The sequence below is a fragment of the Photorhabdus caribbeanensis genome, assembly GCF_018448885.1.
In the GTDB taxonomy this organism is placed as follows: domain Bacteria; phylum Pseudomonadota; class Gammaproteobacteria; order Enterobacterales; family Enterobacteriaceae; genus Photorhabdus; species Photorhabdus caribbeanensis.
On the sequence record NZ_RCWB01000036.1, the window covers coordinates 1 to 56,537 of the forward strand.

Consider the following 56,537-nt stretch of genomic DNA (forward strand, 5'->3'; position numbering starts at 1 on the left):
ACCGCAGTCAGCTCGGTTTTTTATTGGAAATCGTCGCTGGCCTAATTGCTTATACATTCCAACCTAAAAAACCGAGCTTGAATTTACGGGATTGTGATATCGCTATTTTTAAACGAAGCTGAGGTTACTTAAAAATCCACCACCCATTATTCTATTGATCGCCATTTCGGCCCCCAAACCAGCAGCATAACCCACCGCGTAATTGGCTAAATGTCCAGCAGGGTTACTGGCGACATCTAAACCAAAACCAACCCAGGAGCCATAATAGGTGCCGATACCGGCATGGATACCTGCCCGAGTACTCCCTTGTGTACCGGTGATCATCCCACCAGCCGCGCCACCCGCCGCAGCCCCGATTTCATGGGTAAGAGTGGCGGAAGTCCCCAACATGGTATCAATGGTGCCTACCGCACTCCCGGCCCCAATAGCGCCGCCTATCCCCCGGTCAGCATTATTTATCCATGATCCCACCGCTCCCGTTACCGCCCCGGCGACTGATGCAACACCAACACCTTGGGCCCGCGCACCATAAGCCGCGGCTGAACTCGCCCCGGCAGCAGCGCCCGCCGCCGACTGTACTAACGTCGATTTTCCCTGTACGAGTCGAGCAAGCAATGCTCCACCTTTTTCCAGCAGACTACCCACGTTATACCCCAACAACGCACCAATCCCTGCGCCTACGGCCGCAACCCCCAGAATAACGGGGATAGCCGCGCCAGCCGTACCGGCAATGATAGCCGCAAGACCACCAATCGCAATCCCGCCAGCAATGGCTCTGCCAATTTTTTGTCCCCGTCTCATTGACGCAGACATTCCCTCATCAGGTTTACGAAACAGAAATGAAGCAAACCAAAATGTATTCCGATTGCGGTTCGGAGACGGAGCTAATCCATCATGGTCAGTCAATGTGATGGGGTTATTCCTCACCATCCGGTACAAATTCAGCCCATCCACGGTTCCCGCCGGATCAACACTCAACCAGCGGCCCACCCAAGGTTGATAATAACGGTAGCCGTAATAATACAACCCGGTGGCATCCCGCTCTTTACCAGAGTAACGAACAAATTTATAGCTGGCTTCTGTCTGATTTTTCGCTGCCCATATCGCTGTGCCGCCATACGGATAATACTCTTCCTGACTGAGAATCTGCCCTTCGCCATCCAGCTCAAGCTGGCTGGAACCAAGCAGATTATCGTAACTGTAGCGTACCTGATTGTTGTCGATATCTGCTGGTTTGCCGCTCTCCCAGTGCAATACCCTTACCTGTGCGCGGCCCGCTTCACCTACCGTCATCACCTGCAAACTTTCGGTTGTTTTATCTGCAATTCCAGTTGTGCGTAGCTCTAATCCCGGTAAATAAGTCACCCGTTGTACTTGAGTACTGTTGCCGGTCTGCTGTTCACTCACTTTTAACAGCCGCATGCCATCACTGCTATAACGATACCATTCACTGTCACTGCTATTTTCGCGGCTCACCGGTGTCACTCGTTGCAATTCACCACGAATATTCCAATCCAGATTTTGCCCCGGTATTAACGTCTTCTGATGACCGCTGGCATCAAATAGCGCATCCACTTGAGTTGGATCTGTCGTTAATGTACTCAATACCGCCCGGTTACTGCGGCTTGAAACGGTTATATCTGTGGTGTAACTATTTTGAGTCGCGGGTGAACTGTGTCGGATTTGAACCAAATTACCGCCACGGTCATAAGTATAGGTACGAAGGTAATTGGTATAAGTGTTGTTGTCAGTAGGAACAGGTATAACAGGTGAGGGAAGTTGGTTGCTTTGCTGGCCGATATTAGCCATTTCACGCCCTGTTGCGCTAATAAGCTGATACAGAGAATCATAAACGTAGCGGTTCTCAGGCTCCACTTTCTGATTGCGCCAAAAGCGGGTGGCTTCGGCATCATTATGGATACTGACGACATTCCCCACCGGATCATACTCATAACGGAGATCCTGCAATACTTTCGCTCCTGATTGACTCTCTTCGGCGCGTCGGGTGGTAATACCCATCAGACGTTGAGTTTCCGGTTCATAACTGTACTCGGTAATCACGCCGTTACCGTGCTCTTCACGCAATTTATGGCCTGCGGCTGACCAGCTCAGGGACTTAACAATCACCTGTTCACGCTGGCCTTTCACCGTTAACCAACTGCCTTTTAACTGACCGGCAATGTCATAAGCCAGACGCTGGATATTGCCTTTCGCATCGGTTTGGGTCAGTAAAGCCCCGATGGCATTGGTTGTACTTTGTGTTGTATACACTTCACTCGCCAGCATTCGCTGCCAGACAGTTTCGTCGTCACCGCTCCAGTTAGCCTCCTGCCCTTCTGCCAGCAATTGGTGAGATTGAGATAACATGGCGCCCGCCAGTGACTGACTCATCAACCGGGTAACGCCCGCCGTGTCATAGTGGCGTATACACAAACCGGAAAGGTTATACTCTTTCTCCGCGGTGGTATTCTCCGCCCAGATAAAGCGCTCAGTCACTTGAGAAGTCTCTTGGTCGGAAACTTGCTCGCTCACAGATAACAGGCGACCGGGCAAGGTATTACCTTCATAGCGACGGGTCTGACGAACACCGGTCGCATTCATCGTCATTACCGGACGACCTTCAATATCATTCAATGCCACAGTACGACCAGCATCGACACTCTCTGTCCGCAAGGCATGACCGGCCAGATCATGCTGCCAGATAAAATTAGGCTTTACTGAGTTATCAGCCTGCTTTGCATCATACAAGCGTGGATCAATACTGTAGTTCAGGTGTCCACGGGCATCATACTGGTGACGGGTGACGCGGGTGTCAGTATCCCCCCCGATTACAACACGGTGAAAACCAATATCGCGAATGGACAGGCCGCGATTATCTAACACGCTGACTGTTGGGGTTTGAGTATAAAGAGTGGTCTCAGACGTACTCATATCATATTCCTTCTATTTTGTTTTACAGCTTCCCTTCCAATGAAATGGAGAAAGATCGCAAGATTGATTTTAGATATGACAAACCTTCTCCCACTCTGGCGAACAGAGTGGGAGGTATTAGTTAAATGTTAATTTAAGAGAGTGTTTTCTTGACCTGATTTGCGAAACTAGCGCCGCCATCGCAGGCGGTATAATGTACCTGCACCAGTACATCATCCATATTCGCCAACAGTGACGCCTGCATCTCATCCGCTTTCAATGTGTTGCCATCAATATGTTCATCCACTGAACGCGGGAAGGTAAGCGTCCATTTGGAGACCGCCCCCGTGCCCTCAAACGATAAATAGCGCTCATCTTCCAAACGCAGCTCAAAGCTACCGGCATCATTAATGCCAGAAGAGAGCGCCACTTGCTGGCTGGCCCGCAGGTTAGTGACAATATGCGTCGCATCCCCCTCTTTACCTGTCGGATCATTGAGACGTTTAACACCATTGATATCTGCTGCTAACAATGTACTACTGCTGGTCTGGGTGAGCGTTGCCTTCACATTTTGATACGGCCCGATCAACGTCGGCAATGTCACCGACACGGTTTTAATCTGACGCAAATAGTGTCCCGGATAGTCGTTGTCAAACAGCTTTTCGCTTAATGTAAAGTCAACTTTGCCCTCAGTTTTTAACTTACCAAAACCATCATCACCCAATAGACTTTTGAGCGACACTGTACGAATCACATTAAGACGGCGTTCGTGACGAGCCAAATACGCCGCTTCCATCTGATGCAAATTGAGTTGCAGTGTTTCTCCCACTTGCAGACCACGATAATGGTCATTCCAGGTACCGGTCTGGATAAAAGTGGTGGCGTAATCACCCAATTCATACTGCCAGCAAGCTTGGGCAGAGAGGCAGAGAGCAACCACGGCATCATACGCCTGATAGTACAACGCGGATAATTGACCGCTCAGCCACTGGTACAGAGTCGCTTGGGTGAAACGAGTAGTTAAGTAAGTCAGCATGGTCCGAATTTGTACCTGCTGCGCCTTTGCCTGTTGCAGGGAAGTCTGAGCCGCTTTCTCGCGCACCGCCAGCGCATCCAACTGTTTCTGTAATGCGTCGACCTCAGACTGTGCCTGTTGGTATTGAATTTGCCACTCTTCACGACGACGGCGGTAGTTCTCCGTGGTTGCCAGACGCTCGGCCACCACGCTGGTAGCTTGACCGGCAGCCATCAATCCGATGGCAATCGCTTCCGTTACCCCTTCATAGCGCGAGCCGCCATCAGCCAAACCAAAGATATTCGGGATCACTTTCAACGCGCCACTGGCAGTTTGTACGCCGGTGGAAGAAGAAATCAGGGATTGTGCTGACGTTTGAGTGTCCATCACCAATTGTTCCGCACTGGAGATGTTGTTCTGATACAAGATGTAATAGTGATCATGACGCTGTTGCGCCGTCGCCTGACTAGCCAACAGCGCAAGACGATCCACCGCCAATCCATCCAACGTCTGCTGTTGCAACGTGATGGCGTAGCTGGACATATCCAACAGTTGCTGTTGCGCCAGCTCTTCTTGACCGGCCCGTTCGCTACGTTCCAACAAGCTAAGCAAGTTCTGACCAAAACCGGTCAACGTACCCACGGCGCTGTAAGCCCGCGGCAACATTGCGCTGAAACGGTATGGCGGCACCGTCAACATGGCGCCGCTGACGCCATTCGTCAACGTGCCGGACTGAGCACGCTGAGCCAACAGTGCGACTGGATCAACAGGCGCAGCATACAGCGGCAACGAAAGCGGCTTGCCATCAACGGTCAGGTTATGACGCAAATTGTATAACCGTGCATCCAACGTATCCCAGTGGGACAACATCAGAACATTGAGCGGCTCGTTAAAGTAGCCATTATCTGCCAGTTTCAAGTGGCTAATGTTATTGCCCGGTAATGCGGGTAAGACAGTATTACTGTTAGCCAATTGGTGCTCAAAGTCACGTAACGCTGTTTTTTGCCCGGCAGCCAAGGTATCCAGGGTTTGCGGTATCCAGGTGCTGCTCAACGACACATCCGGCCGAGGCCCTAGCAACTCAGCGGCCAGATTGTAATAGACACGGGCCTGAGTCAAACCATCACGGGTCAATTGGCGGTACCACATATCACCCTGAGCAATCAGGTTGCTGACATAAGCGATAAACACTGCTTTCTGGTATATCACCGGATGAGCATAAGCTTGAGTATCCGGATCGATAGGATCTCCCAAGTGACGTGAAAGATCACTGTGTCCCTCAACCAACGGACGTACATTCCAGTAAGCCGGAGCATTGTGCGGTTTGTTTTTCATTGCCGGATCGAAGATGTAATGCAAACTCTTTTGCGCCGACGAAAATTGCTGTTCGCTGGCAAAGCGCGTAGCAACCAGAAACGGCAGGTGAAAGAACAATTCCCAGAAATAGAGACCGTTTGAACCGTTAAAGTCCATTGGCTCACTTTTGCCATCAGTGACCAGATCAGCCTCCAGAGAAGGATCTGCCTGCAAGGTGTAATCCAGCAAACTATCTAGCCCCAGATTAGCTTTCTCAATCAAGGTACGTACAAAGGTGGTGTTAAGACGAGTTTTCGCGGGTAATGATGAGGTCAAGAAGTCTAAATATTGCACCAGACCACGCTTGCTATCGTAACGGGAAATCAATCGAGGAATGGCATCTGGCGCCTTACTATCCTGCAACGCGACATAGACATTGAACCACTTACTAACCCAGGAATAAGCCCCTTTTCTCCCTGATGGGCGGTCATAATGATCCCACACGACATTCAAACAAACCTGTAGGTAGTTTTTATTTGGATCAGTGGAGAAATCCGCCTCAGACAAGGTATAAGTTGTAGAATAGGTCGCACCGCTGGTAAGCCTGAAAGTTTGATCACTGTAACGTTTAAACAAGTTGCGTCCATCCGCCGTCTCAGCATTGATTTCCTGATAGAACTTGCGGTTATCGGCGATCTTACTAAAGTTTTTGATAGTGGTTAGTGTTGGCCAATCTGGAGACGTAAATACAGCCTCAAGCTTATTAAGACCAATAGCAAAATTTATTTTATCAAACCAATCTAGCAACACGGTACCGTCTGGAATATACAGATTATAACCGGTAGGCGTATCCCCTTCCCAAGCGATATAACTGTTTTTCACAGTAACAGTATGGAGAGTATCAAGCAGGGGGGCAATAGCCCATCCCTCATTAACCCTTTGCTCTAACGCCCACGTTCCATTAGGAACAGCTCCACCACCATATCCAGCAGGATAATAGGTGATTATTGCATTATGAAAGGTGTAATAATTTCCATCATGGTAATCCAGATAAAAACCTTCATCCCCTGACCAAGAAAAACCATAACCAGATTTAGAATCGTTTTCTCTGTCATCACTCCCAAACGTATGGCGGTTAATAAAATCCCCATTAGTTGTGGTTTGGATATGGAGTGTCAGGCCATCTTGATCGATATACACATAGGCCCCGGAAGTACCCTGTTTCAAGTCATCAACTTTACCTACCCAACCGGTATTTTCAGGATCTTCTGTTGAACCTGCAATAACCTTAGTAATCACATACTTTTTATCATATACCGCAAATTGTAGACAGTTCTGATCATTTGTTTCATCACGGTAAGTACTGAACAAAAAGTTCTTACTTAACGGCTTGAGAGTATGGCGATTAAAGGCTGAATCACAGTACAAGTAGCCGTACACAGTAGGGCGATTCTGATATGGGTTTCCCGTAAAATTGCGTACAAACACCCCCAACATCAAGCGACCATACGGGTTACTGTCCGTTTCTTCCGTCGGGTCGATACTAAAATCGGTGGTAGCCAGCAGATTGACTTGACGCAATGTGGTGCTCGATTCATCAATCAACAGGCCGGTTCGCTGCGTTTCTGAACTTTCCCCTGCTTGCTGCGTCATCAGCGTGGTCGTATTCGGCGCTGTCCAAGTATCATCATAGCGTTTATAGCCAAACTTTATGCTGTAGGCGTGGGTCTTACCGATATCTTTGCCGTCGGCCCCCTTTTGCACTGCCGGGTCACGCTCAACCCAAGCCACATACAGCCGGTCGTTATAAAATACCGGGCGAACTGTATGTTCCAGCACCGTATCACTAGACAACGGCAAGGTAATTTCCTGCCAATCATTCCAGCAATTTGGCGTCACCGGATTCCCAGCCGGATCTTGACGGTTTTTACTCAAATCCATCTGGCGCCAATAGTAGCGATACGGTTTGGTGGTAGTACGGCCAATAAAATAGTAAATGGCCTGATCAAATTTATCCTGATTAATATAGCCACTGAGCACATACAGATTACTCACCGCCTCAAACTCATTGAGGTATCCCAGAACAGCATCCTGCACCCGGTCCGGATCGAGTCGGTTCTGATTTAACGTGGTCTCCAGCTCCGAGAAATAATGGCTTTTTTCCTGTCGGGTGATGGGGGAAATGTAATTTTCGGCGTAATTTCGGACCTCAGCCCCCGCAGCCCAAACCGCATATTGGTTATCACTGTTACGCCATTCGTTAGCGGTCGATGGCTCCATTGCCTGACGCCCCGGTTCAGAGCCGTTAACCAAACGAGTCATATATTGCTGTATGCTGGCAATGGCTTGAGCGACTCGACTGGTCTCAACTTCATCGGCCACTTCGGGGTCAATCAGCAAATATTCGTACAAGTCTTCCACCGTCACTGGTTGTTTGTTGACGCCTTTCAGCGTCGGCGCCACAAAATTCATATAGCCAGTCACCAACGCATCACGCTGGGATTCATTCAGTTGCTTTTCCATTGTCGATAACATAATTACACCTGCCTTACTTAAATGGCGGTTTAGAAACAGCCTCATTGGGCCATACGGAAAAATCAAATCCACTCAGGTAGTGAGCTTCTGCTATGCTCAGTTACTACCCTTGACATGGGATACGCCAGCCACCAGCGCCTGACCGGTGCTTTGCCAAAGGGGATAATCATTATCACGGCTCAGAGCGTAGCCTTGCTGTTGCTGTGTAACGCCAAGACCAGTCTGGCTTTGTGCCTGTTGCAGACGCAGCAGCGTATCCAGTTGCGGAGTGGTTTTGGCAATTCCACCTAATACCGCCCAAGCGGCTTGCAGTTCGTTAGCCTCCCAACCCAATAGCGTTGCCAACGTCTGTGCAGCATCAGCCTGACTCAACGATGCAGCAGCATTAGCTGTGCGTAAGTAGGTCAACACATCATCTTCCGTACCACCACCGGCTTTACCCACCTGGAGCAGTAGATCGCTGTAACGGCTTAAGGTATAGAGCATCCACAAATTGATATCGGTCACTGTTTCTGCGGAAGCGCCAAAATAGGCGGGATAGTCCAATAAGGTTTGCACCATCACTGGACTCAATGTGAATTGTTGGGTTAACAAGGAACGGCGTACCACTTCACGCAATAGGCGCAAATAGTCGGCAGGAATATCAGCCGCAGACTTAACAGTATCCTTCAATACCCAAGTCATACTCAGCCACTGATAGGTTGTTTTCCCACTCCAGCGTAACAACAACGCAGGCAGTGACTGACTCACATTCAAAGTTTGCGCCAACAGACTGACGGCCACACCTTGCTGAGTTTGCTGCGCTTGATTCAGCGTATTCGTCAGAGTAGTGATTGCCAGTTTCTTATCTTCATCAGATAAGCTTTGTGTATTGACCACCGTTGCTATAACACTTTGTATGCCAGCATCAGTCACCAGACCAACCTTATCGATAAGCGGACTATTACCTGCTGAGAGCAGAGCAAACCAGTCAATAGCGTGGCCGTTGGTATCGACTAATGGCGCCCCACTGCGGGACAACAATGTTGCATCCACCGATGTACTGCCCAGGTTCTGCCACACTTGACGGATAAAGTTCAATTGATCGTCAGTGCCCTGCCCGACAAAGGTAGAACCGCTACTCAACAGTAAAAGTAAGGTTTCAATGGGTAAATCGTGCTGTTGTTGCCATTGAGCGATCGCACTTAGCGCTTGCAGCAAACTCAAGATATCCGCCACCAGCGGGGAATCTTTTTGCGGTGCAGTGATTATCGGTTTTCCTGCCAATTGCTGCCAGACGATGCCTGTACCTGCATCTAATCGATCCGCCAAGGCACAGAAAGACTCTGGGTTCATCCCCAATGTGCGCGCCAGATTAGCCAGACGGTAGAAAGCTGATACCACAAACAGATTACAGTTGAGTGTACTTTGCGTGATATTCCCCTGTTGACGGGCAATATTATCCGCTAATAACAGGAATTGACGATAATTGAGACCCAGTGCCGTACTGATATGCTTAACACGCGCCCCATCTCCCCCGGTGGTCGATATATAGACAAAATCCCGATTATCTATCACAAACGGTGTATCAAAGGTGCCGACTGAGTTAAACACCTGATCTAAGAATGGTATTGCGGGTGTAATGGCAAACGGAGTCACCACGCGCAGCCAGCCAGCAAATTGTTTGGCGCTAACACCGTACTTCGCCTGATAATGTTTGAACACCCCCAACATACGTAACGTATTATCATTCATCAACAGCGCAGTATTTCCTGCTTCCGCATCCATAGCAGAAGTCACCAGCAGGTCAATATCCTCATAGGGCAGATTCAGCCATTTTTGCAGGCGCACGATGCGGTTAATACGGTCCAACTTGTCATCAGTCAGATTGTTAACCGTCAGAGCAAAATGCGCCTCCGCGCCACTGCGACTCAGGGTAATCGCCTCCGGCTTACCGGCATGAATAAAGCGAGCGCCGTAAGCAAATGGCGTCACTGTCATGTCACCAGAACTCACATTATCAGACTTAACCACTGTAGCCCCCCCAACCGTTGAGCACAACATCAGTTCTACCTGGGGTACAGTCAAACTTGTTCGATCAGTCAGTATGGTCATATCGCTGAAACTGTTCGCCGTAAGCGAACTGTCACCATAATTTAGCTGATAGAAATCCTGACCGACGGTTTCCACCATGATTTTCTGCTGCTCCGGCGAAAGCTGACTCGCCATGATTTGCAGGCGAGTCAAAGCACCGGCAGTCGCATCGCTCAGTTTTCCTTTTGCTGTTGCCCAGAAGTTTTGCGGTAGATCCAGCGTCTGTGGCAGAGTGATATCTTGCAACGTGGTACCCAATACTGACTGAGCTGTCTGAATTTGTTGATGACCATAATGATATGGCAAATTATTCGGGTAACGGGTGGTGGAGAGTTTGGCATTTACCGCTTCCAGATCAGCCAAACTTAGTTTCTTCTGAATGGCCTTGGACAGAATTTCATTGACCAATTGTAATTGCGGTATCACCTCATTGATCGTTTTATCATTAATTAACAAAGCGCCAATATCAGGTCGACGTTCCGCCAGCGTATTCATAATGGCACTAGCACCACTCTTTTCCTGTTCAAGGGCCAGTTGATAAATATGAGTCAGATAAGCTACCGGCGCATCGTTGGCTTCTGGTGATCCACTAGGTGCTTTATCTTTCCAGCCAGTGTTTGCATCAAGGAACTGATTGGCGTAATCGGGACCTGACACAGAAAACGGACTTTTAAAGCTAAACTGAACCGCTTCACTAAGAGAATTACGGCGAAAATGGTGTAACACCTGATGAGCATAGCCCACTGCCAGGTCATACATTTTTTCAGCACTGCGCCCGAGATCAGCACGATGCTCACGAATAAAACGCTCACGCGGCATACGTACCACATCAAACACTGAGGTATAACCAAGATCGGTCAATTTACCGGGCAGGTTGTGGATCTCTTCGGTGCGGGAAATCAGGGGACTGGCGAGTTGATTCATACGGACTCCTGAATTGAGGTTTATTATGAGAAACAGATTTTTTCGCGCAAAAAAATAACTACCATCGTTATGTGTAAGAAAGGCACCAGAACAAATACACGCCTTGAGAACATCAGGTCGTCACACCTTCTAAAGACGCCATACACAGTGATGATGTGTGATGAAAAATATAATAAATCACAAAACTTGCTTACATTAAAAAACAAAATACAGACAATAAAATAACTTTACCTTTATATAATTATTTAGAATAAACATTTACTTATATTTATGATTTATTTACAAAATAATCAATGCAATGGATATTCTTGGTCTATTTTTATTATTTTATTAACAATACAGTTTATTGAAAAGTAATGAGAAGTGAATTAAATCAAATTCCGCATATCCGAATAGCTAAAGCTCTAAATATAAAGTCTCTTTATTAATTACCAACGTACTTCTGAGGTAGGTAAAAAAGTCACTGAGTTAACCTGCTCACGTAAATCATAAGAGATCTGCATACTGATTTCGTCTGTAAAACGATATAAATCTTTCCAACCAAACTGCCTTTTCAAAATTTGCCTTGGCGGTATTGATTTAATCGGACTACCTAAGTTTTTTTTAATCCATTCCCTATCCATAGAGTGCTTCAATGGTGATGGCAATTCATTTGGGAATATAAATGAAGCTTTATCGTCCCTAAGCAACCTTAAAGTAATTTCGTTTAATGTTTTACTACTCCGTTCAAACGATAAAAAAACTCCCTCTTTTACCATATCAATACCAATATTAAGTACCCCAAGGGGACCGCTTGGCTTACTTCTATAAGGAATTAGCCCTTCATCGAAGATTTCCTGATAGGTTTTCCCCAAACTATTAATTAGGGCTTCAACGTTGATAGTCATTATTTATATCACCTCTACTCTTGATTTAGCCAATTCACCTACGACTTTATTTTTCAAACTACCCGAAAATGAATTGGCTTTCAGAAAGAGCCTCTCATCTACATATTGATTACCAACGAACTTCTGAAGTGGGTAAGAAAGTCAAAGATTCAACCTGTTCAGTAAGATCATAAGAAATCTGCATACTTGTAGGAATACGAAAATCAAGTAATGTATATAATTCTGTCCAACCAAACTGGCGCTTCATAACCATCTCGGGAGGATGAGATTTTTCAGGCTCACCAAAATGCTCATGAATCCATTTACGTGACATTTTAGGAATTAATGGTGATGGCAACTCACTAGGGAATAAATAAGCAGGTTTATTGTTAATTAAAGTTAATGTAATCTCCTTTAATTTTCTATCTTTTCTATAAAAAGACAAAAAAGCACCTTCTCTTACCATATCCAAGGATACCACTTCACAACCAGAGAAACCTGATGGCTTAGTTTTATAAGGAATTAGTCCCTCATTAAAAATTTCCTGATAAGTTTTACCTAAACGATTAATTAGAGCTTCAACGTTGATAGTCATTACTTATATAACCTCTGTTATTGGTTCAGCTAATTCATTGGAGATTTAACTTTTCAAACCATTCAAAAATGAATTAGTTTTTAAAAATAACCGCCCACCCTATTGTTGATTACCAACGTAATTCTGATGTGGATAAGAACGCAATTGACTCCACTTGTTCCAATAGATCGTAATCAATCTGCATACTGGTTGGTATCCGAAAATCCAGTAGCGTATACAGTTCCGTCCAACCAACATCTTTCTTGAGAAATTTTCTCGGCGGAAGAGCCTTTTCTGGCTTACCAAACTGCTCATGAACCCATCCCCTAGTCATTAAAGGCTTCAAGGGAGAAGGTAATTCATTAGGGAATTGGTATAAAGGTCTCTTCTGATCAAGCAGAAAAAGCTCTACAGCAAATAAAATCTTACCATCTCTTTTAAACGCTAAATGCATACCCTCTTTAGCCATACTTAAAGTAATATCTGGAGTTCCAGGGTATCCTGTTGGTTTCGTTTTATAAGGAATCAATCCTTCATCAAAAATCTCCTGATAAGTTTTCCCTAAGCTATTAATTAACGCTTCAACGTTGATAGTCATTATTCATACTCATGATCTATTATCTGGGATAAATTGTTTTTCAACCAACATATCGGTTGTCTGTCCTAAACTATTTATGATTGCAAGAACATCAATCATTATTTACCGACTGTTCAAATAACAGTGCATCTACACGAAGATCAGTTTGATAAAGGAAGCGAATTTCTGTATTTGGGTACTGATCATTTAGTTTACGAGTATAGGCATCAAATCCGCCTATTAAGCCAATTACCGGAATTCTCTCAGGTCCACCACTGTAATCGGGTTCTCCCATAAATGCTCTGACAATAGCTTTATTCATTTGGTGAAGAAATGGAGCAGGCATATCACCACTATATGTACCAGTATCATCAACAGTGTTGATTAATGTGAATTGAACAGAAATCAATACTTTTGATATAACATCGAAAACTAAAGTAAGACCCGTCTCTAGTTCAACACTAAATCTGGAATAACCTTCGAAAGCAAACTCAAACTTTTCCTCTGGAAGAAGTTTATTTTCAACTAACATATCTGCGGTCTTCCCCAAACTATTAATAATTTCAATAACATCTATCATTATTTACATGACCTTTATTCTTGGTTAAGCTAATTCATCTTCAATTTAACTTTTCAAGCTGTTGATTAATGAATTAGCTCTCAAAAGAACCTTCCCTCTCTGCTAACTACCAACGCACTTCACTTGTAGGTAGAAATGTAACTCGACTGACTCGATCTAGAACATCGTGCGATATTTGCATACTAATTTCCGACTTATCCTGATAGGAATAAAGATATGTCCAACCAAATTTATATGTCAATGCTTCAAATGGAGCTGCTGATTTAATTGGTTTACCTAAATTCTTATCTACCCATTGGCGGTTCATTTCCTTAATTAAGGGATATGGCATGTTGTTCGGAAAAACAAAACTGGGACGCTCAGGTATAAGTAAAGTTAAAGTCATCTCTATGAATGTCTTAGTTTCTCGATCAAATGATAAGAAAATCCCTTCTTTTACCATATCTAACGATATTGTTTTATCACCAGAAAAACCTTTTGGTTTAGTTTTATAAGGAATTAGCCCCTCATCGAAGATTTCCTGATAAGTTTTACCTAAACTATTAATTAGGGCTTCAACGTTGATAGTCATTTATACACAAAATCTGGCGTATGTGGAACAGAACCTATGTTAAACACGGATAATGGTTTGTTGCCCGCTATCCCACTATCCGCTGAATCTCTATTCACCACAAATCTCTATAATCAAAAGAGATTTGATAATCATAAGCTGATAAATCAATTTGATGACAGAAGTGAGGCTGTAAAACGCTCACCCATTTAGATTCCACATCAAAACCACCGTTATTTATATTATCTTCTGTTGATATTCCCAACCCACTAGCCATAACATCAGCATTATCTCCAAAATCCTTGGAATACTCACACCCTTCCCCTAATTCTGTTTGTTTATCAAACCACTCCAATCTTAATTTCAATCCCATTATATACCTCACAAATACTGTTTAATGTTTCGTCCTTTGACAGCGGGTTTTAACTCTTTCCCAGTCTTATAATCTACAGAGCAAAGGTGCTCACCGTCACTTACCCGGTAAACCTCCAATTCACCATGTTGAGAGTCCCATTCATAAATTCGGCGGCCTTTGCTATCGATCCATCTATCTCGTTTACCACCTCCGCTTTGTTTTGGAGTTTTTTTCTTAGCTGACCGTAACCCAGAAACCCCAGTAATTTCCTCTGTTTTTGGGGCAGGATGATAGTCGTGTCCATCTTGAGGCAATCCATTTCTAGGTTTACTCAGATACACATACACCGGCGGCATATTCGGAATGGGGAATACCAGAATATAATCGCGGAAATCCTTCTCTTCCGGCATCGGCAACGATTCAATATCGCTGCCCACTTTATCCGGGATCGGCAACACGGTTATTTGCGACGGAATAAACGGCTGTTCTTCATTCCCGGTATGAGCTGGAGCCTTGAATTCCTGTTCATTCGGCGTCCATAAAATCGTTGGCCGGGTCTCTCCCGGTTCCCAGAACTCGTAATTACCGGTGGTCCGATTCAGCGTCATCATGCGAACCGGCACTTTATCCAGACCACCTTCCGGGCTGACGTGATATCCCTGAACCGTCATCCTGCCGCTTTTTTCATCTCTGATCCAGCGAAAACGTACACGAGTTGGTGCTTTTCCATACTGTTCCGCTATCTGTCTCAGGCGAGACGGATCTAAGTAATCCTCCTCCCCCTGATTCAACGACGGTGAATAAAACAGCCCCATTAACCCAACTGTCACCGGATTCGGCGCTGCCAGCCAACGTCCTGCACTGATAGCGCCGCCGCCAATGTAACGCATTACCAGCGTTTCCCCTTCCGCTACCGCGCTGCGGGCAGTGGCGGCCACGGCGGTAGCAGCCGCTTCGGCTTTATCTTCACCACTACGAAACCACCGCTTATACCACGGTAATTTTTTATCCCGCGGCTTATCCGGTTCTGGCGGCTGTTTCTCACCTTGCGGAGGCGGTTCAGGCTTTTGTGCCGTGGCTGGCGCAGGAGATGACGGCACCTGATATATCGCCATTCTGCCAAAGTTATTTGCCGATTCAGGCTCAGTTCCAGCGTCAGTACACCCTTTACCCCGCTGGCAGGACTTCGTAAACACCGGTATCGGCGGTGGAGGCGCCTGTGTTGCAGGCGGGCTTCCCACATCCTTTACCGGAGAAGAGAAATGCTGTTGCGCCATATTTGTGGGAGCGACAACCCGGTCAGCAGCCTTATCTTGCTTCTCATAGCTGTCCATCTCCGAATTGATAAACCGAGCGCGACAGGGGCAAGTACTGACACTATCCAGCGTGCCAGCCAGCTTACGCCCCATGTCAAACACATCAGATACACCACCGACAATCGTGTAAGTACCGGGATGTTTGCCACAAGTAACTTTATCCCCTTCACGAGCAGTTGCTCGCCCATTAAATGTCATGGTGTGATCACCGGTAATAATCTGTCCACCACAGGTTGTTTTATCACCAACGAGCAGGAAATACCCTATTGCCATTTATTCACTTCTCCTATGATTTACGACATGAAGAGTGAATCTAACTGAAATCATCATCATGCTTTTGCCACTTATGGATTAATAAATGAACAATAATGCAATGAATTTCACTTAGAAATATATAGGAATATTCTGAAAATTAGAGAAATAATGTCGATCAACGCTTGTAATTCATCATATTTTTTAACAATTTTGATACAAAATTTAAACAAAATTGCGTTTCATGAATAAATTCAAGTCGCGGCGACGAGTTGGCAGAAGTACACAACAGGTTTTTTCAAATCATGAGCAGATTATTAACCACTATCCGTTCAAAGTGCTGACCAAAAGACCAACACTTTGTCAATAATCTGCAAAACTATTCAAACTTTGACGGGCTTTACCAGATTACCTCTGACACTTGCAGAAAGGCTATGCGCTTACACAAGCAAACATGCTTTGCTGGTGCAAACGACGAGCAAACTGACAATTTAAGGCTAGCTCTTTCCTACTATGCCCCCGAACCAGCAAAGCTTCCCAATGGTGATGATGACCGGGCACAAACCCTGTACAGGCAAATCCTGCTTGCTGCAAAATTTCCATTGCCTGGAGAGTCCCTTCCCCTACCGGCAATTTCACATATATCAGCTTGTGTGCCGGTAACTCCGCCACCTCTTTTACCCGCTCGGTTGTCTGCTTTTCTATCCACACTTCCAACCGACATCCATGATTGGTTATACGGATATCCGAATCAGCCAACGCCTCCGGTTGCAGAGGCTCTTGACCAAACACTTGAGTCACCGATGTCAGCCACCTTTGCCAACCGGAGGGCCAGTGTACCTCTGGAAATGGCCAGCTTTGTAAAGGTAAACAACCCAGTACTATGCTTTCCGGGCGAGCCTGATCAAACGGTGATGTTACATAGTCCGGCAGCAACCCCGTGGTGTGAAACCCCAGATTTTGGGCCAGACGCTGACTATGGTTATGCGACGACACCTGTTTAATCGTGAGGATACTTAACCCTATTTTCTTGGCCTGATCACACAAATATCGTCCCAATGCGGTAGCAATACCCTGCCCACGCGCTTGTGGATGTACTGCGATCAATGCCAGTTCAGCGCTTAATGAACAGCGTTCATCCCGCCACAGTGCCGCATGCCCCAACACTTGTCCATCCTGTACCGCAACAGCGGAATACCACTGTTTTGCCGCGTTATAGCGGCCAAGCATGGTAGGTAAATAGACTTCCGGGTAGACATAATCTTCGCCGTACACAACCCGAAATAACGCACTAATACCGGCAGAATCCTCTTCCCGGAATAATCGAACTAATGGTATTCCTGAATTCATGCTCATGCTGCCTTCTCTTCAGCACCATAACCACGATGATCAACCACCCGCATCAATTTACCGGAGCGTGGATGAGTGACCATATTTTCCAAAGCGCAGTAAGTGACTTCCACATGCAAAAATCCCTGATCACATAACTTTGCCATCGCGGGTTGTGCCGCCAACAATGCCTGATGCACTGATGTTGTCGATGACGCCAGTGATGAATCGCCCGCTAACAAGAGTTCTATCTTATCCATGCCACCCTGACGGCTCAGCAATAACTGCCAAGCCAGTATACCCTCTTGCTGTTGCAGTAAATGCGCAAGATGGTCAGGAAAAATGGACAGTGAGAAAACTCGCACTCGGTGAGCGCTGCCCGCTCGCCCCTGCAAAGCGAATTTGCGACGCGGCTGCCCTGGCGCTTCACACCAACAAGCCATGTCACCGGTAGGATAGCGGATAACCGGCATCAGACGCCGTTGTAAGTTGGTAACAACCAATAAGCCATTTTGGCCGGGCATCGTAATCGGCTGACCATTGGATTCGTCAATAATTTCAACAATGGTATCCGTATCAAAAACCCGATGTTCACCGTAACAACAATCGGGAGACGCAGCGCCAATGAGACCCGCATCAACGCTGGCACACCCAACTGAACCAATACGCGCATTAGGAAATACGTGGCTCAATAGCGTCAATTGCTCTGGAAACAGGCTTTCACCGCCGTACAACAGACGATCAATGCCGGGCATAAACTGGCCGCACTGCTGCAAAGTACTGGCAAAACGTAATAGCTGCGCCGTCACCCCAGCCAGAACATTAATCCCCAAGCTGACAATCGCATCGGCCAGCGCCCGATCATCAACTGACCAGGTAAACGGATACTCCACCACCGGCACCGGTGAATAGGACAAGGCACCGTGAATAAACAATAAACTGGTATACAAATCACCAGCCACAAACAGATTAGCAACGCGGTCACTGGGCTGTAATTGCTGTGCAAGCCCTTGACCAAATGCGCGCACGAAAGCACGCCATTCGCTACAACTGAATACCGACAATCGACCATCGCTGGTAGAACCACCGGTTTTAAAAACATGACCGCCGTTAACAGGGCCGGTTAATACCGGCCAGTTTTCCAGCGATTGCGATTGCCGCCAATAGTCATCAGGATTGATCAATGGCAGATCAGTCAACGCCCAACCGGATCGGGGCAGATCACGATAAAGATCCTTAAAAAAAGGCGCATGATTGCGGGCGTATTCAACCAGATCGTGTAATGATAGTGTCATGATTTACCCAAAAAGTCGTATTATTGGTCTCAAAATCGGCTATCCAGCACCAGCGGCGTTTTGCCGCTTTGCGGGTGACGATGGAACTGTCCAACAGGTGTCGGGATAACTTCCAATTGCAGCAATCCACCACTGACAACCTGGTTCAGCATCTTATGTTGCAACAGATGCATACGTACCTGATCAGCATCCCCGTCGGCTAATATATGGATATAATCACAACCATTGGAGTTGTTCCCTATCAACCACTGCACCGGAAACGGCAGCCCGGCTGATAATTCGGTTGGATTCAGAAAAATAGAACCCACCCTTGTCAACACGCCATGACGGCCTCCCAGTTTAAACCGCGGCGTTGGTAATCCGCAGTCGCAGAGATCAGGGAGCCAATAACCTAAGTCACCTATATCATAACGCTGGACCACCTGCCCTTCCCTTGCCAAAGAGGTAAACACCAGTCGACCGCTTTCCCCTGTCGGAACAGGCTGATCACTATCAAGAGCCAAGATTTCCAGCCATTGAATATCAGATAACAGATGGAACTCTCCCTCCTGGCAACAAGCACAAGCATGACCTAACGGACCAGCATCCACGGAACCGTAAATCGCCGAGCGAATTATCTGTACACCAAAACTGGACAGAAACCGACGCCGCTCTTCGCCAATATGCTCACCGCCAGTAAAAATTTTGCGTATCCCGCCATAAGCGCGTAACGCAGCCTCTTCACATTCAAACAATCGGTGTATAGTGCTTGACATTCCCGCCAGCGTATTGATTCCCTGAGTGACAATAAAGTGCCTGATTTGGCTAAAATCATCATCTATCGGGCCGCCCATCGGGTAATGCGGCACGGATAATTTATCCAGCACAGTGAAGAAACTCATCAACCCGCCATACAAGTTACTGCCATAAAACAAATTCATTACCCGGTCTTGGGATGGGTCCAGACCAGCAGCGAATAAACCATCTGCCGCAGCCTGCATTTGACTGTGATAATCTCGGTGGCTGAAACCCGCCAGCTTTGGCTCGCCGCTACTGCCGCCGCTACGGAAAAACACCTGTGCTTTCGCCGTCACGCCGTCGCTCTGAAACTTTGCTTTATCCATCACGGGAATCCCAGCCAGTTCCGGCGGATTGGCCGACCCTTTATCTAATGCGACATGGCCTGGCAGTTGTTCAGGTTTTAAGCTGACGGAGACGCGTCGCGCCAGCCGAGTCAATGCATAAACACCATCATGAGGCTCACCCTCATAGCCATCATGCATCGTACCTGCCTGACATATCCGACTAACCCCAGCAGCTAACAACTGACGACTCAACATCGGCAGCTCTTTTTCTTTAGCTATCAAAGCACAACTTTGCAAATAGGTGCGCCAAGGCAACAAAATCTCGACCAATTGTGCACGCGGCGCCGGACGGACTTGCAAAGTACGGAACAGAGGTGATGGAGCAAGTTCTTGACGCTGTATCCAGGCTACCCGCCAACCATTGCCCTTTTCTACTGAGCCGCGGAGATCAGCAAAAGTGTGATCCAACTGTAAGAATGCCATCTGACTGCTGATTTCCGCCGCTTCCTGTATATCTGGCTGTAAAGCCGGCCATACTGGAGCACGCCGTTCCAGCGCGGCGGCCACAGCACTAACCACCTGCCGTAAGACGTTCTCGTCAGTGCTATCCACCAATAAACACTGTGGACTGGAACACGCTTGTTGGTCAAAACGGCAAACATCATCAGCCAATGCATCGTAATCAGCATCACTGGCGACCATCGGGTCCAAATAAGCAAAACTGATACGATGTCCCCAATCTATCCAACGGCAACCGGGCCGTAATTGGCTACGAATAGCGGTCAGGGCGCTATTGCTACCCCAAGCGGATACGGCATCAGCACATGACAATAATTCAGATAATTGATCTGATGGCAAAGGCAACACAGATATATAAGGCGCCAACGTGCCGCTCTGGTCATAACGCAGGAATTCAGCCAGTATCCGTGCATTAAGGCCGTGATCACTGCTACTAGGGCGTAACCAGTTGACATTACCCACTAACAAGCTCTCTAACACGGCCATAAATGGCAGCAAAGGCGCGTTGGCTGGCGTAATATGCACCACTAATCCCAACGGCTGCCAAGTTTCAAAACGGGGTTGTGTATAGTCAAAGCGACGCAGAGAAAAGGGTTGTTCTCCCAATTCATGCCGCAATTTTGCCTCTAAAGAGTCGCGATGACAGAAGCGACGTAACGCGGCGACTGCGGCTGTATCCAGCTCAAGCCTGGCAGCAACCGTATCGAGATCATCAACAAAGCGCTCAGCACACGCCAATACCTGTTGCACACTTAAAGGAGAAGCCAGCGTCTCAGCCAAATTACCTTTCAGTTGCGCTAATACGGTAGCGGGCTCCAAGTCAGAGATCACCTGACCATTCACTAAATACATTTCAGGACTCCTTTATCAACTCAGAAGCGGCAATCGCACAACTGCGGCTTTTACTGGTACCAGCACGCCCCAGTAACTCAAACCAATCGGTAGCTAATTCACAACCACATTCAGCGGCCGGATGCATGACCGCCAAGTCGCTCGCCACAATACTGTGTGCCGGGCTGGAAGTGATGTAGGGTGATACCAAATGCAGAAAACCTGGCTTACCATAGGGTTGAACCGCCATGTTGGCCGTATCGCGGATATAGGTGCGGGCATAGACCGGCACATGAAAATGGTGATTTCGGCACTCAACATAAGGCACCGGATGTTCAACTGAACCGTAACCATCCCGGCACCGCTCATCAGGAATACCCAGTTGTTCCCCCAAACGCCGATACAGCAAGGATCGTGGAATGGCTTTATCAGCGTGGGTTTTCCAGCCTCCGCCTAAAAATACCAGTGATTCAGGATGCAACTGTACCGGGGGCAACCCCATTTCCTGCATCCGTTCCAGTGTGAACCACAAGAACGCCGGAAAGCCCAAGATACGCACCGGCAACCCTTGTGCTGCAAACTCTTGTAAAGATCGGATCACACCAAAAGGATCAAACTCATTGCTTTTTCCGTTGTAGCGCAGTGCATAATAGGCTTGGTTTACCGGTGCATACTTATACAAATACTGATCGGTATACGCAGTTCCCAACGTAACCGTACCGGCAGGCTCATAATTTAGCAGCAAGTAATTGCAAGGCTGCTGCGGCGTATTCCAACCGTAATACTCGAAAATCCGTTCAACCATATATTGAGCGGCACGCATACTACGTGCATCGTAACGCATACGGCTCTTTTGGCCGGTGGTTCCAGAAGAGGTCAACTCCAATGCATTCCTGCCAGTGGTACTGAGCAATAACTGGCGTTTGAAATAATTAGCGAAAATAGGCGGCAAACGCGACCAATCATCCAGTTTCTCTAGTCGTTCTATTTCCAGACCGTTAGCCTTCAACCACGGAGAATAACCGGGAGTATTTTCACAGTGGTACAGCGTTAACTCACGCATGGCAGCATCAAACAATTGGTCGCAAACACTATCGGCCCGATAGGGATGCTCAAGCGCACAAAGGGCGTCAACATAAGCAAGAGAAGTCAAAAGTCATCTCCAGAAATTAAAGAAAAGGGTATTTACTCCCTTAAAATAATAGGTACGTTGTTTCAACCTCCGGCAAATAAATTTCGCCGAAGAAAAAATAACAACATGTTGAATACAACTCCTTAACCAAATAAAAATAAGTCACTATTTTTTGAAAACTGACATTTAATTTTGTTAATTCCTTGTAAATAAAACAATAAAATATAAAAACTATGATTTAACAAAGGCTAATATAATAACCAACTTATATTCAACAACCTTATCAACGAGTTTAGTTATCATTATTTATGCATCAATAACCCCAATAATAAGGAATTATTCACCAGATATGAATTTATAATCAACATTCAACCTTTTAAAAACAAATAGAATACTGATATTTCCATGATATTTATATAATTAGCATGGTAATCAATAATGCCGCCTATTTATTCCCGTCAATTTTTTTAATTGATAAAGTTTACAATCCCAAAATAAAATCATTAAATTCAAAGAAATATCCTTATTATTTTCAGCAAGTAAACTATTTCAGGCAAAACATTATATGGTCTATTTATATTCAATGATGAGAAATTTTCAGAATTATTCACAATATAATAAGAGACACAGATTGATGATCTAAATTTATATTATCGATATTTGCAATACCTAAAAACAAGCAATTTCTGATATTACTAATACTCATCAAATTTTTTATCAACATAAAGACCCACTAAAAAATTAAAATAAAAAAACATATTTCTATACACACGATAGAAATTTGCTTTCATATAATTACTTTACTCATCTTACTAATGATTCATGTTAATATTTCTTTATCAACCATTATACCCGTTATCTTTCAAGTTTGTTGGCTACACTCGCTCACCCCAGTCACATAGTCCTCTCTGCACCCGGGAATTCACTCCCTTGCCGTCGCGGTGCATCTTGAAATCCATAGGGTATATACCCGTCATCTTTCAAGCTGCCTCTTTGTTGGCTGCACTCACTCACCCCGGTCACATAGTTATCTATGCTCCCGGGGATTCGCTCCCTTGCCGTCGCGATGCAACTTGAAATCCATAGGGTATATAACTCCCGGTAAGAATAAAATATTTCAATAACAACTAAAATAAGAATTGCCAATAATCAATATTATATATAATGATATTCCAATAAAAAACTAAAAGTTTTTACTTTTACAAAATCAAAAATAAATAAAATATAAAACTATAATTTATATACTTTTCCTATTAATAATCCCTAAAATATAACATTTATATTTATAATTACCATATTGGTTGCTTTATTTTACAATTTAACCAAGAATTACAATAAAATATTATTTACATTGTAAAAATAACGATTGCAAATTAATTCCTTGTTTTAATTAATAATGCATTTCATGACTTTACATTAACTCATGCAATAATTTACATTATTTACTAAATTTAGTATTTTATATCATTGCAATAGGTGAAATATAAATTCCATACAAACTAAAGTCTGGCCGACTCATTTTTAATAACTTCCTATTTAATAAATTCAAAATAAAACAGATAATAATCACAGTAATTTATATTGTATATAATAATATCTCAATGGCAAATCACACTGTAAAAAACATCAAAAATAATACAAAACACACAATCCAGATATTATCAAATTTAATTCATATAATTTAATTAAAATTAAAACCATATACTTATTTAAAGAACACAACAAAATCATTTTCCATGAAAAATATTATCAGTGAATTTAAGCATTTAATTAAGAATGTATCTTACAATACCACAACAGGCACAATAGCTTTATTCCACCATAATACAGAAGATGAAATTTAAGCCAATAATTGTTGCTGGAATATGTGCCTGACACAATAATCTGATACATCCGATTAATCTGGCGCCATTATTGACGCCAGACTAACCACACCAAATTTCGGATATGGACGAACATCAAAAATTATTTAACCAATAAAATAACTCACACTTATAACGATAATTGCACTTCCAGTTAATACTCACCATACGTAACTGTATGTTAAATAAGGATAGGTCATTTCTCCTTTTTGGCAGAACAGAAAAAACAGCCATAAGCGATAGCAAAAGATCCTGGTACTGTTTTTACGATACTTGTGCTGGTCTCCCTATGCTTGCTACTGTTATTCAGTTGCAGCGGCACCTTTGAGCAGCATGCTTTTGAATAAGGTCATTCCTGCTTATCTCCTGAAATCTTGCATGCCAATAGCATTTCAATGGAAAGGTTATCCTCCATGATGTGGAGGAGCTGAACTTAGCGTTCATTCGCTGCCATGCAGACAAAAAATTATTCAACACCACAATTACTCAACACCACAAAGAGGTAAATTATGAACAACTTTGACCCCAAAACTTATCAACATACCCCCACTATCACAGTTCACGATAACCGTGGGTTGGATGTCCGCGAAATCCGTTATCACCGTACTACCGCAGAAGAGAATAGTGATATCCGTATCACCCGTCATCAATATGATTCTTTCGGGCACCGGCGCCAAAGCATTGATCCGCGCCTGTATGACGCTTGGCAGAAAGATAATACGGTGAAACCCAATTTTCTCTGGCAGTACGATTTAACGGGCAACGTCCTGCGTACAGAGAGTGTCGATGAGGGCAATACTGTCACTTTTCATGATATTGAAAACCGTCTTGTCCTGACCGTAACTGCAACAGGCGTCAAGCAGACCCGACAATATGAAAACAGCTCTCTGCCCGGTCGCCTGTTATCCGTAACCGAACAAGAGCTAAAGGAAAAGGTACCCCATATCACCGAACGTCTCATCTGGGCTGGCAACACACCGGCAGAAAAAGATCAAAATCTGGCTGGTCAGTGTGTGCATCACTACGATACAGCAGGAATGATCCAACTGAATCGCCTTTCCCTGACTGGTTCAGCTTTATCACAATCCCGTCAACTACTGGCTGATAGTCAAGAAGCGGACTGGTTCGGAGATGATAAAAAAATTTGGGATAAGAGATTAAGTAGTGACGTATACACCACCGAAAACAAGACGGATGCCACTGGCGCTATGCTGACGCAAACCGATGCCAAAGGAAACATCCAGCGTCTGGCTTATGATGTGGCTGGTCAGTTAAAAGGGAGTTGGCTGACGGTAAAAGGCCAAAATGAGCAAGTGATCATCAAATCCCTAACCTACTCAGCGGCAGGACAAAAACTACGCGAAGAGTACGGTAATAATGTCATCACCGAATACACTTACGAACCAGAAACCCAGCGACTGATTGGTATCACTATCCGTCGTTCAAACGACACCAAAGCCTTGCAAGACTTACGTTATGAATATGACCCAGTTGGCAACGTGATCAGTCTCCGAAACGATGCAGAAGCGACCCGCTTCTGGCGCAATCAGAAAATAGTGCCGAAGAATACCTACACCTACGATTCCCTATATCAGCTTATCAGCGCAACAGGACGCGAAATGGCGAATATCGGCCAGCAGAATCACCAGCTCCCCTCTCCAGCACTGCCTTCCGATAACAACACTTACACCAACTATACCCGTACTTATACCTATGACCGTGGCAGCAACCTGACCCAAATCCGACACAGCTCGCCTGCGAGCCAAAACAATTACACCACAGATATAACCGTCTCGAACCGCAGCAACCGTGCGGTACTGAGTACCTTGACCACTGATCCAACCAAAGTGGATGCGTTGTTTCAGGCTGGTGGTCATCAGAAGACATTACTACCGGGACTAAACCTAAACTGGAATGCACGAGGTGAACTACAACAAGTGACGCCGGTAAAACGGGATAACCACGCCGACAGTGACAACGATGTAGAGTGGTATCGCTATGGCAACGACGGGATGAGGCTGTTAAAAGTCAGTGCACAGCAAACGCAGAATATCCTCCAGCAACAACGAGTCCTTTACCTGTCAGGATTGGAACTGCGTACGACACAAAATAGCACCACCACAACAGAAGAGTTACAGATAATTACCGTGGGTGAAGCCGGTCACGCGCAAGTGCGGGTTCTGCACTGGGAGAGCGGCAAACCAGAAAACATCAACAATAATCAGATACGTTACAGTTACGATAATCTGATTGGTTCCAGCCAACTTGAGCTAGATAGCGACGGGCAAACCATCAGTCAAGAGGAGTACTACCCATTTGGCGGTACAGCGCTATGGGCCGCAAGAAACCAGATAGAAGCCAGTTACAAAACGATCCGGTATTCCGGTAAAGAACGGGATGCCACCGGACTCTATTATTACGGCTATCGGTATTATCAGCCGTGGGCGGGCAGATGGCTAAGCGCGGACCCGGCAGGCACTATCGATGGATTAAATCTCTATTGTATGGTGATGAATAACCCAATTACGCTTACTGATAATATGGGGCTCTCAAGTTTAGACTGGCTTGATCTAGCCATTCCGCAAAACAGACCTGATATTTCGCCACTTTTATATAAACAAAATCCAAGAGTTGAGCAGAGATATACATATTTCACCAGAAGCACCGGTGAAATATTACAAGAAACAAAGAAAAATGAGGAAACGCTCAAACCTATGAAACCAAAAGATAGAGAAAAAAAATCCAGAGATATGAAGTATACAAATGCAAAATTAAAAGGATACGCCGCCCATGCCGGTATTATGGGTCATGGTACCAACAGAGAGCACGATACCTATAAAGATAAATTTTTAAACCTGAGTGGTAGCTTAAGTGCAAAAAACACCTTCCCTGGGGTGCAGCTCATCAGCGAAAAAGCGAAACCCGGTTTCGAACAGTACCACCCTGATAAACTTCAAACATCCAAACGTTGGAGGCCAAATATCGATCTTGGCAGCTATCGTGTTACTGATATAGAAAAATTTATATCTGGTGTAAAAGCCGCATACAAATCATCGGACATTGAATTACATCCTCTGATTGAACAGCGGATCAGAGAACATATTAAGGAAAACAAGAACATTTTACCTAAAATGGCCGGTATTGCGGGCCTGCATGCTGAGGTACAAGCCTTAAATTATATGGTCACGGAACTTACTAAAAGGGGAGAAAATATATCGAGTCATTTGAGTCAGAGCTACATATTCACACAACGACTGGTTGGGGCAACAAATCAAGACTTCCCTGCTTGTCATAATTGTTCTGGAATATTGTCCGGCATAGAAAATGTCATGACAGGAAGGGTAGAAAATTACAGAAGAATGACACGCAGAAACTCCGTGGCGTAATAACTTGTACTAGAACTCAAACCTGATCTGACAACTGTCGAGAATGGATGTCAGATCAAGTTTCGACTCATACATATTAGTTCTTTAGTTATTAATTCGTTATATACCCGTCATCTTTCAAGTTGCTTCTTTGTTGGCTGCACTCACTCACCCCGGTAACAGAGTTCTCTATGCTCCCGGGGATTCGCTCCCTTGCCGCCGCGATCCATCTTGAAATCCATAGGGTATATATCAGATTCTGATGATTTTTTTCAGATACTTATCTCCATTTTAATCAAACTTACCGAGAATAACGATTTGCATTAATTTAATATTCATGCAAAACATTCATGATGATATACTTTACATTCTGTATTTTTACACTACTATAAAAATATATGATATATAATTACCGATTAATTCTGACAAATACAATTAATTTACAGACAATAAATTATCAAGAATAGTAATCAAATGCTGTGACAATCAGTTCAAAAAAGTCATGCAAACCAAAACAATATCAAATAAAAATATATTTATATTGGTTCTATTGCTACCGTAATTATTAATTAAACCATTGCATCTATAGCAATAAAAATAGAAATATCAGAGAAACTATTGTTATTTCTATAATAATCACCCATTTTATCCACTAATCAGGAGTCAGAGATGAAAGAGACTGAGGAAAAAGAAAAGGGTGAAATGCTTGAAATTAATAACCATTATTTTTTCGTTGTTAATCTTACCAATGAAAATTTAATCGGTGATGTGATTTGGAGCAGCTCAGGGAATACAAGTACTCTCAATGTTGATGGGTTACACCCAGCAACCGCTTCACTCATCCAGGAATTCTATCCAGAAAGTTGGAAAAATGACTATTGGCAATGGACGGCAAAAGGAAGGCAATATCAATTAAATTGTTATGATAATGATATCTATGTCGCTGTTGTCATTAGCGATTTTGGCATTAGTGTATTACCCACTGGCACCAGCCCGGATGCATGGAAATGGTAGCTTTTCTTCTACTTCACTATTTATGTAAGAAAAATGCATCCTGTGGAAAATATCGCTAGCACCCTTACATAAAAACAAGCTCGCAAGTCGACAAAACAAAGATCGTGATCCTATCACGATCTTTGTTCAATCGATTTAAAATCTTACCTTTAAAGAACTCTTGAACTTTATTATCCACAATCTCAAGCTCGCCCTATGTTATTCGTTGCCCCAGATTACCAAATTAAGTGATTTATCCTACCATTCACCATTGGCACTCTAGGGCGGCGTTTTCCTAATAAACGCTCTTGTCCACTCGATCCCTTAAGAGTTTTCATCCCTAATTTTGAGCAAACAAAACCGAATCTTAGCAAACTTAATAAAATCACTAAACTTTTTAAGCCCTCAGCATAAATGATAGCAGAAAGTTCAGATAATCATCAGAATCTACTCTACATTTGCAACTATATACTTAGTAGAAAGAACAATTAAACATGTATAAGATAAACACCCATATAAATTACTCATCCGTAATCATTTATTTAGGATAAATGATTATCAGACAATCCCTCTTTCTCACTCCATTTTTTTAGTAATAATATTCTATCTTGTATATATCTTTCAGACAATACTTCCAGTTTCTCTATTTTTCCTACTTGTAATTTAAGAAAGTTATGACTGAATTCACACCAGGAAACTAAGAAGAATTCATTATTGAAAAAGATCGACAGTGGACAAGTTGTCTTCACAGTATGTGTATTATTTAAATCAATAAAAGTTATCACTATTTTTGATTTATGGTATATCGCTTTTCTGATATCAGACAACATCAAATTATTATCTGTAATTTTGCTGTAACCTTCTGTTTTTACAAACATTGGTGAAGAGTATAGTTGATCACGTTGTTCTGCCGGCAATACTGCGGCAATCTTAGATATAAAGCTATGGGCAGACTTGGCCAAAACAACATCATTCTGTTCAATAACCCATTTATTGCCCAAAACTAAGGCATCAATTTCATCCATCGTAAACATTAAAGGGGGCAACATGAAACCCGGCCGTAATATATAACCCAAGCCTGGCTCGCCTTCTATATTTGCCCCCTGACTATTTAGTAAAGCAATATCGCGATAAAGCGTACGCAAGCTTACATTTAAATCACTAGCGAGCAATTTACCACTGACAGGGTACCTTCTTTGTCTCAAGTATTGCAATAATACTATAAGTCTTTCGGTTCTTGACATTTCCGAACTCCTCATTTCAATAAAAATCAAATAGGATAAGGCTTTACTGAATAAATAGTATTGAGTTACTAGCCAGCCACCCAATATAACTATTTATTCTTAATTTTCCATCATGGAACAATGTCGAGATTTCTCTATAAAACCATCAACTCGAAATCCTATATTTAATATAGACCTCAATTGTCTGGATTGACGAAAATACTATTGCCGTCTTACATAATTACCAAACTCTGTCAAGAGTAAACGTTCTATGCATTACGCCGAAACCAAGCTGAAGCAAGTATCGGGCATCAAACATAGAGCAAATATTTAGAAAATTAATATCCCGTTAATTAATACAAAAAATAAAATTTACACTCAATAAGATAACTTATCATAAGTAAACTTACTATGTATTAATAATATAAGAAAACACAAATATTAAAGTCAATTTTCACACTGCCGGTTAATTCCTCAGCAGAGAAAGTATGGTCTTATTTTATTCGGACATATCTCTTTGTAATGCCTGGGAAGATGTTTTGGTTTTATTACTCATAGTAAAAGAACGATGGAACTAAAAGGTATACCCCAAATAGATTTAACCTTAATTTCTGTTGAAAAAATAAAATTTTTTAAAGAAGATAATAATAACTAATTTATCTTCAATTTATTTTTGGCATCAGATTATTAATATCGAAAGATAATATTACATAAGTACACTATCATGCTCACTAAAGATAAAGGTGAAACCAATATTTATCCATAACAATATCTCCGTTGATTAATAATCTTAAGATTTAGCTCTTGATAATTATTTTTTCCGCTAATGATAATAATCCTGGTAATCTGATGAATCTGTGTAAATTTTATAATCCCATAAAAACAACTACTCTCAGCCTAATATTTATGACTTAACCCTATTTAACGCCCATCCCATTAAACTATTTCATTTACCATTCTTTATAAAAAGAGCGAACCAAGACAATATCCAAACAAAAGCGCTAACCTCTAAGCGTATGTTAATAGAGGAGAAATACAACTCATTCTCACCTATACCCGTTATCTTTCAAGTTACCTCTTTGTTGGCTGCACTCACTCACCCCGGTAACATAGTTCTCTATGCGCCCGGGGATTCGCTCTCTTGCCATCGCGATGCATCTTGAAATCCATTGGGTACACTATATATGCAGCGACTCCGGCACGTTATCTGTATTCACTATTAACTTACAAAATAATAGTTCACAATAATGAGATCTAATGGAATAGGCGGTTAATATAAAATAAATTAGCCTTTTTTATAGCCATTAAGCCAAAATTGTTCACTAACCCAATCTGAAACTTGTATCATATACTCGTTTATTTTATTTAAACAAACATGAGCCTCTGATTCATAACACAATAACTTATGATTATCGCCCCATAACTGATCTAACTTTTTCACTTTATCGATCGGAAATATATCATCTAATTCACCATGAACAGTAAAAACCTTGGTTTTACAAGGTAAAGAGACATCCAATTTAATTTCATCAAAAATAGACTGCATACAACTATTATCTTGCATAAATGCAAACTGGAAATCTTCTTTAAGCCTTCTAGGCAACTTATCAAACTCGGCTATTTCAGGTCCACCGGATAAATTGACGATACAGCAAAATTTATCGCCAATTTTTTGCGCAACTCGTAACGCAAAATAACCACCAAAACTAATTCCTAAGAAACAGAGGAGATCACTATTAATTCTGGCATCATCCTCTAACAATTTAACTATAGATTCAACATATAACTCCATATCGATGGCTATTGGCGAGTTTCCAAGATTTATTCCCTGTCCTGGTCCATCAAATATAGCTACCGCCATATTCTTCATTAAGAAAAACTCGGCCAAAGATAATATTTCAACTTCAGTCATTGAATCCAATCCATTGGATAAAATAACACAAGGTAAAGAATGATTCTCTTCTTCTTTATACCCTTTAGGGAATATAAGGAAAAACGGCATATGAAATCTATCAACAACAATATATTGATGTTCAACTAATAAGTCACTATATTTTATACTAGATAAAAAACATGAACGAATATACTCTCTGAGCTGTATCTTTCTGCTCCTATCACTAAAATACATAAATTCTGCCCAATGATAACAGGCAGCGGCACTCCTCAAAGCACGAACATGGCTGACCTCACTTTTAGCCGAGTTAGCGATACTAATATAGCTATCACCCACTTTTGACCAATTAATCATCCATTCATACCAAAATTCTTCAGAGGATAAGTCTAAGTTCTCCAGCTGAAAATCACTCAATGCCGCAACAACATCTCCCCAATGAACTTGGGGAGCATATTGAGAATTTAAGAAAAATAGTCTTGGCATAAAATAACCACAAGTAGCAAGAAGTTCTGGCGAAATTCTATTGGGTTTATTTTTATTATTCATCTTATTTTCCTTTAAGTTACTAAATACGAGCGTCTAACCACTCTTTGCAAGCAAAAACCATTTTCTTGCTATTTTCTGAAATAGCATTTTTTACTATCTCTCGTTGTTTTACTTTATCTTCCGTACCAAATTTAACCGCACATAAATCATGATTTAATTCAACATCATGACTAGAAACAATGTACGAACCACATCCTTTACTCAATATTTGCCATGAGCCACTATGAGACTTTAATACTAAAGGAGGCTCTGGTTGGAAATATTCAATCAATAAATTATCCGCATCACAGAATCGTATACTACGGAAAGTCTCATTTCCATTTGGTGTTGATACTTCCATATTAAATTCTTGATGTTTATTATCATTGTAAATGACTTTCACTGAATCACAATGCGGTAATATCTTACTCCAGTCATCGATATTTAAAAATATCTTATAAACATCATCAATCTGGTGAGGAATATAATATCCCGCAGTGAATATTAATAAATTTGATTTTTTATGACTTTCTACCTGGCTCTTTATACTATCTATCTCCATTCGAGTATTATCATTGATAAATGAGAGAATAAAAGAATTAGCCTGGTCATGATTATCAACACCATCAACGATACCACTGACATCATCTAATAAAACCCAGTTCCTTTGTACCGTTAGAATACAGCGTTGATCATTAATAGGAATGACTTGCCACCTGCCATTCATCGCTTTTAATAATGGCATCGGTGTAGGCATAACATAATCAACCCGGTAAATAGCATCAAAATAATAGCGCTTCGTTTGCCAACTTACTGCTTTATTATTTTGTTTTGCTTTTATTTCAACCAATTCTTCATTACCTGCTCTCTCTAAAACTTCTGCACCATCACAGAATGAAAAAATATCTGTCCAACAAGAGACATCTTTAACCAATGTATAGACCTGCTGTGCTGGCGCCTCACATATAACCGAATGAGTACGATGTCCTGCTAATGCTTTTTCCGATCCCTCCGCTGATTCGACGATATTTTTTATATTATTTAGCTCTTTAACTGAATTAGTATCAATAGCTTTACTGATAAATTGGTGTGCCTGCTCTATTGTTTCAACACCATCAATTAATCCAGTTATTTCAGACTCAAGATCATACAAATGTTCTAATAGCAGCACACATTGTTGAGAATTAATTTTAATCACTCGCCATGACGTTTCCATCTCTTTAACTAATGTCATTGGGGGATTCAGTTTTGATTTTATACTGTATGTTTCTGGATAAAATTTACGATTTGATTCCCATTGCATTAATATACCGTTAACTAAGGCTTTAACTTCTATTTTTTCTCCCTCTTTATCCCTAAAGAGAGTTTTTACTTCCTGACAAGGTTCAAATATTCCTGGCCATTTATCAGAATTAATAATAATTTCATATACATCTTCTATCTGAGCATTACAAATAATTGAATGTGATTCTACATAATTCATTATTGATTCCTCAATGTAAATAGTTTTTTAGGATCGATTGACTTAATTAACTCTGCTTTCAATATCTTATCATTATGGCTTTTTGGAAAGTATTCGTCAGTAACATAGAACCAGTCCGGCCATTTTTCCCGACTTAATTTACTACTTAAAAATGATGAAATAATATCTTCAATTTCAGGTAATGATTTCTTCGATATCTCGCCACTCATGCAGGCAACCGGCTGATCAATAGCAACGCCATTTTCATGAAAAGAAAAACCAACAACCGTAGCCACATTCACATTGGGTATTCGGGATAAAATAGATTCAACTTCTTCAGGATAAATTCTATGTCCGTTAGCACTCATAAACGTATTTTGCTTACGTCCTTTTAAAATTAAATACCCTTCTTCATCTATATAACCGAGATCACCGGTGGCAAACCACTCATCAGGGGGCGTTATTTCTCCAGAAAGGACATCATAATATCCCTCCATGATACTGTCGCCTCTTAATATAATTTCTCCGATATTATCAGATGAGCCCATAATGGGTTTAACCGCCACTTCCAATGTATTGTCTATTTTGCCAACACAATAAATTGAATTGAGATATCTTTTATCACGATGATCTTGCTCATCTACCCAACAGAAAGGACCATAAGTTTCACTTAACCCATATCCCTGCATCCATTCACAGCCAATTAATTGGCGCCCTTTCTCAAGTACGCTAGGGGGCATAGCCGCAGCCCCATAAGCAATAACCTGTAAACAGGAGAGATCGATATTACGTTCCGCTGTTGATTTAACGAATAATTTCATTGACTCTGGGCGTAACATAATATGAGTGATTTCATTGCGAGAAAGGTAATCAGGCCATCTCTCTACATTTCTATCTTCGGGTATAAAAAGTGTTGATCGATGTAATAATGAACCGAAAGAAAAAATCACTCCAGTTGTATTATTTAACAAACCTGACATGAATATTTTAGCATTTTGAGTGAACTTTAATTTCTCTGTCACCGAACAAATTCTACGACATACTAACGATTCTGAAATACTAATAGCTTTCGGTTTACCTGTACTTCCACTGGTAAACAAAACAATAAAGTTAGCAATAGATTGCGGCGAATAAGTTATCATTGGAATTTCCGCAGTATCATTACCAACCCCAATATTATGTTCTGAAATATCAATCACATTAATGTTGTTTTCTTTTAATTTTCCAACAAAATGTTTATCCTTTTTGAGATAAACAACAAAATCGTATTGCACTTCATTGGTAAAATTAATCCATTCATCGATTGTTGCCGATGATAAATTATAGGGCATTAATAAATGCAACCCCATAGCACTGGCGGCAGCTAAAAAGAAAACACCTAATTCATCATGTTCAAATATAACAATAACTTTATGATCTTTTTGGACCCCTCGACTAAGTAAATCATCAATTAAATGGGAAACAGAAGATATGACCTCTTTTCTTGTATAATGATAATCCTTAGTGACAATACAATCATGATGTAAGTTATCATGCTCTGAATGTAACAACATAGAGATTAGTTTCATTTCTGTTTCCCTTTAATTAGTAATTAATTTTTATCGTTTAAACTTGATGAGACGAAATCAAGAACGGCTCTTCCTGTTTCCCAATTGCTAAATTGACTTTTCGTCGCGGAAATACCGAACTCTTTTTGAATCTCTTTTGCCAAGTCAGCCAATTCCGTAGAATCCATATCATAGGCATCAGCAAGGTTTGCATCCATATTGAAATCATCAATATTAACGTTAAGAAAAAGAGACAAAATTGTTTTTATTTTTACTTCTGGATTATTATTCATATATTTTTCCTCGCGTACTTAAATATTTCAGAGATTAAATAGTTGAAAAACTCAACGCACATACATGACCTTGATTACTAAGGCGCTGAATTATTATTTGGTTAGTATTTGAAAATTCATTTATTTTATTAGATTGTTGTTCTCCATCCCCGTTATTTTCTGACAAAAATGATGATGCCAGGACTGAATCAATCACGCCACTGACTGAAAATTGATTATTCAAATAGGGTCTCAGATTTATAAATGATGTTTTTATCTCTTTATTTGAGAAAGCCTTACTCGTTATCTCTTTTTCATCATCATATATTCCATCCATAATAAATACAGCATTCCCATTATGGTTAAATAGCTCAGCAGTATATTCTAAGGTGTTATTTCTGGTATTTTTATCCGGTGCAAAATAATCAACAAAACCGGTCAATTCACACAATATCGAAGCACCACGTTCTAAAGCATGTTGCCTCTCTTCCAGCACCAGAAATGCAGCGCCTTCGGAAAAATCGCCTGGCCGTTTTTCGCCAAAAACCTCAGAGTGTTTCTGGTTTGACGCTTTCTCCAGTAAATTTTTAACTAACGGGCTGGAAAGATGTTCTGACGCGCCACATAGCATCACTTCCGCAACACCATTAGAAATCGCTTCCGCTGCATAGCCTATTGCTTGCATCCCTGCCACATCAGAGGTAGAAAACGTTTTAGATTGTGCACTAAAACCATAAAGCAGTGACAATTGCCCTTGAAGCGCCGCAGGGAACCATGCCGTGGCAACATAAGGTCCCATTCCCGTTATGCCTTCAATATGGAGCGCTTTAACTTCATCCTCAATATGTTGCCATCCACCAAAACAGTTTCCGACATATATTCCAACGCGATTAGGATCAAGCTTATTTACATCCAATCTACTCGCTTTTAATGCCATTTCAACGGCGACGATACCATAAACCGAAAATTCATCAATTTTGCGTCTTAAGCGGTTATTGATATATTTTGCCCCATCGAAATCACTCAATGTTCTTATTACAGAACTTGCGGTGGTATTATTTTTCGATTCTTGGCTCAATAACTTCTGAATAACGTTTGATTTTATGGCAGTGACATCATTGCCATCTGGATGTATTGCACCAACACCGGTAACAACAACTCTTCTACGCATTGTCTACTGCCCTCATAACAATAACACTGTGAATACCAGAAAAACCACTTGATAATTTTAATGCGGTCTTAATTGGATATGCGCAACCTTGATTAGGAATATAATCTAAATCGCAATCAGGATCTGGCGTTTGATAATTAATTGTTGGGTGAACATACTGTTTTTCTATTTCCAGACACAATGCTACAGACTCGATCGCATTAGCGGCAGCTAAAGCATGACCTGTCATTGATTTTAATGAGTTAATTGGAATACCGAATGCATTTTCTCCCAAAACAAACTTAATCGCATTTGATTCGTTAATATCATTTTGAGCCGTAGAGCTACCATGAGCACTAATATAATTTACCGTTGATGGCGACACCTGGGCATCCTTCAATGCCATATCAATGCATCGCGCCATTGCCATTCCATCCGCAGGCAAGTCAGTCATATGATAAGCATTATTGACGGATGCATACCCTGCTAATTCAGCATAGATATGTGCTCCACGCTGCTTAGCGTGTTCATAAGACTCTAAAATTAATATTCCACACCCTTCAGCAATCACAAACCCATCCCGCTCAAGGGAAAAAGGACAAGTCGCCGCTTGCTGATTTTCCAACTCCCTTGACGAGAGCGCCCCTAAAGCTTCAAAAGAGCCGATAGAGAGTGGACAAAGCGGCGCTTCACTTGCACCAGCCAACATAATATCCGCTCTGCCATAACGGATATGCTCCATCGCAATGCCTAATGCATCAAGCCCTGCCGCACAGCCGGTTGATATATTACTGACGGACATCGATGCGCCATATTTTTTCGCAACAGAGGTTGCCGCAGAGCTAAAATCGAAGCTGTCATAATCTTCTGATTTAATTAAATCAGGGTGAATATTCTCTTTGCCGCCATTGGTGATTCTGAGTAAACACTCTTCCATGCCCGCAGCATCGGCAATCGCTGTTGCTATCGCCACGCCAAAACGCCGACCATCAATGTCTGAAGGTTTTAAATTTGCATCTTGCATCGCCATCTCAGCGGCATCTAACGCAAACTGGAGATATTTACGCTCACTTTTCAGAACAAACTCTTTGTTATTGCTTTCGTTACCGTAAACTTTTCCTATTGCTCCGCTTTTAAAACCAAATTTTTCTCTGCCCCACTCATATTCACTCACTCCCGATTTACCGTTATGAATATTGTTCCAAAATTCATTAATGCCAACACCTGTCGGTGCAACAACACCTAGCCCTGTCACCACAACTCTACGCGGTTGAGATTCATTTCTGTTATTTATTATCACAATAATTATCTCGATAGAAATAGAATAAACATTTGTTCAGGTAAGTTTTATTAAGATAAAAGCTACCCATTTTCATTTAAGAAAATCATTATTTTAAAGTAGTGATATTAAACTACTTTATTTATTTTTAAATTTACATTTGCCATATATATGTTTGATTTTTATCTCCTAACCAAAATTCTTGAAAACAAGCACCAAACCATAATTCCATTTGAATACTCATTTGGTTATTTCACTGATTTTTCATCTAGTTAAACTGCAAGAACAATATGAATATTTCAGGTTAAACCAAACTAAGTTAACTCCCTTCGATCTGCATATGGATAGAATAATTAAGCTTTTTCTTAATACCTCAATTTATTCTTAAAAATCATCCAGAAAGGAGATGACAAATTTATTATTATAGAGCTGATATATCCGCTCACAGTACAATATATCCAAAGCAATATAGCCAAAGCAATATAGCCAAAGCAATATAGCCAAAGCAATATAGCCAAAACAATATAGCCAAAACAATATAGCCAAACAACATAGCAAAGATAAGATATCTTTTGCTAGCCTATATACCTATCATATTTCAAGTTGCCTTTTTGTTGGCTGCACTCGCTCACCCTGGTAACATAGTTATCTATGCTCCCGGGGATTCACTCCCTTGCCGTCGCAATCCATCTTGAAATCCATAGGGTATATATCACCTTGCTCACTGGAATTTCCGATTAAATCGGCGTATCTATTCTACCTCTAATCATTAGTTTATACTGAGCTGTATCTTTGTGGATTCGATACAAGTAAATCATGCAACATACAATTCATACCTTAAGCACCTTTTTCTAAATATCTAAGGCATGCTAAGGCATATTGGATATTAGATTTAATTGTATGATCTTGAAGTCGTTTTTCTGCTCATATTTACCCCGTCTTACCATATAGTTATATATTATTATTATTATAATATTGCGACTACTCGACTCCATGAAGCATCTGCTTTCTCTAATTTTATTGGAAAACAGCACACTTTAAATCCATAAGGTTTAGGAATACTGGTTAAATTACAAAGCCGTTCTATCTGTAAATAAGGGTGATCCCGCCCGATAAAATGAGATGGCCATAAGCAATCTTTATTCCCAGTTTTTTTATAGTCGTTAATCATCTCGATGAATGGTCGATCAAAGCTAAATGCATCGGTCCCAATAATCTTTACCCCTTGCTCTACTAACCATTGAACAGCACTACTTTCAATCGCTCTATAGTGAGTAAAATAGGATTTTGCTCCTAGCAGTTTATCAGCTCCAGTATTGATAAGGACAATATCATTTTCTTTTATTTTATAATTAATTTTCTTTAATTGGTTTTCTACCGCCTGTTTATCAATTGATTGATTATCATGACTAAAATCAAGTAATACACCATGATTATAAAACCAATCCAAAGGGATATCAGTAATTGTTGCTGGCTGCTCTTGCCCTTCATGCCACCCATAGTGATAAGGAGCATCAATATGCGTTCCGGTATGTGTGGTCAAGTGATAATACATCAGTGATAATCCCATACCATCAGGAAAATCATTGTGATCAATGATCCACTTTTTGCGTTTGAACCGTTTTACAAAGGCTCTTTTCCACCATGAATTGGTATGAAAATACAAATAACTTTCACCTAATTTATTGGCGCCCTCTTTATGATCAACGATTCCCCTAGTTACTTTCTCAGGCTCCCAGAAATCACAATCTATAGGAACACTTAAGTCAATAATATTACTCATCTTTGTTCCTTATAATTTCGGAATAGTTTATTTCATTGATATTCGGTGTAGCAATTACTTTCTTTTGAGATAAGGCACAAACAAATTTCTGATGATGAATCAATAATGTGCTCGACTCTAACTCTTTCATATCTTTAACAGAATCAGGATTATTAGCTAATAATTTCTCATGTAAAGTCGAAGCAAATAATTTAATATATGCTTCAAATCTAACCCAATAGCATAATAACATTAAATGATAATAATTCTGAAATCCGTGGTTATCTCCCAATCGTTGTTTTAACATTACATCTTGCATATATTCCAGCTCCTTATCCTTAATAAAACATTCAATAATTTCTGAAAGTTTTATCTTAGAAGGAGTGACTTCAATATCAACACCTATTTCCCTTGAGCTAAAACCGATGGCACAATAGTTTCCTGACGCACTCAGTGAAAAATAATATTTGAAGTCTTGCTCCGTGGATATATAAGGTTTTCCGTTATCATTCGTTATGATTTCATAATCAGATAAATATTGACTTAAAACATAACGCAATGCAGCCCGTCGAAATATAAATCTTTTTCTTCTATTCGCTAAACAAATTTGGTTATGGCGAACTATATCAGAATGGTGAATTAACTGTTCAATAGAAGCTAAATCAATATCGTCGATTTTAATAATCCAAAGATCAAAAAAATCAGATGATAAAGAAATGCCGTCCATAATTAGTAATTACCTAATCCACCACACACATTAAGTGCTTGAGCGGTTACAGCCCCGGCGAGAGGAGATGCAAGATAAGCAACCATTTCAGCCACTTCATTAGGTTCAACATATCTTCCGATAGGAACACGCTCTTCGACTCTTCTTTTCGCCTCAGCGACATCAGTACCCCAAATTTTGGCGTAATGTTCTCTAACACGCTCCGCCATCTCACTCTCAACAAACCCAGGACACACTGCGTTAACCGTCACACCTGAACCATTACGCGCTAATTCAAGCCCCAAGGATTTAGTCAGGCCAACCACACCATGCTTAGAAGCCGAATAAGGCGCACCATGAATAACACCTTGTTTCCCGCCGGTGGAGGCAATATTGATAATTCTGCCGCCGGATAACATTAATTTTCTTTTCAAAACTTCATGTATAACAAAATAAATGCCATTTAAATTAACGTTTATGACATTTTGCCAAGTTCGTGGGCTTATTTCAGCAGTAATACCGCCACCAGCAATGCCAGCACAATTCACAAGTACTGTCAGCTTATTATCTTCAAGATCCAGTTGATCAAACGCTTTTTTAACATCTTCATGATTAGAGACATCACAAACTATTTTCTTTGCAAATTGACTACCATATTTATTGCGTAACTTACCAATTGCACTATCAAGACGCTCAGGAGTACGCGATAATAATATTGGTTCAAAGCCATCTTCAGCTAACCTTTCTGTAATTGCGAAACCAATATCTCCTGTCGCACCAGTAATAACGGCATATTTCATCTGAACTATTCCTATCGTTATTTATATTATTGCTATTCACGAAAAAACTCGATTACCCCTAACAAGCATTATTCACAAACTAGTGACAGTTTTTGTCAGCATTTACGAAAAATATTAACCTTTTCACGTAAAGAATAATAATATATCGGTGTTACATTTACAATAACTTATAATACCAAAACACTTTATCATGTCACTATACAAATTCATTTTTCTTACGAACAGAGAGGCAAATAAATACTCAGAAATAACCACCGAATTTAAAAAAAGATTAGAAAATAAGATGTTATGAATTAACCGCTGGGTTATTTTATCATGAAATAATAATTGATAGATGGGACAAAGTGCAATATAGGAAACCCTGAAAGCTTTTATTACCTATCCCTTAAACAGGCTTATGTTACCAATTAATCCCATTGTTGGCACAGATTGATGAAAGATATATTCCAAGCACGTACTCTTACCATCAGCATGTCAAAACCGGCGATATAACAAAATTAATCACCGGCTGGATTATGTGACAATTTAATGCACGACTGATCTCTATAAAATATAACTTTTTGTTATATTAAATATATCAATAAATATATTTCAGCAACGTTATTAAAAGGAATTAAATATAAAGATCATAATTTCTCAATATTATCTATCGGAATAGTTTAGATCTTAATTTTATAACAAATAATTCTCTTATTAATAATAAATCTTACCGGATATTTATTATATTTACGCGACTTTTATTATTTTATCTACCGCAACAGTCACCATACCGTCGTGATAACTAAATTCGAAATTCCAACCGAGCCGATTTAGCATATTGAATAATTTATCAATAGTGTGGTTTTCCAGCTTTCCATTAATGATCTCGCTAATTCTCGCTTGAGTCGTTCCCAAAAGCTCCGCCGCTTTTACCTGACTTAAACCGCGCTCCTGAATCATCTTACGGATGATCACCATTAATTGAGCGCGAATATGTTTATCATTTGCTTCGTTAGGATTATTGCTGGATGAAACATAAGGGTTTTTCGTTACTATAAATTCCATCATCTCTACCTTAATCAGTGCCAAAGCCGACAAATTATATCAAATTTGATATAAATGCAATATCTATCCAAACACGGTACACTCATTCGTAAGGGCCAAGGAAACGCACCCCGTTAAAGTGAATAAGATGGGACGGCGCATCTGCAACCCACACCTCACTCTCCCATACAATTTCACCAAGGTAGCGGCTCATAATACTTCGGTTAGGAAAAGCGGTAACGTAGACCAGACCGGCTGTGAAGAACGGGGTTTTACGGCGCATCGGATAAAAATAGATAAAACATCCCCTCTCCTTCATGAGCAGCATGTTAACCCGATTTTGTTAATTTCTGACTTTCCACAAAGTTACCCTCCTACTTTCAGCAACAAATAATAGCGATTCAGCAATTGATTAAAACGGGTGTTAATTTGCATCAGTAATGCCAGCGATACAGTGCCACTCTTTTTTTGTTCCGCCAGTTGACGCAGCAACTCCTCTAATGGCGGAGTATTCGCCAACGGCTGCCGAATGCTAAACACCATAGACTTCAATTCAGAACCGGTGAGATAACGACCGCGTTTCTCATCCAATGCGTCAAGTCGGTCTGTCAGATGTTGCAGGCGTAATTGGGCTAGATGGTAATTTTCCAATGCCTGCATCGGTAATGCCGCCGCCTCACGCTGGTGTAACCACTGATTTTGCATATCCTGTACTGCCTGACTGGCCGGCCACAATGTACGTAGCTGTTGTAATAGCTGAGAACCATAACTCAAAGGCCAAAAAGCTGGCAAAGTGGTTAAATTTGTCAGCTGCACACGACTCGCATCCAACGTTTTATCCTGTAACCGGCTCAGTAGCGCCGCATTATCCGATCGGTGTAATTCGGCAAGTTGTGCAGGCAGCAGTGTCTGCGGTAACGGGTAGGCCGTCGCCAGCAAAGCCTCAACCAACGGGGACGGTTGCCGTATCCTGTCCACCAGCCAACCGCCCGTCACAACCAACGCACAAAATGCAACTCCCGCCACAAAACCGTGCCAAGCTTTCCAGCGCGAAGCAGGCACAACCTGAGCGACTTTGACTTGCGGTTGCACCGATGAGATTGTCTCCTGTACCACGTAGATCAGTTGCGGCGAAGAGGGTTCTTCGGGCAGTAAAATAGCCTTGCCCTCAACAGGTTGCGCCGAGGCAAGAGATACTGCTACCGCGCCCTTTTCCTGCTCCAGACACTCTAATCGCCGGGCGCTGTTGTGAAGCTGTACACGCAAACTGTCAAGTTTACTGACATGTTTCAGCTCCAGACGTTGAAGCATTTCGCACAGTTGCTCAAGCACCTTTTCCGCCCGGTAAATGAGCGGCAAGTCAATATAAGAGAAGATGCAAGTACGCAATACCTGCTGTAAGCGTGCAGCCAGCCAGGCGAAAATTTCAATCCGCGCATGCGTTGGTTGAGGCCAGAACTGCGCCCATTGATGGCTCACTAATCCATCAATCAATGCTAATCCTTCATCAATACCGGCTAATCCGGCGCGTTGAGCGCGGGCCAATGTGTACCAGGCGGCACTTTGTAGCTCTACGCCATTTAATCGAAACAACGCCAGACAAAGTTGTTCAACTCTGGCCCAATCAACATCAGGTCGAGCTGGATGGTTCAATTTACCGATTTCTTCTTTCAGCGCGCTGAATTCCGGCAGTGCGCGTGGGTCATCCCCGGTATGTATCGTGTTACCGGATGATATTGTAGTCATAACAGTTATCCTTAGCAGGCTATTTCAGCAAGCCAACCTGATGAAACAGAGGGTTAATCGATATGGCCTTGTTGACGTAAATGGCGGATTAATACCTTCCCTTCCGGTACAAATTCCGTACTAAAACGCACTAATCCTATGTCTTTCAGCTCAGCGTTGATGTCATAACGCAGATGCCCCGGCTCAATTTGCGGCAGTAACGTGATATAGATTCGTTTCAAACGCGGCTCATAGGTCAACAACGTGTGTTCGATTGTGGCAATCAGACTCTGTGACGACGCGGGCAGCCCTTGCAAAATGACGTTGAAATCAGGCAGGCCATAATCCGGTAAGTGAGCAATCGAACCTGCTCGACTGCTCAGGATACGTTGCATATTATCCATCACGGATAAAATCACTTGATTTCGTTCATCGATCTGATTGAGATCCAGCCCACCGTTAAAGTTAAACATCAACATTTCGTAAAGCGAAGGTCTTAGATGTTTCATTGATCACCCCTTCATTCCATTCAATGTCAGGGTGCCGCTACCCAACTCGATCGTGCGCGGTTTCTCAGCATCCAATTCGTCACGCCTGATCACCAACCGCCAACCACTATTGGCGGCATCCGGTGTGTGAAACAGCCCCACAATCCCCACAAACCGTGCCGCTTTCTCCATCGGCATATCCAGTGACACACTCCCCTTCGGCGCCACTCTGATATCCCGCTGCGCCAGCCAATCCGCCTTAAGCGCCTCGCTGTCGCCTTTCAACAGTTCCGTATAACTGGCACGCTCAAATGCTTTATTGTCCTTAAGCTGATAAACACGTACCACCGTGCTCAACGGAGTTTGCGCGTCGGTGGTGTTAAGGGCGCTGCGTGCACTGAAATCCAAATGCAGCGTTTTCACCTGTTTATGAAAAATGGATTGCGTAACGGCTACCGTGCCGTCAGTTACGGTCTGTGTCAGACCACATCCAACTAACCCTTGCGCCATCAGACAGACGATGCCGCCCATCATGGCTGATTTAAAATTGATAGCTGCCATTCTCGGCCTCTCTATATTGATAACTCGGTAAGAGCCCTTGATAGTGCCCCAAATTAATTTTCACCATGCCAGAAACCGTTGATGATCCCGGTTTCAATCCCAATACACCTGTACGACCTAACCGAACACGCTGTTTCCCTAACTGTGCTGACGGTAATACCCATTTGGGTAAGGTGAGCTGTAATCGCACGCTACAACGCCAGCCCAGATAAACACGCAGCAACACCAACAGGTCGGTATGCAGTTCCCCCTGCGGCAGCCACCCTTGAGCTTCATCGATATCTTCGGTATAGAGATCCAGCATCATTTGGCTGTTAACATCCGTCCCGACTTTGCTCAGTATTGGACGTTGAGAAAGTCGAACCGGATGGTGACGACTTAAGCGAACCGGTTGAGTCAACCGTACTCGCCTGCGATCATGAGGAACTACCTGTACCTGCGTGCGAGGAGCCAACAGCTTGACCAGCGCCATCACCCCTTCTGCTATCCGGGTTGGCAATCGCATGATACTGAGCAGCGCCAGAAAGCGAGAAGCCGGCGTAGCAATATGTTGCTGGCTGCCGGCGATCCCCAAACCAATCAGCCCAAGCAGGCATTGCGATGTTTGATCTTGACCACTCGGTTCATAAGTCGCGGGATAGGAATATTTACGCCAGATACGGTAATACTGGGTCATCATTCGATGGTTAAAAATATCCAGAAAGTCTGCTACGCCTTCATAACCTTCACTCTGCTGAACGATATCATTCAGATAAGCCGTCGGTAGTGGCGAATCCACCCCATACAAGCCGAGAAACGTGGTGCGTACTGTCGGCGGCAACTCCGGCTGTTGCTCATCCCACTCCACATTTTTCAGTTCACCGGCAGGAAAACCCATACCAGGATCAGGCCGGAAACGGATCGGATCATCACCGGGGGACATCGTACTGCCCAACGGCGGACGCCCATCCCGCATACTCTCCAGCAATTGACAGAAGCGATAAAAGTTAAAATCGTAAATATTCGGCGCCAGTTGCCGCATCAACCGGGAATACGTTGATTGTGATTTTCTTGCCATCGCAAACATCTCCCAGAAGGTTGAAGGACCAGTGTCAATTGGTTAAACAGATGAATATCGGTATACAGCGAGAAGAAACGGTTAAGCAGTTCACCGAACAGGAAAATATCGCCTTCGCCGGAAAAGCCATTGCTGTTCAGGGTAATCTCAATATCAACGCCCCGGAGTAGGAAGCCCTTTTCAAAACGTTCGATCAAAGCGTGTCTCACCCCAACAATGGCGTCCAGACAGCGGCAGTTCATCTCATCATTTGTCCAGTTATAAAGCCCTAACGTGCCGCGCAGCACCTCTGGGTTATCCATCATGCTAAGAAAGTTAGAACCGAGATGACTCAATATCCGCCAGTGGAAACGGTCATTCGCCGGGGGATAACAGGGCAATGTTGGTGAACAGAGGTTCCTTACGCGCAGCGTGCCCGCGGCGGAGTGTAGTGTCTGTTCAAGTTGGGTATTACGTAATGCCTGACGAGGTAACTGGCCGTTGGTTCCGGTGATACGCAATGAAAGAGTTTCATCATCAAGCTCTGGGTCAGTTTCAAACGATTCCCCGCCGAGGATCAGCCAGGTATCGTGCAAACCCGAAGGACTTCGGCATACACGAGTATGGAAATAACGCTCCGGTGCGGAACTACGCATGATGCCACCCCGATGACGAAAGCTGCTAAACGGAACAAAACGCTGAGCGTCACCTCGGCGGGAAGAGGAGACTTCATCCACCGAATAGATTTCGGTATGACCATCCTGAATGCGCATCGGACGCAGTAGATACTCATTTTGCAGCCGCGAAATGTGCATCGGATCAGCTTCAACACGGAACAAATTGATTACCGGCACACAATGCAACCGAATATTTTCCGCTGAAAACTTCAATTCATAGGGCCACAGTTCACTGAGTACGATATCCAACTCAAACCAAGGCGTACCGCCAGGAATCTCTAACGAATCCAAGCCATTGAGCGCCACAAACATAAATTTTTCACGGAACGTGAAATATTCCAGTAACAACTGATAGCCACTGAATGCGCTCTCCTGTTTCGGCCACAGAACATCGTCATTGTCGAATCCCATTGGCGAGAAAGAGCCATTCTCAAGACGAAAACGCTCTTCCTTACCGGGTAAGCGCGCGTAAATGTGTTGAGTCTGCCGGGTCAACGCCAGATGTAAGGCAGAACTCACCGGACGGCCCGCTTTGAGATACAGAGGCAGCCGCGCCAAATCCACCTTATCCCACTCCGTCAACTGACCGCAGTCAAAACGCAAACGAATTACTGAACGGCCGTCGGCTTCATTTTGCAACGTCGCAGAGGTGATATGCAGCGGTGTAATCTGCACATCGCGGGTAGTCCGGTAATAGCAGCGGGTCTGGCTTGGTCCTACGGGCTGAGATATCACCTCAAACCCTTTGGCGATCACTTCACTGCTTGGCAAAGTCTGATAATCAGGCGCCAATTCAACAATAGAGAGTGAAGGAATAGTCCGCAGATAGTGCGGCCACAGCAAACTCACCAGCCCTTCCGTCAGTTCCGGTAAATCATCATCAAGTTTCTGACGCATCCGACCCATCAAGAAAGCGAAGCCTTCAAGCAATCGCTCTACATAAGGATCAAGATCCCGATCGTCGCTCAGATTCAGCATGGCTGCCCGATCCGGGTGCGCCTGCGCAAACTCTTTGCCAGCTTCACGCAGATAGTGCATTTCCGCCTCGTAATAGCGGAGAATTAAATCATCCATATCATCACTCTTAATGGTTGTTATAAAACGAAAAATAAAACACGTTGAGAAGATCTACAGTTGCGCCTCCGCCTGAGAAGAGAGTCAATCAACCGCAAAGCACCGAAGCTCTGACCGGATCAATCGCCACCAATCCAGCCAGCAGAGCCTCCATCCGTTGCGCCATCCTCGCCTTATCATGCTCACTGCGTTGAGCTTTCATACGCAGCAACTTAAGCAGACACGCTTTCACCTCAAACATCAGTTCCGGCTCCCATTCGCCAAGATTGAATTGCTCATCGGCGTCAAGTTCAGTCAACAAATGCAACGCCATTTCATTTTTGCCGTATTGCTCAGCCACCCGCGCCATCAGCAAACGCTGCAACCAACGGTGACGCGCCCCATTAATGCCGGGCAATTGCCCCAACCAGCGCAACGCCGCATCAATGCCCTCGCTGTCCGCCAGTTGCAGCGCTTCCGCTTCCAGCGCCAAAACGTCATCATCGTGTCGAGGTTGCACCGGCAAATGCTCAAACTGCCAATCAGCCTGATTGTCATAAACCTGTTGGGCTATCCAACTGGTTGTCACCTCATCAGCAAAGGGCGTCCCATCGTTATAGGCCATACTCTCCAGCCCCGGCAGCCGCTCAAGCAGTATCCTCAGATCGTGTTTCATGATGTCCGCCCAACCTTCGTAAGGGCAGCCCAATCGGCTTAATGCCTGACAGAGATACCATTGCAAATCCAGCCAAAAATGATTCACCCCTTCCGCAAACATACGCTCGGCCTGTTCCAATAACTCATGCCAGTTCTGTTGCCGGTAAAGCCGCTTTAACTGAGCGCGATATTCAGTGCGGGGAGGAACCAGACGGGTACGCTCATCAGCATCCTGTGGTGGTAATTGATGTACGGTATCCCAACGGACGCTACGTATTAGCCGGGCGGAAGAGAGCCAGCCCTGAGGCTGATCACGCAGATAACGCACCAGTTCCCGCGCCTGATTCAGCAGATCACGCCCAGATTGTACCTGACGCCATACCGGTGGCTCACCCGGCGCTGATGCTTTGCTCTGTCCCGCCGATGGCGGAACCGGAGCGGCAGTTTGCGGCACCACCGCACTCACGCCGCCGGACTGAGCTAATCGATTCTCCAGTGTTCTTGCCAGCCCGACCAAGCTTGGACGAGATTCTTCATCCCAAGAGGAAAATGAGTGTTCCAGTAACACCAACGCCGCCAGAATGTGGTCAAAATCGGTCCGATTTACCTCTGGATAGCGCGATAAACTGTCCCGCATTTTTGCGCCTGTCAGCCATTCCAGAGCAGCTTTACGGCTGCCAGCCCGACTGGGCAACAGGGCTTCGCCAAAACGATCCGCCAATCCGGCCAATAGCGCCAACCCTTCTGCCAGACCGCGTTCCCCTTCGCAATGCAGCCTGGCCCACACATAGTAGGTCGCCACGCGGACATCTTTGCATTTGGTGGTCAACAACTTTTCCGCCAGTTGACAAATCAGGGCGGTATCAATGCCACTGATTTTGTTAACCTCTTCCCGCATATGCTGAAAATCGTCTTCATAGACCGGATCATTGCCTGTAGGCGCATCGGTACTAATGGGTAACAACCAGCTTTCCCACCGCGCCGCGTTCTGCCGAGCTTCGGCAAGGGCATCACGTCCAACAAAACAACTCGCAATTAGCTGTTGCAGCATCTCTATATTCTCCTTTGACGCTGAATATCTCTGTCAGCCTCTGGAATTCTGCTCGTGAATAAAGAGACAGAAATAACTTCACCATCGCTATTGAGCTGATTGCTCAAGCGAATAACACCTTTAAACATCACAGTCCCTATATTATTAAGGATAAATTTTTCACGTTTAGAACGTGATAATATTATCGTTCGGATTATTCCATGCAGCCTGTGAAAGCCGCTTGATGACTTTTATCAGATCGTCTCTTTCAACAAATTTCTTTGAAAATACGATGTTGATTTTTTTATTTAAATTAACAGCAAGCAGCACACTCTCTTCACGCTCCTCCACCCTATTAATACAGCCATAAGGCAAGAAAATCGTTTTACTCAACGCGGTTGGCGTTAACAGAAAACCCCCTTCTGTCTCAGCAAAGAAATAACGACCTTCTGTTTTCCGATATGAGAGACAATGCATAGCCGTCATCATCACACAAATATTACTCGCACCCTTAATTGACATAACCAGCGTTATGCAACCCAAAATACACATCCTTTTCCAATACCTATCCCGGACAAAATAGACCGTGGAATCAGGAGTGATATTACCTGCCTGATATTGATATTCATAGAATGGGGATAGTGCAACTCGTTGAATCGACAATAAACACCCTATGAAATAAACCGCGCCAAATGGGAAAAAACAAGATGCAATAAACGAACTGACTTTCGCATACTTTGGCGCTTTGAGAATAACAAACAGATTAACCACCTCCAGCAAAATAATAATTAACATCAAAGCATTGAATATTGGTGATTTAGCAATAAGATATTGCTCTTTATAAGAAAATTCAAAATAACCAGCACCCACTACCTTTATAGCAATCAGTAAGACTAAATAGGTTAATACATTAATAGCCAAACCTATCCAAACCATTTTATAGATCTGATTCACAAAAAAACCTTAATTTACACAAAATTACATATCAATCGCATAAAAATAGATAAAACTTTACATTGGATAATTCATTACTGAATTTTCCGAAGACAAGCAATCTCTTAATATCTCGACAACTCTTTATAGATAATCTTGGGAACTCACCATACATGCTCTCTTTAATTGTTTTCTACTGCTTTATTACTTGAATCAGTAATAGTAGTAATAGCTGGAGTAACAGCTCTTATCTGGCAAAATCCTCTTACTCCCCTCATTCAATTTTCCATCCGGGGAATTAGCTTTGATTTTCCTCAGCCTCTTTTTTGTGAATTTCTCAAGATTAATTTCTGTAGGATTAGGAAACCCCAATACAGTAAAAATTTCCTCAGCCAGCCTGAGTGTTGGTTTAGGATTCCTCATGCAATAAAAATAAACTAATGGTGAAAGGATAATGGCTATCACACCAAAAGACAAAGACATATATTTTATACAATTCACCATATATTCAACAAAGTATTCCACCACATATTTTATAATGAACTCTCCACCATCAAAAATCGCATCGCTCGTGAATATAGGAAAAATAGCCAAAGAACCATACCAGACGACACGTATATTATATTTAGCATTTGAATGAATACCCTGTTTACAACGTGGCGTCATAGAAACCACTCTTAATTCGGGATGGGCAATCGCATAAACCATATAATGCCCCTCTTGCTCGATTACCGCTAATTCAACATAATCCCCCACTTTTGCGGAAGTAAACCCCAGCCAGCCGTGGAAGGGAACGCCATTGATTTTTCCCCGCACAAAATCACAGACATCACTTACCCTAACGGTGGTTTGTGAATCAGTACCCGAGGCATTTCCTGCTATTGACACCCCAACTCCCCGATACAATTTCCGTTCATTCTGACAGGCAAAGGCGGCTGGACCATATTCACGATCGGTAAAATAACCAATCACACACAGGGCCTCGAACTCTTCCAATACACCACTCACTTTGATTAACGGCTTACCCGGCGGCAATTCCGGTGGTGGCGGCTCTTTTGCTAATATCGCATCTAGCTCAGGGATTTTAGCTTGAAGATTCATTATTTCCTGTTCCGCTCTTTTTTTGCTATCGGGAAAATTGATGGCATGTTTTCGGTTTACACTAATATCAATATCAATGCCCTTTCTCTGCCTTTTGATTTCATCAAAATCAATAGCCTCTTTATAAGGACGATAGGTACTCATGAGATATCCTTAATTGCGTTAGCAAAACTTTTACGTTGTTCTTCATACAGTTGATTCCTATTTTTAATTACTTGAATCAGTAATAGTAATAATAACTTATAAAACAATCTTTATCGGGTAAAACTCTTTCACTCTCTTTACCTGATTGCCCGTCCGGGGAATTAACCTTGATCTCCTTCAACCTCTTTTTTGTGAATTTCTCAAGATTAATTTCCGTAGGATTAGGAAAACCCAATGCCGTGAAAATCTCCTCAGCCAGCCTAAATGTCGGTTTAGGTTTTCTCATACAGGAAAAATAGATTAACGGTGAAAGGACAATTGCCATCAAACCACAGAGTGAAGCGATACATTTTATATAACCAAGAATATCTTCTCCGTTTTGTTCATCAAAAAGGCTCGGTATCATAAATATAAAAAATAGCAGTAAAGCAAAATACCAAGTAGCGCGTATCTGATATTTGGCATTTGAATGAATCCCCTGCTTACAACGCGGCGTCATAGAAACAATCCTTAATCCGGGATGGGCAATGGCATAAACCACATAATGCCCTTCTTTCTCTGTTACCGCTAATTCAACATAATCACCCACTTTGGCTACAGTAAACCCTAACCAGCCGTGGAATGGGATACCATTGATTTTCCCCCGCACAAAATCACAGACATCACGCTTCCGAACATTAGTTGACGCATTAGACCCCGAAGTATTTCCCGCCAACGACATTAATAGCCCGCCATACAACTCCAGTTCTTCCTGACGGGCAAAGGCAACCGGATCATATTCACGATCGGTAAAATAACCAATCACACACAGGGTTTCGAACTCTTCCAATACGCCGCTCACTTTAATTAACGGCTTACCCGGCGGTAATTCCGGTGGCGGCGGCTTTTTTGCTAATATTGCATCCAGTTCGGGGATTTTGGCTTGAATCTCCGCAATGGCTTTTTCTACCTCTTCTCCATCTTCAGGACGACGTTGAATTCTTTCTTGCTTCACCTCTATCCATGTATCAAGACTACTTCTCTGACTTTTTATTTCATCAAAATCAATAGCCTCTTTATAAGAACGATAGGTACTCATATGCCGTCCTTAATTGCATTAGCAAAACTGTTACGTTGTTGTTCACACAACTTATCTTTCTGTGATTCAGGGTAAATCCATTGCGTGGATTGCAAATTTTTCGCTGGCTCCAAACCAAAAACACAACTTCTGCACCATTTTTGTAAATCATTATCAGAAAAATAGGTCACTAACGCTTCAACCACAAAAATTAACAGCATCGCCTCCCAAGTGCACAACCAAGCAAGAGTTTCCCACGCTAAAAGCTTTGCTACCCCCTCAACAAATAAATTTTTAGAAGAAAGTAATGCTCTATCAATTAAAACTTCTAATAAACCATTTAATGCCTTTACTAATTGCATAAAATCATAAGCACTTTTAAGACCGTAAAGGCCAATAAACTGCCAGCGCCCTCTGCCATGATATTCAGAAAAAAGGTCACTGATATCTACTCCCAGATTTAATGCAGAAGAGAGCGTTCCCGCATTCGCTCCAATAAACTTAATAGTATCGGTAGCAACCAAATCCTTTATTCCGTGTTTAACTATCGGTTCCACAATCTCCATCGCTGTACTCAGTGTACTTAAAAACGCTGAGGTCACTTGGGCGTGGCCCTTAACATCCCCTTTACTCTCTTGTAGCTGATTAGAAAACTCCAAGACATTAGAAGCTAAAACTAACCATTTAATCCGGGATTTTTTTAATACTGGCTCTCCTTCAGCGCTGTCTGCAAATTTTTTAAAATCAGACTGATATTTATTACTTTTTTCCAACCGCTCCTCAGAACCCGGCTTCTTAAGCTGCTCCAACACCTGCTGCCGAAACGCATTACCGTCCTTAAGTTGTGATACTGACAGTTCAACCATCTGATCAAGCGGCACACCTGAAATCACCGATAACAGCGCTTTACTCAGCATTTCATTCATGCTGTCCAGCACTTTTCCCAAGCGAGTAAAATTCAAGAACCGATCCCCCAGCGTGACCAGTCGCCGGTCACAATGCAGCATGGCACGAGCAAAAGTACTGTTGGATTTTGGCGGCTTTTCCAGCGCTTCATTCGCTTTATCGTAGGCTTCAATCAGTTTCCCACTCAGATCTGACACCACTTTCATAAAATCAGAGGGTGCCGCCGGTTGATGGTTATCCTTATTCAGCTTCATCTTCTGTAAAAACCCGTCCATCTCTTTCATCACTTCCGGGTTATTCAGCAATAACGAGCGCCAGACAATATTTTCCGGTGGCAACGCAGAATATTCGTCAATTAAAGCATCTAAATAGGCACAACCGGTTTCGGTCACGTTAAGCGAAGCGATGGCATAATCCACTGCCTCACGATAATTGAGATTGTCCTCCAGTCGGGTGGTATGAAAATCCTGACAACAGGTGATAAACCCACTCTGTTTCAGCCAACTCACCCTAAGCTGGGCCAGTTGCTCCAGCTCTTTCGCCACATCGGCACAAAAATCGGCATAACATTGGTTAAATGCCTGTCGTTTAGCCAGATTCAGCTCCGCAGTATATTTCTTCCAATCACGGGCAACACCTTTCTTACCCGCTTCCGCCATGTCACGAGTAACATACTCTTTGAGCTTAGCCTTCTGCTGATCGGAAAAAGCCTTGAACTCCTCCTGCTTAGTGACTTCAAGCGCTTTATCAACCTGCCCTTGCACATCCGCGGCTTTCAATTTATACAGTTGATTTTCCACACCATTCAATGAACTGTCGGTCATAAATTCGATCGACAATTCATCCAGAAAGGTTTTATGCGCCCCGGCGATATCATCACTCCAGCCCGCTAATTCATGCGCCATCCCTATCGGATCATGCAACGCTATTAACACCGGCGATACCGGCGTGCCATCCGCAGCCCGCCCGCGCTTTTGCATCGCTCTGACCGTAATGTCCGCACATCCCGCTCGCTTGCTACTCCACGGATACAAGGTGCTCTTCGGTCTCAGCGCACCGTGATAAACTTCGTAGTAGGGTGCCTCTTCCAATGTCCGGCTGATACGCGACACTTTCCGGTTACAAGGCAGAACATATTTGCCGGAATCATTGTCGCCCAGACAGTAATCGATTACCCCATTCAGGTTCTCTATCGTCGCCTGAGCAATCCCCACCCCTTCCGGCACCCCGCGCCACTGCCACGGTTTCACGCACTGCATCCGCCTTTCCCGTGCTTCGCGGTTGTTGTGATAATACTCAATGATCTCCTTGCTCCACATTGAGGGAGAGAAAGCCAGCCAAGTTTCCGTATACAAGGCCATATCCTGGAGTACGATAAATTCCACATTAGCGCTCTGATGAGTCGGCGCATGACAATCTGAGGTTTTCTGGGGTAAGACACCAAAAGGCGCACTCAGATTTTGCCATAATGCACCATCCTCGCTGACGCTCCAGGTATCCCAGCTCTCCGGCTCACCTAATCCGGCATTAGTATAATAGACATACAAAAACCCTTGCCGTAAGGCACGCAGCGCATAATGATAACCCGGCGCAGAAGGTTCTGGCGTTTCCGCCCACACCGGCAAGGTTTCCGAAACATTATCGGGCACCACGGTATAGCGCACCGGCAGCAGTGCCGGTCCGGTAGACTCACACATCCAACATAACGATTGATTCATCACAAAATCTCCTGTTCTTCCGAGGGAAGACAGGCACCGCAATCATACCGGCGCCTGTTAGATTCAAAGTGGCTGGCACAACCGCCAGCCCGTCAACCCATTACGCCTGATTGCGCTCATTCCATGCATCAGAGTGAATGATGTTGCCGTCTTTGTACGTCCAGGTGATTTTTTCGTAACGAAGCTCGACACGTTCCAGATGGTTGTGCTTCTCTTTGGTCGGATCTTTGATGTCATGCATCAACGGCGCCACTTTCACCACCTTCACATTGTTCAGATGAGTGATGAAATAGACCTTCTCCTGACCGGCATCATCAATTTGGTACCACTTGAATTCCGCCGATTTCAGGGTCTGACCAGACGTCACTGCTTTATACAGATACGGACTAGACGCATCGACCTCTTTAGTGAACACCAGCGGCGCATGCACACGGGTGCCCGTCAACTTGCCAGTATTGTTATCCGTCGGGATATGTAGCGCATGTTCCAGCGCCACCACCTCGATACTGCCCTCCCGGTTGTGTACATCCACCGAGCCTTTAATGTCGGCGCCGCCGTCATCTTTCAACCATAAATACGCAGGGATTGCCATACCCATGACTCCTCTATTATTGAATGGGTAATGCCACCAATATCGGTGACGTGATTAAAACCCTAACCGAATACATTATCGGTTTTCATCCCCAGTTAATTCGGGGGAACAGTCAATAGATGCCGGTATTTCCTTATTCAGCAGTTAACCGGGAGAAGAATAATCATATAGCCTGGAACATGCGTTCAAATTAATAGATCCATTAACTACACAGACAGTTACTGAATAATTAATATCCTCCATGCGGGTGCATATTAAAATCAAGTCTTTTTTTATCAAATAGCACAAAATGTTTAATGAAAACGGCAAAATTCATTATATCTAAACCAAACCTAAACAGAATGTCATTTGTTTAGATAAAAAGATCGCACTGATTTAAATAATATGATAGCGGCTCACCATACAGATATTTACATTTCTCACAGCCCTAACAATAGAATATATTTTTACTTTATTTTCAATGCGTTAATTAATATCAAATATACAACACCGGCATTACCCCATCCTTACCATGACTCAGATTCATTAATCATCAATACGTTACCGACACGTAAAAAAGAATAATTCTCAGTTATATTATGCGAATGAGAATAGATTTCATTATTTAAAATAATCTCATCGATAATAGCCTCCCGTTGATTCAGGACAGCGATTACCCTGCCTCATCACAAAGCATTAAACATAAATAGGAATATCATGATGATATGCTTATAACATATTGACCATCAGATAAATGACCAAACTCAGCTAAATATTCTGGAGATAACCGGCAATATCACGCCGTTTATCATTCCCGGTTTATACCCTCAAATAAGCGATTATTCTGTTCCTCAGTCTTTGTTATTTATCCCCGATTCAGCAAGGCTATTTCCCGTATTCTCCACAAAAATCGTTTTCGGCAATCTAAACCCCCGCAGTTTCAATAATGCCAGCGGCCCTTTCCCGACTTCGGTCCGCAGTACCCAGGTCAGCGGCAACCCCTCCGGCGTGGTAAATCTCAACC

Annotated in this window: 39 protein-coding genes and 1 pseudogene; 3 read left to right on the forward strand and 37 right to left on the reverse strand. The window is 42.9% G+C overall.

Features of this window, described 5'->3' with window-relative positions:
* Positions 1-122: pseudogene (locus tag EAE90_RS24755) on the forward strand (IS982 family transposase); the annotation flags it as partial.
* Here the strand turns inward: EAE90_RS24755 and EAE90_RS19210 are convergent.
* The 14 genes from EAE90_RS19210 to EAE90_RS19275 all read right to left on the reverse strand — a co-directional run bounded on the left by EAE90_RS19210 (position 109) and on the right by EAE90_RS19275 (position 22,014).
* Positions 109-2,931, reverse strand: a complete 2,823-nt coding sequence (locus tag EAE90_RS19210) for an RHS repeat domain-containing protein (protein WP_246550973.1) — start codon at positions 2,929-2,931, stop codon at positions 109-111. The pseudogene EAE90_RS24755 and the gene EAE90_RS19210 sit on opposite strands and share 14 nt — an antisense overlap.
* Before the next feature lie 133 nt (positions 2,932-3,064).
* Positions 3,065-7,756 carry an insecticidal toxin complex protein TccB gene (gene tccB / locus EAE90_RS19215; protein ID WP_214054838.1) on the reverse strand — a complete coding sequence of 1,564 codons (4,692 nt, stop codon included), beginning with the start codon at positions 7,754-7,756 and terminating at the stop codon, positions 3,065-3,067.
* Between the two features lie 96 nt (positions 7,757-7,852).
* Positions 7,853-10,753: an insecticidal toxin complex protein TccA gene (tccA, locus tag EAE90_RS19220; RefSeq protein WP_214054840.1), complete on the reverse strand. Its 2,901-nt coding sequence runs from the start codon at positions 10,751-10,753 to the stop codon at positions 7,853-7,855.
* A 428-nt stretch (positions 10,754-11,181) separates the two neighbouring features.
* Positions 11,182-11,640 (reverse strand): DUF6392 family protein, encoded by a 459-nt coding sequence (locus tag EAE90_RS19225; RefSeq protein WP_214054841.1) that lies wholly within the window; start codon positions 11,638-11,640, stop codon positions 11,182-11,184.
* 109 nt (positions 11,641-11,749) lie between these two features.
* Entirely contained in the window at positions 11,750-12,214 is a 465-nt protein-coding gene (locus EAE90_RS19230) for a DUF6392 family protein (RefSeq protein WP_214054842.1), read from the reverse strand.
* Positions 12,215-12,323: 109 nt separating this feature from the next.
* On the reverse strand, positions 12,324-12,791 hold the full coding sequence (locus EAE90_RS19235; RefSeq protein WP_214054843.1) for a DUF6392 family protein: 468 nt from the start codon (positions 12,789-12,791) through the stop codon (positions 12,324-12,326).
* A gap of 91 nt (positions 12,792-12,882) precedes the next feature.
* Positions 12,883-13,350: a DUF6392 family protein gene (locus tag EAE90_RS19240; RefSeq protein ID WP_214054844.1), complete on the reverse strand. Its 468-nt coding sequence runs from the start codon at positions 13,348-13,350 to the stop codon at positions 12,883-12,885.
* Positions 13,351-13,456: 106 nt separating this feature from the next.
* On the reverse strand, positions 13,457-13,921 hold the full coding sequence (locus EAE90_RS19245) for a DUF6392 family protein (RefSeq protein ID WP_214054845.1): 465 nt from the start codon (positions 13,919-13,921) through the stop codon (positions 13,457-13,459).
* Positions 13,922-14,015: 94 nt separating this feature from the next.
* Positions 14,016-14,273 carry a colicin E3-like toxin immunity protein gene (locus tag EAE90_RS19250; RefSeq protein WP_036778200.1) on the reverse strand — a complete coding sequence of 86 codons (258 nt, stop codon included), beginning with the start codon at positions 14,271-14,273 and terminating at the stop codon, positions 14,016-14,018.
* A gap of 8 nt (positions 14,274-14,281) precedes the next feature.
* Positions 14,282-15,844: an S-type pyocin domain-containing protein gene (locus EAE90_RS19255; RefSeq protein WP_214054846.1), complete on the reverse strand. Its 1,563-nt coding sequence runs from the start codon at positions 15,842-15,844 to the stop codon at positions 14,282-14,284.
* A 411-nt stretch (positions 15,845-16,255) separates the two neighbouring features.
* Complete coding sequence (locus tag EAE90_RS19260; protein WP_214054847.1) at positions 16,256-17,179, reverse strand: GNAT family N-acetyltransferase; 924 nt, start codon at positions 17,177-17,179, stop codon at positions 16,256-16,258.
* On the reverse strand, positions 17,176-18,447 hold the full coding sequence (locus tag EAE90_RS19265) for a phenylacetate--CoA ligase family protein (RefSeq protein ID WP_214054848.1): 1,272 nt from the start codon (positions 18,445-18,447) through the stop codon (positions 17,176-17,178). The genes EAE90_RS19260 and EAE90_RS19265 overlap by 4 nt, the downstream gene beginning before the upstream one ends.
* Before the next feature lie 29 nt (positions 18,448-18,476).
* Entirely contained in the window at positions 18,477-20,882 is a 2,406-nt protein-coding gene (locus EAE90_RS19270; RefSeq protein WP_214054850.1) for an acyl-CoA reductase, read from the reverse strand.
* Position 20,883: 1 nt separating this feature from the next.
* Positions 20,884-22,014 carry a LuxE/PaaK family acyltransferase gene (locus tag EAE90_RS19275; protein WP_214054851.1) on the reverse strand — a complete coding sequence of 377 codons (1,131 nt, stop codon included), beginning with the start codon at positions 22,012-22,014 and terminating at the stop codon, positions 20,884-20,886.
* 2,350 nt (positions 22,015-24,364) lie between these two features.
* Here EAE90_RS19275 and EAE90_RS19280 point away from each other — a divergent pair.
* Positions 24,365-27,241, forward strand: a complete 2,877-nt coding sequence (locus EAE90_RS19280) for an RHS repeat-associated core domain-containing protein (RefSeq protein WP_214054852.1) — start codon at positions 24,365-24,367, stop codon at positions 27,239-27,241.
* Positions 27,242-27,889: 648 nt separating this feature from the next.
* Positions 27,890-28,234: a hypothetical protein gene (locus EAE90_RS19285; protein ID WP_214054853.1), complete on the forward strand. Its 345-nt coding sequence runs from the start codon at positions 27,890-27,892 to the stop codon at positions 28,232-28,234.
* A 521-nt stretch (positions 28,235-28,755) separates the two neighbouring features.
* On the opposite strand, the gene EAE90_RS19290 is transcribed toward EAE90_RS19285, so the two are convergent.
* From EAE90_RS19290 to EAE90_RS19400, 23 genes are all read right to left on the reverse strand, one after another.
* On the reverse strand, positions 28,756-29,457 hold the full coding sequence (locus EAE90_RS19290) for a helix-turn-helix transcriptional regulator (protein WP_214054854.1): 702 nt from the start codon (positions 29,455-29,457) through the stop codon (positions 28,756-28,758).
* A gap of 1,264 nt (positions 29,458-30,721) precedes the next feature.
* Positions 30,722-31,876, reverse strand: a complete 1,155-nt coding sequence (locus EAE90_RS19295) for an alpha/beta hydrolase family protein (protein ID WP_214054856.1) — start codon at positions 31,874-31,876, stop codon at positions 30,722-30,724.
* Between the two features lie 19 nt (positions 31,877-31,895).
* Positions 31,896-33,338: an SRPBCC family protein gene (locus tag EAE90_RS19300; protein WP_214054857.1), complete on the reverse strand. Its 1,443-nt coding sequence runs from the start codon at positions 33,336-33,338 to the stop codon at positions 31,896-31,898.
* The gene (locus EAE90_RS19305) at positions 33,338-34,885 is read right to left on the reverse strand and encodes a class I adenylate-forming enzyme family protein (RefSeq protein ID WP_214054859.1); all 1,548 of its coding nucleotides are present in this window, start codon (positions 34,883-34,885) and stop codon (positions 33,338-33,340) included. Before EAE90_RS19305 ends, EAE90_RS19300 begins: the two co-directional genes overlap by 1 nt.
* A gap of 23 nt (positions 34,886-34,908) precedes the next feature.
* A complete protein-coding gene (locus EAE90_RS19310) occupies positions 34,909-35,157 on the reverse strand; it encodes an acyl carrier protein (RefSeq protein ID WP_214054860.1) in 249 nt (82 codons plus the stop codon).
* A gap of 34 nt (positions 35,158-35,191) precedes the next feature.
* Entirely contained in the window at positions 35,192-36,307 is a 1,116-nt protein-coding gene (locus tag EAE90_RS19315) for a beta-ketoacyl synthase N-terminal-like domain-containing protein (RefSeq protein ID WP_214054861.1), read from the reverse strand.
* Entirely contained in the window at positions 36,300-37,586 is a 1,287-nt protein-coding gene (locus EAE90_RS24320) for a beta-ketoacyl-[acyl-carrier-protein] synthase family protein (RefSeq protein WP_214054862.1), read from the reverse strand. The genes EAE90_RS19315 and EAE90_RS24320 overlap by 8 nt, the downstream gene beginning before the upstream one ends.
* Positions 37,587-38,532: 946 nt before the next feature.
* The gene (locus EAE90_RS19325; RefSeq protein ID WP_214054863.1) at positions 38,533-39,348 is read right to left on the reverse strand and encodes a cyclase family protein; all 816 of its coding nucleotides are present in this window, start codon (positions 39,346-39,348) and stop codon (positions 38,533-38,535) included.
* Entirely contained in the window at positions 39,341-40,054 is a 714-nt protein-coding gene (locus EAE90_RS19330) for a 4'-phosphopantetheinyl transferase family protein (protein WP_214054864.1), read from the reverse strand. The genes EAE90_RS19325 and EAE90_RS19330 overlap by 8 nt, the downstream gene beginning before the upstream one ends.
* Before the next feature lie 2 nt (positions 40,055-40,056).
* Entirely contained in the window at positions 40,057-40,833 is a 777-nt protein-coding gene (locus tag EAE90_RS19335) for an SDR family oxidoreductase (RefSeq protein ID WP_214054865.1), read from the reverse strand.
* Positions 40,834-41,559: 726 nt separating this feature from the next.
* Positions 41,560-41,880: a helix-turn-helix domain-containing protein gene (locus EAE90_RS19340; RefSeq protein WP_214054866.1), complete on the reverse strand. Its 321-nt coding sequence runs from the start codon at positions 41,878-41,880 to the stop codon at positions 41,560-41,562.
* A gap of 79 nt (positions 41,881-41,959) precedes the next feature.
* A complete protein-coding gene (locus EAE90_RS19345; protein WP_246550975.1) occupies positions 41,960-42,184 on the reverse strand; it encodes a BsuBI/PstI family type II restriction endonuclease in 225 nt (74 codons plus the stop codon).
* A 38-nt stretch (positions 42,185-42,222) separates the two neighbouring features.
* Complete coding sequence (locus tag EAE90_RS19350; RefSeq protein ID WP_214054867.1) at positions 42,223-43,602, reverse strand: VasL domain-containing protein; 1,380 nt, start codon at positions 43,600-43,602, stop codon at positions 42,223-42,225.
* Between the two features lie 53 nt (positions 43,603-43,655).
* The gene (gene tssE / locus EAE90_RS19355) at positions 43,656-44,090 is read right to left on the reverse strand and encodes a type VI secretion system baseplate subunit TssE (protein WP_214054868.1); all 435 of its coding nucleotides are present in this window, start codon (positions 44,088-44,090) and stop codon (positions 43,656-43,658) included.
* 3 nt (positions 44,091-44,093) lie between these two features.
* Entirely contained in the window at positions 44,094-44,630 is a 537-nt protein-coding gene (gene tssJ, locus EAE90_RS19360) for a type VI secretion system lipoprotein TssJ (RefSeq protein ID WP_214054869.1), read from the reverse strand.
* The gene (tssG, locus tag EAE90_RS19365) at positions 44,611-45,687 is read right to left on the reverse strand and encodes a type VI secretion system baseplate subunit TssG (protein ID WP_214054870.1); all 1,077 of its coding nucleotides are present in this window, start codon (positions 45,685-45,687) and stop codon (positions 44,611-44,613) included. The genes tssJ and tssG overlap by 20 nt, the downstream gene beginning before the upstream one ends.
* A complete protein-coding gene (tssF, locus tag EAE90_RS19370; RefSeq protein WP_214054871.1) occupies positions 45,651-47,417 on the reverse strand; it encodes a type VI secretion system baseplate subunit TssF in 1,767 nt (588 codons plus the stop codon). Before tssF ends, tssG begins: the two co-directional genes overlap by 37 nt.
* A gap of 88 nt (positions 47,418-47,505) precedes the next feature.
* Positions 47,506-49,104, reverse strand: coding sequence for a type VI secretion system protein TssA (tssA, locus tag EAE90_RS19375; RefSeq protein WP_214054872.1), 1,599 nt, complete (start codon positions 49,102-49,104; stop codon positions 47,506-47,508).
* 165 nt (positions 49,105-49,269) lie between these two features.
* On the reverse strand, positions 49,270-50,037 hold the full coding sequence (locus EAE90_RS19380; RefSeq protein WP_339921751.1) for a hypothetical protein: 768 nt from the start codon (positions 50,035-50,037) through the stop codon (positions 49,270-49,272).
* A gap of 192 nt (positions 50,038-50,229) precedes the next feature.
* Entirely contained in the window at positions 50,230-51,261 is a 1,032-nt protein-coding gene (locus tag EAE90_RS19385) for a putative type VI secretion system effector (protein ID WP_214054873.1), read from the reverse strand.
* A gap of 76 nt (positions 51,262-51,337) precedes the next feature.
* Positions 51,338-52,339 (reverse strand): putative type VI secretion system effector, encoded by a 1,002-nt coding sequence (locus EAE90_RS19390; protein WP_214054874.1) that lies wholly within the window; start codon positions 52,337-52,339, stop codon positions 51,338-51,340.
* The gene (locus EAE90_RS19395) at positions 52,336-54,942 is read right to left on the reverse strand and encodes a T6SS effector BTH_I2691 family protein (RefSeq protein WP_214054875.1); all 2,607 of its coding nucleotides are present in this window, start codon (positions 54,940-54,942) and stop codon (positions 52,336-52,338) included. The genes EAE90_RS19390 and EAE90_RS19395 overlap by 4 nt, the downstream gene beginning before the upstream one ends.
* Before the next feature lie 100 nt (positions 54,943-55,042).
* Positions 55,043-55,534, reverse strand: coding sequence for an Hcp family type VI secretion system effector (locus EAE90_RS19400; RefSeq protein ID WP_049584517.1), 492 nt, complete (start codon positions 55,532-55,534; stop codon positions 55,043-55,045).
* Positions 55,535-56,537 lie beyond the last annotated feature (1,003 nt).

Excerpts from the sequence above, each read along its gene's own strand:
- EAE90_RS19210 (WP_246550973.1), bottom strand. The coding sequence starts at position 2,931 with ATGAGTACGTCTGAGACCACTCTTTATACTCAAACCCCAACAGTCAGC.
- tccB (WP_214054838.1), bottom strand. The coding sequence starts at position 7,756 with ATGTTATCGACAATGGAAAAGCAACTGAATGAATCCCAGCGTGATGCG.
- tccA (WP_214054840.1), bottom strand. The coding sequence starts at position 10,753 with ATGAATCAACTCGCCAGTCCCCTGATTTCCCGCACCGAAGAGATCCAC.
- EAE90_RS19225 (WP_214054841.1), bottom strand. The coding sequence starts at position 11,640 with ATGACTATCAACGTTGAAGCCCTAATTAATAGTTTGGGGAAAACCTAT.
- EAE90_RS19230 (WP_214054842.1), bottom strand. The coding sequence starts at position 12,214 with ATGACTATCAACGTTGAAGCTCTAATTAATCGTTTAGGTAAAACTTAT.
- EAE90_RS19235 (WP_214054843.1), bottom strand. The coding sequence starts at position 12,791 with ATGACTATCAACGTTGAAGCGTTAATTAATAGCTTAGGGAAAACTTAT.
- EAE90_RS19240 (WP_214054844.1), bottom strand. The coding sequence starts at position 13,350 with ATGATAGATGTTATTGAAATTATTAATAGTTTGGGGAAGACCGCAGAT.
- EAE90_RS19245 (WP_214054845.1), bottom strand. The coding sequence starts at position 13,921 with ATGACTATCAACGTTGAAGCCCTAATTAATAGTTTAGGTAAAACTTAT.
- EAE90_RS19250 (WP_036778200.1), bottom strand. The coding sequence starts at position 14,273 with ATGGGATTGAAATTAAGATTGGAGTGGTTTGATAAACAAACAGAATTA.
- EAE90_RS19255 (WP_214054846.1), bottom strand. The coding sequence starts at position 15,844 with ATGGCAATAGGGTATTTCCTGCTCGTTGGTGATAAAACAACCTGTGGT.
- EAE90_RS19260 (WP_214054847.1), bottom strand. The coding sequence starts at position 17,179 with ATGAGCATGAATTCAGGAATACCATTAGTTCGATTATTCCGGGAAGAG.
- EAE90_RS19265 (WP_214054848.1), bottom strand. The coding sequence starts at position 18,447 with ATGACACTATCATTACACGATCTGGTTGAATACGCCCGCAATCATGCG.
- EAE90_RS19270 (WP_214054850.1), bottom strand. The coding sequence starts at position 20,882 with ATGTATTTAGTGAATGGTCAGGTGATCTCTGACTTGGAGCCCGCTACC.
- EAE90_RS19280 (WP_214054852.1), top strand. The coding sequence starts at position 24,365 with ATGAACAACTTTGACCCCAAAACTTATCAACATACCCCCACTATCACA.
- EAE90_RS19285 (WP_214054853.1), top strand. The coding sequence starts at position 27,890 with ATGAAAGAGACTGAGGAAAAAGAAAAGGGTGAAATGCTTGAAATTAAT.
- EAE90_RS19290 (WP_214054854.1), bottom strand. The coding sequence starts at position 29,457 with ATGTCAAGAACCGAAAGACTTATAGTATTATTGCAATACTTGAGACAA.
- EAE90_RS19295 (WP_214054856.1), bottom strand. The coding sequence starts at position 31,876 with ATGAATAATAAAAATAAACCCAATAGAATTTCGCCAGAACTTCTTGCT.
- EAE90_RS19300 (WP_214054857.1), bottom strand. The coding sequence starts at position 33,338 with ATGAATTATGTAGAATCACATTCAATTATTTGTAATGCTCAGATAGAA.
- EAE90_RS19305 (WP_214054859.1), bottom strand. The coding sequence starts at position 34,885 with ATGAAACTAATCTCTATGTTGTTACATTCAGAGCATGATAACTTACAT.
- EAE90_RS19310 (WP_214054860.1), bottom strand. The coding sequence starts at position 35,157 with ATGAATAATAATCCAGAAGTAAAAATAAAAACAATTTTGTCTCTTTTT.
- EAE90_RS19315 (WP_214054861.1), bottom strand. The coding sequence starts at position 36,307 with ATGCGTAGAAGAGTTGTTGTTACCGGTGTTGGTGCAATACATCCAGAT.
- EAE90_RS19325 (WP_214054863.1), bottom strand. The coding sequence starts at position 39,348 with ATGAGTAATATTATTGACTTAAGTGTTCCTATAGATTGTGATTTCTGG.
- EAE90_RS19330 (WP_214054864.1), bottom strand. The coding sequence starts at position 40,054 with ATGGACGGCATTTCTTTATCATCTGATTTTTTTGATCTTTGGATTATT.
- EAE90_RS19335 (WP_214054865.1), bottom strand. The coding sequence starts at position 40,833 with ATGAAATATGCCGTTATTACTGGTGCGACAGGAGATATTGGTTTCGCA.
- EAE90_RS19340 (WP_214054866.1), bottom strand. The coding sequence starts at position 41,880 with ATGATGGAATTTATAGTAACGAAAAACCCTTATGTTTCATCCAGCAAT.
- EAE90_RS19345 (WP_246550975.1), bottom strand. The coding sequence starts at position 42,184 with ATGCTGCTCATGAAGGAGAGGGGATGTTTTATCTATTTTTATCCGATG.
- EAE90_RS19350 (WP_214054867.1), bottom strand. The coding sequence starts at position 43,602 with ATGACTACAATATCATCCGGTAACACGATACATACCGGGGATGACCCA.
- tssE (WP_214054868.1), bottom strand. The coding sequence starts at position 44,090 with ATGAAACATCTAAGACCTTCGCTTTACGAAATGTTGATGTTTAACTTT.
- tssJ (WP_214054869.1), bottom strand. The coding sequence starts at position 44,630 with ATGGCAGCTATCAATTTTAAATCAGCCATGATGGGCGGCATCGTCTGT.
- tssG (WP_214054870.1), bottom strand. The coding sequence starts at position 45,687 with ATGGCAAGAAAATCACAATCAACGTATTCCCGGTTGATGCGGCAACTG.
- tssF (WP_214054871.1), bottom strand. The coding sequence starts at position 47,417 with ATGGATGATTTAATTCTCCGCTATTACGAGGCGGAAATGCACTATCTG.
- tssA (WP_214054872.1), bottom strand. The coding sequence starts at position 49,104 with ATGCTGCAACAGCTAATTGCGAGTTGTTTTGTTGGACGTGATGCCCTT.
- EAE90_RS19385 (WP_214054873.1), bottom strand. The coding sequence starts at position 51,261 with ATGAGTACCTATCGTCCTTATAAAGAGGCTATTGATTTTGATGAAATC.
- EAE90_RS19390 (WP_214054874.1), bottom strand. The coding sequence starts at position 52,339 with ATGAGTACCTATCGTTCTTATAAAGAGGCTATTGATTTTGATGAAATA.
- EAE90_RS19395 (WP_214054875.1), bottom strand. The coding sequence starts at position 54,942 with ATGAATCAATCGTTATGTTGGATGTGTGAGTCTACCGGACCGGCACTG.
- EAE90_RS19400 (WP_049584517.1), bottom strand. The coding sequence starts at position 55,534 with ATGGCAATCCCTGCGTATTTATGGTTGAAAGATGACGGCGGCGCCGAC.